The sequence below is a fragment of the Limnobacter litoralis genome, from assembly GCF_030160455.1.
Lineage (GTDB): Bacteria > Pseudomonadota > Gammaproteobacteria > Burkholderiales > Burkholderiaceae_B > Limnobacter > Limnobacter litoralis.
Map to the genome: position 1 here is coordinate 1 of NZ_BSOJ01000021.1, position 43,056 is coordinate 43,056.

The following is a 43,056-nucleotide window of genomic DNA, read 5'->3' on the forward strand; positions in this document are numbered from 1 at the left end:
GAAATGGTGGTCGATGCATTACGGATGGCCTGGTTCAGGCGTAAGCAGCCTCGTGGGGTCATTGTTCATAGCGACCGAGGTAGCCAATACTGTGGTCAGTTATTCCAAGATGCGCTGAAGGCTTATGGGATGGTCAGTTCCATGAGCAGGAAAGGCGATTGTTGGGACAATGCGCCTACCGAGAGCCTATGGGGCAAACTTAAGGTGGCGAGAATCCATGGAGAACCACTGAAATCAGCCGAACAAACTCGGCACGAAGTGATGGATTGGATACACTTTTATAACAGTGAACGGCTTCATTCAACACTGGGCTACCGCAGCCCAATGGAGTTTGAAAAACTGGCTCAAAACCAACCGAGGGGACGAGCCGCTTAGAGACCAGTTAACGTATCCATTATTTGAGGGCAAGGTCAGTTTAAGCTTTTCGGAATACACGGAGGAATATGTTCCTCAAAACCAAATCGGGTCTGGTCTGGGCGCAGTGAAACAGGGTTACAACCTGGTCGCTAACAAAAAGACCTGAAATCAGCTCATTCGGATCTAAGGGCGCATTTTATGCGTTTGCCCAACTTATTGCGAGGCCTGCCTGCTGGCGAACAGCCAGGGCTCGGTCGTCTTGCGTTGTGCCTCGTAACGCATGATCCGGTCAGCCAAAGTCAAGGTCAGTGCAATGTCATCCAGGCCTTGAATCAGCCGATTCTTGCGCCCCTCCTCCACTTCGAAATGAATGTCTCGGCCGTCCGGGGTCAACAACAGTTGACTGAACAGATCCAATGTCAGGGTATAGCCAGGCTTGGCCTGCACGGCCTGAAACAGGATCTCTATCTGCGCGGCAGGCAAAGCGATCGGCAACACCCCATTCTTGAAGCAATTCCCATAAAAGATATCGGCAAAGCTGGTGGCAATCACCATTCGAAAGCCGTAATTCTCCAGTGCCCACACGGCGTGCTCCCGGCTGGAGCCACAGCCAAAGTTCTCACGACTCAGCAAAATGGTGGCATCGGCGTACTGCGGCTGGTTCAATACAAACTCGGGGTTGGGCTGTCGACTTGCAGGGTCCTTGTCCAGCTCGCCCTGGTCAAGGTAACGCCATTCATCGAACAGAAAGGGGCCGAAACCGCTTTTGCGAATGGATTTGATGTACTGCTTCGGAATGAGTGCGTCGGTGTCTACATTGCTGCGATCAAGCGGTGCAACAAGGCCGGTAAACAGATTGAGCTTTTTCATTGCAATGCCTCACCCGCAGAAAAATGACCCGCTATCGCTGTTGCCGCAGCAACCGCCGGGCTAACCAAGTGACTTCTGCCGCCAGCACCCTGTCGACCCTCGAAATTCCGGTTGGATGTGGACGCACAGCGCTCACCCGGGTTCAGGCGATCTTCATTCATACCCAGGCACATCGAGCAGCCGGGCTCGCGCCACTCAAAGCCAGCCGACCGGAAAATCTCATCTAGACCCTCTGCTTCTGCCATGGCTTTGACCAAGCCTGAACCGGGCACCACCAGCGCCTGCTTGACATTGGGTGCCAGGTATTTGCCTTTCAACACGGCCGCCGCCGCCCGCAAATCCTCAATGCGCGCGTTGGTGCATGAACCAATGAACACCTTGTCCACTGAAATCTGCTGCATGGGTGTGCCAGCTTGCAAACCCATGTAGTCCAATGCCTTTTGCATGCTGGCCGCTTTGATGGGATCCGTTTCGTTTATGGGGTCAGGCACCTTGCCAGCCAACGGCACCACCATTTCTGGCGAAGTGCCCCAAGTCACCATGGCCTGCACCCGTTCTGCATCAATCAACACAATCTGGTCAAACTCTGCATCTGCATCACTGACCAAGGTGCGCCAATATTGCTCAGCCATTTGACGGTGTTGCGCCTCAGGCGCCATGGGTCGCTCACGCACATAAGCAAGGGTTTTGTCATCCACTCCGACCAAACCCACGCGCGCACCCGCCTCAATGGCCATGTTGCACAAAGTCATTCGACCTTCCATCGAAAGTGCCGAGATGGCCGTGCCCGCAAATTCAAGTGCATAACCCGTGGCACCCGCGGTGCCCAACAGACCGATAACGTGAAGAATCACATCTTTGGCTGTAACACCTGGATTAAGAACACCATCGACCCGCACCAGCATGGTTTTCATGCGATTCACCAACAGGCATTGAGTGGCCAACACATGCTCAACTTCGGATGTACCGACGCCAAAAGCCAGCGCAGCAAAAGCGCCATGTGTGCTGGTGTGTGAGTCGCCGGCCACAACGGTCATTCCGGGCAGGGTTGCGCCCTGTTCGGGGCCGATCACATGGATGATGCCCTGCCGAGGGTCGCCCAAACCAAACTGTCTTATTCCGAACTCCTGACAATTCTTTTCCAGCTGCTGCACTTGCAGGCGGGAATGCGTGTCCTGAATGCCGCGACTGCCCAGTTCACGATGGCGTGTGGGTACATTGTGGTCTGCCGTGGCCAGCACGGTGTCCGCACGCCAGGGTCGCCGATTGCCAATTCTCAATCCTTCAAAGGCCTGTGGACTGGTGACTTCGTAAACCAGATGACGATCGATGTACAACAGACTTGGGCCTTCGCCCTGCTCGTCTTCATCGCCGACAACGTGGCTACGCCACAATTTTTCAAACAGCGTCAAGCCTGGCATGTTGCCCCCTTGCGCGTGTAGCGGCGAGTGGATGGACCCGCTTTCAAAACCTGACCCGGTAAATCACGGTGAACCAAGGTTTGCAGAGCACGGGCGCAGTCCAGCAAAGCCTCCAAGGACACGCCCGTTGTTAAACCCATGGCATTGAACATGTGAACCATGTCCTCTGTACAAACGTTGCCACTGGCACCAGGTGCATAAGGGCAGCCACCCAAACCGCCCAATGAAGAATCGAAATGAACCACACCCGTTTGCCATGCAGCAACGGCATTGGCCAGCCCCATGCCACGCGTGTTGTGAAAGTGTGCTGTTAGCACCAGGCCAGGAAAAGTGGCACCGACCTGCCGGAACAAGGCCGCCACCTGAACTGGATTGGCCATACCAGTGGTGTCACACAGCGTGAGGCGCTTGACACCCAATGAGGCAAGCTGATCAACGAGACGAATAATTTCCGTGGCCGGAACATCGCCATCGAAAGGGCAACCAAAGGCCGTGGAAAGAGAAACGTTCACAACTGCCTGTGTACCGACAAGTTCAGAGATGGCTCTGATCTGTTGCAATGAATCAGTTCGACCCATGCGCAGGTTGGCCTGGTTGTGGCTCTCACTGGCCGACATCACCGCATTGATTTCATCCGTGCCACAACTCAAGGCCCGTTCGCAGCCACGCACATTGGGCACCAAGGCTGCGTATTCCACACCGTCAACCCGGTCAATGGATTTCATCACCTCCTCAGCGTCGGCCAAGGTGGGAATGGCCTTGGGTGAGGTGAACGAGGTGACTTCGATCTTGCTCACCCCGGTTCTTGAAATTTGGTTGATCAAGCGGATCTTGTCGTCAGTCGGAATAAATTCAGGTTCCATCTGGAAGCCGTCGCGCACCGACACCTCCTGAATAAAAAGCCTTTTCTGTGTGCTGTCTGTCATGTTTGCCCCCTGTTAAACGACGCCCTGTTGTCGCAGTTCGGCCACTTCCTGCTCGGACATGCCCAATTGCTGAAGAATTTCTCCGGTGTGCTGGCCCAGTTGAGGGCCCAGCCAACGGGTCTGACCCGGCGTTTCCGACAACTTCGGTACAATGCCGGGAAAAGTAACTTGATCGCCATTGGGCAGCTGGTGTTCTTCCAGCATGTCGCGGGCCTTGTAGTGCGGGTCTCTGGCAATGTCTTCCGCGTTGTATATGCGCCCGCAAGGCACCGCCGCTTTTTCCAGCACGGCCAGCACATGTTCCAAATCATGCCGGGTGGTCCAGCCTGAAATGGCGCCATCCAGCATGTCCACACGGGCGACGCGGCCCTCATTGCGGGCCAGTTGGGGGTCTTCCGCAAGATCGGGGCGCTCAATGGCCACCATCAAGCGCTTGAAGATGCTGTCTGAATTGCCAGCGATGATGACGTAATTGCCATCGCGACAGGGGTAGGTGTTCGATGGGGCAATGCCAGGTAGCGAGGCACCGGACCGTTCGCGCACAAATCCAAAAGCAGAGAACTCTGGGATCAGACTTTCCATGCAACCGAATACAGCTTCGTAAAGGGCCACATCAATCAACTGCCCCTGACCACCATTGACCTTGTGATGATGCAGCGCCAGCAAAGCGCCGATGACCCCGTACAGGGAGGCCAGCGTGTCGCCAATGCTGACCCCGACGCGCACTGGGGGGCGGTCAGGGTAGCCAGCCAGATAACGCATGCCACCCAGAGATTCAGCAATGGCTGCAAAGCCGGGTCTGTCACGGTATGGGCCACTTTGCCCGTAACCCGACACTCGCACCATGTTCATGTTGGGGTTGATCGCATGCAATGCCTCCCAACCGAGGTTCCACTTCTCCAGTGTGCCGGGTCGAAAGTTTTCAATCACGATGTCGGCTGATTCCACCAGTTTGCGCACCACCGCTTGTCCCTTTTCGTGCTTAAGGTCCAGCGTCAGTGATTTTTTGTTGCGGCTTTGTGAGTACCACCACAGCGAGGTGCCCTCATGCAATTTGCGCCAATTGCGCAAAGGGTCGCCATCACTGGGTGACTCCACCTTGATGACTTCTGCCCCAAACTGCGCCAGAACGCTGGCTGCATAGGGCCCGGCAATCAAGGTGCCCAACTCAAGCACCCGCACGCCGGTCAAAGGCAACTTGGAATCGGGTTTGCTCATGGTGATATTCCTTTTTTCAGGGCGAGCGGGACCATCAGGCCCGCCCGGCCACAACGACTAAGAAGGGGGTGGAGGTGAAAAAAAGCGCTGGAACTAGTCCGGCAGATCCTGATTGCGCGTTTCAGGCATGAACCAAGGCACCACCAAACCGATGAGGTAGATCAGACCAATGCTGGTGGCCGCCTGCGGTGCACCGCCAAATGTCTTGACGATGGTGCCAGCCACAATCGGGAAGACCCAGGCAATCAAACGTGCGGCATTGAAGATGAACGAGGCGGCCGTGGCGCGAACACTCGAGCCAAACAGTTCAGCAGGGTAAATCGCCATCCAGGAGTAGGCGCAGCCCAGGGTGAAAAAGCCGTTGACAAAACTGGCCACCATCAAGCCTTCAATGGAGTGGGTCCACTGGTAGGTAATCAGTGTCAGCAACAATGAGCCCGCGTAAGTGAACACCAGGAAGAGCCTGCGACCCAGCATGTCGGCCAGAAAGCCCGACAGCACGTAAGCTACCACAGCACCTGTTGTGTAAACCAGCGCGGCACGCAGACCCCACACGGCGGGCGTTGCTTCACCCAACGTTTGGGCCATGTGCACCGCAAAGCCGGGCAACAGGGCTGAAATGGCCCACCAACCCACAGTGGCAGACAGCGACAACAAGAAAGCCAGCAAAGTGCGTTTGCGGCTCTCGGGCTCGCGGAAAATCTCCGTCAATGTGAACGGGCGCTTTGTGGACCCGGTGCCGTTTTTGCCACCGTTGGTCGCCCAACGCTGAGCACGCACGGCAGCCACCCATTTTTCAGACTCGTCTACAGCACGGCGAATGTACAGGCAGAATAATGCAGGCAAGGCGCCCACGATGAACACCAGTCTCCAGGTGTTTTCGCCCAAGGGGTTGGTCTGGCTAAGCACCATCCAGGCCACCGCCGCAAACAAGGTGCCAAATCCAAAGCCGGACTGCAGAAAACCAGCGCCCTTGGGGCGAGCCTTGTTGGGCCATGTTTCAGCCAGCAGAGCCACGCCAGTGCTCCATTCGCTACCCATGGCCAGGCCGGTGATGAAGCGCAAGAAGCAAAACACCCAGAAGTTGCTGGCAAATGCCGTCATGCCAGTGAATAGCGCATAAAAGAACACGGAATACACCATCATGCGCTTGCGGCCCACATAGTCGGCCAGCACGCCACCCACCATGCCACCGATGCCCCAACCCAGCAATGTAATGCCGATGGCCAAGCCAGCGTATACGGGTTTGTTCGCCACCATGTCGGCGGTCAGCATCGTTTTCAACACAAAGGGCATCACGATGAACAGGGCGTAAGCTTCATAGCCGTCAAACACCCAGCCCAGCCAGCTTGCTGTCAAAATTCTCCAGTGTTTGGGGGTCAGGCCTGCATACCAGGGTTGGGTATGCGTGGAATCAGTGCGTGCAATGGATTGCATGAGGTTCAGTCTCCGTTTCACATCAGTTATGGTTTTAATCGGGTACAGGAAAATCCTAAAACTTTTGATTGACTTTGGATTCGCAATTGATTGAGCTATCCTTAACCAAAAGTTAAGGATAAGACATGTCCGTGCCCATCAATCTCAGCCGTTTCGACCTCATCTCGCTAAGGCTCTTTGTGGCCACAGTCGAGAGTGGAAGCCTGACGCTGGGTGCTGAACGATTCGGCATCAGCGTGGCTGCCGCCAGCCGACGCATCTCGGAGCTGGAGACCCACCTGGGCACCACCCTGTTGAGCCGTGGAAAAAAAGGCGTGTTAGCCACACCCAGCGGATTGACCTTCATGCGGCACGCCATTGACATCATTGCCGGGCTTGAACACCTGTCAATCGCCATGCAGGACTTTCAGCAAGGCGCAGTAGGCCACCTGAAACTGTGGGCCAACACCTCTGCTTTTACCGGCTTTTTACCCGCTTTGCTGGCCGAGTACACCAAAGCCTATCCATCGGTTCGCCTGGACCTGGAAGATGCACTGAGCGCAGACATTGTGCGTGCTGTGGCCCGCGGCAACGCCGAGTTGGGGATAATCGGCGACAACACCCCTGCTGAGGGGCTTGAAACTGTGCGCTGCGACACAGACGAATTGGTGCTGATTACTCGACCAGACCACCCGCTGGCGCGGCACAGCGAGGCCCGTATCGAAGACGTGGCGGCCTATGACCTGATCGGCCTGGACCGGGCCACCTCGCTGATGCGACACATTGCAGCAGCCGCAGACGCCGTGGGTCGGGTTTTAACCCTTCGAGTGCAGGTGCGTGGCTTTGACGAAGTGTGCCGTATGATCGACGTGGGCATTGGCATTGGAGTATTGCCCAGAAAAAGCGTAACCCCCATCGTTAAATCCCTGGGATTGAGAATGACCAGCCTGACCGGAATACGATCAAAACGGCATTTGCTGCTGGCCATGAAAAATCGTCTAGCGCTGTCCGATCCTGCCAAGGCACTGGTTGAAATGGCCGAAAAAACAAACATCACTTGAATCGATCAATGGTCAGTTAGGCCCGAACGCCTTCAACAGCACACCCGTCAGTGCATTCATCTCCCCCAGCGACTTTCGGTGCGCGGGTGTCAAACCATTCGAGAACCCAGCCGCGCGGAATCGATCCAACAGCTTTTCATCGTCAGACACAATAAACACGGGCACGTCCCAAGACACCTCCCCGTGGGTCACGCTACCCACTGGCTGGTGGTCGCCCAGCAGGATGTAAACCATGGGCCGCTTGTCGGGCTTTTGAAAGAAGCCTGCCAGCCAGGTGTGCTCGTAATTGATGGTGCGCAGGTAGTCGGGGCGGAAGTTTTGCCACTGCACAGGCTCCGCTTGCGCCTTGGCCACGGCCTCGTCATCGAAGGGGTGCGGCCCCAACACGCGCTGCCAGTCGGGTTGATAAGGCGGCACCTGACAAAACGGAAAGTGAGTCGAAATGGTCGGAAAGAATATGAACCGGGGCGGCGTGTCTTTGTGAATGGGGTACATCTGCTGAAAGCGCGCAATGGCGAACTGATCCGGAATTTTCCAGTACCCAAAAGCAGGCCCTTTGTAGCCCAAGGCTGGCCCGTCCACGTAAGTGTCGTAACCATACACAGACCGTTCAATCCAGTCCCAAAACACAGAGTGATAAAGCCCAAACGTTTGGTAACCCTCGCGCTTGAACAGGCTGATCAAGGTGGGTCTGTTTTGGGTCATGAATACGTCGAACCGGCGTGGCTGCTTCAGATTCAAATCGATGCCCGACAACAGCGACATGTGGGCCAGATCGCTGCCTCCACCGACGGTCGGTGAAGTGTAAAAGGCAGACACTACATCTCGACCACCCGCACGAATGGCCTGTTGCAGTTTCTCCCGTGACCCTTGAACTGCGGCGGATGCGTCGGGCTGGTCGTACAGCATGGCGCCATAGGTTTCAAGAAACATCACCATCACATCGCGGTGGTTCAGCGTGGCCAGGGGCGTGCCTTTGGGCTCGTCCATAGCTGCATTAACCACGGTCGTTGGGGGCAGCAGCTTGGCCGCACCCTCAGGCGAAAAGGCGTACCACAAACGCTGGGCCTCGCGGGCGTAGGTGGGCAACACCGGCTTGCACAACACTTTGAAGGTGATTTCAACCCCAGCGTAATTGGCAAACACCACGCCACACAGGGGCAACACCAACAGCCACCACCACACCTTGCGCGCCACGGGTTGTAAGCCAGTCAACAAGGCCGAGAACGCCACCCGGAAAAGGCGATGCAGCACCCACACCAGCAAACCCACGGCCACAATGGCCAGTGCGGACACCCACCACGGGTTGCCCTTGGCGGTCACCCAGATGAAACGGGGCAACTGGGGCGCGTCCCAGTACAGGTTGATTTCACGCCCCAACACATTGGGCACCACCACATCGGCGTAGTGCGCAACCACCATCACCAAATAAAAACCAGCCAGCCAACCCGCTGCATTTGGCACAGGCCTCTGACCCCGCCATGCCAGCCAGACCGACAAAGCTGCCACCAGCAAGATAAACTCGGGTGCCAAAAGCCAATCGGGTTTGACCAGAATGGTCGGCCACACGGCCATGAAGCTGAGTGAGGCATTCAAAAACAGCAGCGCAAGTAGCAGGCCAAGCGCATGTCGGCGAGAGGCCCTGAACACTGGGTCAGCGGAAGGGTGGGTTACAGCTTGATTCATGGTCTGGTTTGTTCTTGTGCAACTGGCCGCACGCGCTGGGGCATCGCGCTGATCAGCGACACCACAAAAGCGGCAATAAAAGGCAGGCTTTGAGAGAAAAGCACCAGGCACCAAGCGAGGTTCTCACGCGTCTCAAAACCCAAACGGAGGTAAATCAGAACCAATAGCGCCAGCAATGTAGCCGCCAGTAAGGTTTCATCCCTTGCAGCATTCATGGCGCGCAGCACCGCTATGCGGGCTGCCATTTTTGGGGTGCGGATAAACGGAATTTTGCGGCCAATAAACAACCCCGCCAGCGTGGCGCGCCCGATGGTGTAACTCAGCGACAAGCCTGCCAAAGTTGCCGCCAATGCAGTTCGAAAACCTGTTTTAACCTGCCCCACATACAGCGTAATCAACTTGGTCACCTTGAAGATGAAAAAGAGGATGGGCACCACGCTGATCAGCATGGGCGGCGCGTTGTAGTACACCGGGTCGTACAGCATCAGGCCCGACCACAACATCGCCAACACCGTGAAAATCAGGTTGAAGCCGTCTGCGATCCAGGGCAGCCAACCTGCGTAAAAGTGGTAACGCTGCCCGGCACTCAAACTACTGGGGGTTAGGCCTGTCAGTGGCCGTGCGTGCTCGCGCAAAATCTGCATGGCCCCATACGCCCAGCGGTGCCGCTGTTTTTTGTAATCCGTGAAGGTGTCTGGAATGTAACCCTGACCGTAACTTTGGTCGATGTACACGGCCTCATGGCCTTGTTCAAGAATGCGCAGGCCAAGTTCTGTGTCCTCAGTAATTGTGGTCACCCCCCACTTGCCCGCAGCTTCAAGCGCAGACCTGCGCACCATGGTCATGGTGCCGTGCTGAATGATGGCGTTGCGCTCGTTTCGGGTCACCATGCCCAAATGGAAAAAACCCTTGTACTCGGCGTAGCACAGCGCTTTGAACAGGCTGTCCTGGCCATCGCGATAATCTTGCGGGGCCTGCACAATGGCGATGTCGGGGTTTTCAAACTGGGGGGCCAGGTCTTTCAGCCAGTTGGGGCGCACTTTGTAGTCCGCGTCAATGACAGCGACCACCTCCGCTTTTGGGCTGGTGCGCTCCAAGGCGTAATTCAGCGCCCCAGCCTTGTAACCAGCCAGGGGTTTGACGTGAAAAAACCGAAAGCGTGCCCCCAACACCGCGCAGTGGTTCTGCACGGGTTTCCAGGTGCGTTCATCCTCGGTGTTGTTGTCCACCACAATCACTTCAAAATTTGGATAATCCAGCCGGGCCAGCGCATTCAGCGTTTCAATCAGCATGGCGGGCGGTTCTTCATAGGCAGGCACATGCACAGACACAAAGGGCTGATTGGCCGATGACGGCACCTGCGTGGGCACTGCCAGCAGGCGGCTGCGGCGCTGGTACCACATGGCTTCGGCCCATTCATGCGCCTCGGCCAGCACAATCACGAACACGCCGACCACACCCAACAACAAGAGGGCGGCCACCAACACGCTGGCCCAGGTGTAGTACTGCAGGGTGAAGTCGTAAATGACATAAATAATCAGCGACGACGCAAAAAACGCATTGAACATCAAAAACGCGCGCCCACTGTTTTTAAGGCCCCCCGCATCCGTCAGCAGCAGCACTGTCATTAACAAAGCCACTACGATAGATGCGGTCGCCAGCAACTTCCACTGTGGAATGGCAATGATGGGGCTGCGCATTTCAAATTTCTGCTCGCGCGCTGCGTCAAAAACGCCCCAGTGCCCGCCCACGCTGCCCTCTATGCCGGCCTTCCAGGGTTGGTCAAAGGCTTCCATCACGTAAAACACAATGCCCTCTTGCTCGGCCTTGTGAATGAAACGTCTGAGGAATTTGGCTTGATTGGCCTGCGAAGCCACCGCCTGTTTGATGGTTCGGCCCTGGCTGGGCCAACCCACTTCCGAAATGACGATGGGTTTGCCCGGAAAGGTGGCTTGAAGCTTGTGATACGTCTCCATCGTAAAATCGACCGCATGGTCGAGCGCAATGCCCTCCCAGAAAGGCAGCAAATGCACCGCGATAAAATCCACGTGCTGTGCAAGCTCCGGGTGCTTCAGCCACACGTGCCAAGGCTCAGCGGTGCTGACCGGAATGTCGGTTTTGGCGCGCACTTCATCCAGATAACTTTCAAGCTGGGCTTGTGGCAGGTCTTTACGCAGCAGCACCTCGTTGCCCACAATGAGGCGCACCACGTTGTAAGGCGGGGTGTTGGCCACCTCCAGCAGGCGGTCAATTTCGCGGCGGTTGGCTTTCAAATCGGGGCTGATCCAGGCGCCCAAGGCCACATTCAGCCCGTACGGGTCGGCCAGCGCAGGAATGTCAGCAAACACGCCATCGACCGTGTAAGTGCGTATGGCGTTGGTTTTGCCTTGCAATAGCTTGAGGTCGCTTTGAATGTCGGCCTTGTTGGGTAGCTTGTTCTCGAGCGGGTTTTGCCCTTCCTGAAAAGGCGAAAACGAAAACCCCGGTATGACCTGTGGCCAGGGCGGCTCATCGATAGGCTGATTGACATAACCATACCCACCCAGAACCATCAAGACAAATGCGCAAAGCGCAAGAATGGACGGCATACAACGACACTCAAATAACGCGGTGAAATTCGCAAGAAGGCAAGCAGCAAGAGTAACACGCAGGCAATTCAAGCACTTTGAACGCAACACCAAAGCCGCGCGTGCACAAAGCCCCCATCACTTAAACGCCCCAAGAGGCTTGCTGGATGAACTGGCGGTACAATCGGGTTTTATTCATCCCACTGCGGTACACACCATGAGCGACGAAATCACACTGCCATCCGGCGTCAAAATCACATTCACCAAACGCGGCACTGGCACTGTCAAGCCGACACCCAAATCAAAAGTGACGGTGCATTACGAAGGCACCTTTTTGGATGGCCGCGTCTTCGACAGTTCATTTCGCCGTGGCGAAACCATTTCATTTGGTTTGAATCAGGTAATTCCCGCCTGGACACAAGCGGTGTGCGAGATGGTAGTCGGTGACCGGGCAACCATTTTTTGCCCATCGGCCACCGCCTATGGTTCACGCGGTGCGGGCCCTATTCCGCCCAACACCGACCTGCTGTTTGACGTCGAGTTGTTTGAGATTAACTGACGCCAAACAACAAGGGCTTTACTTCAAGCCATGGTAGTTGATCGGCAAGAAGGTGTAACCCTTGCCGTTTTTCACCAAATGGCCAATGCCAGGGAATGACAGATGGCTGCCTGCAACCAGGTAGCCCTGTTTGGCGGCGTTGGCGAACTCTTTTTCACGGGCCTTGCGTGCGGTTTTGGGGTCTGAATCAAACCCGATGGTCACCACGGGGTTGGCAAATTGAACTGCCGCCACGTGAATCAGATCACCCCACACCATGAACTTCTGGCCTTTGCTGTCCACTTCGTATTCGGTGTGGCCAGGCGTGTGGCCTGCGGTTGGAATGGCCTTGATGCCCGGCACAATCTCGGTCACGCCGTCAAAGGGTTTCAGCTTGCCCGTATCGGCGTAGGGGTTGACCGACGCCATGGCACCCTGAAAAAAGCCCTGTTTGTCTTTGGGCGCCTTTTCCATGTTTTCTTTGCTCAGCCAGTAATCGGTGTCTTTCTTGTCGATGTGCAAGGTGGCGTTTGGAAATGCAATTTTGCCGTCGTGCATCAAACCGCCCACGTGGTCGGGGTGCATGTGGGTAATCACCACGTCGTCCACCTGCTCTGGCTTGTAACCTGCCGCTTCCAGATTGGCCAGCACGTTGCCCAATGTGGGGCCAAACAAGCCTGCCGCACCCGTGTCAATCAACACCAGCTTGCTGCCAGTGTTCACCAGATAGGCGTTCACAGAGGTGTCCACGTCGTCATCGAGAAAGTGCTTTTTCAACACCTTGTCGGTTTTCTTGGCGTCTTCCTGCAACAGCTTGGTCACTGGCAGCTTGACGGTGCCATCTGACAGTGCAGTAATTTCAAAATCACCCAACATGACCCGGTAGTAGCCTGGGGCCTGTGTTTTAACCATGGGGGCTGCTGCGGATGCGGTGTTGGCGGCTGCCAAGCCACCTGCGAGAACGGCCATGCTGATGGCCAATGCGGTCACTGTACGTTTCATTACTGCTCCTTGTTGAAATGTGTGACATTTGGAGCAGCCAATATAGCAAAAATCAAGAGACTGGATGTTCAGTCGGTTTTAATTATTGCAATAATTAAAATCAGTGTTTGATGGCCCGCTGCGTGACCCAATGACGAATTTCATACAGCACCTTGTGCACATCCAGGGGTTTGGTCAGCACCGCATTCATGCCGGCGGCCCAAGCGTCTTGGTGCTCAGCCAGCATGGCGCCAGCCGTCAGTGCCAGCACGGGCAAATCTGCCATGTCTGTGCGTAAGCGAATTTGGCGGCAAGCCTCAAGCCCGTCCATCACGGGCATCTGCACGTCCATCAAGCAAACATCAATTTCTGCCCTGTGGTTTTCAATTTCCCGCAAAGCCTCTTCGCCGTTACCCGCCTGAATAACTGACGCACCGTGATTAACCAGAATTTTTCTCAAAATCTTCAAATTCAACTGATTGTCGTCCACCGCCAACACAGTCAAGCCGGCCAGGGTGTCAGCGGACATCATCGTTACTGTCTCAAACTCAGGGCGGGCCAAGCGCTCAATGTGCAATACTTTGAGCAAACTGCTGCAAAACACACCGGGCGTGACTGGCAACTTCATATTCACCATCAACACATGCTCAGCCTTGCAAGCCTCATCGTTCGGCATGGCCAAACGTTCCAACCCTATAAACTGGCAGTTCGCCGCACCGGCGTTCAACAGCCGCGCCTCAATTTCCTGACGCTTAGCCCGCTTGATGCGCCTTGGGTCTACCACCACTACGACCGAACGCTGACGCAAAGTGTCCAAGGCGTTGGGCAGCAGTTCAAACAAGGCATCTGGATTGGGTGCACACAACACATCGTGCATTTTGAACCGGCTTGCCAAATGCCGAAATGGGTCGTACAGCTTGGGCTGAGAGTCCACCAGCACCAAGTTGACCGGTTCCAGATCGGGCACCGGAATCAAGGCCTGATTCAAGGTTTTGAAACGCAGGGAAAAAGTGAATCGTGAACCGACGCCCGGTGTACTTTCAACCTCGATTTTTCCGCCCATGCGTTCAACAAGGCGACCTGAAAGCGCAAGACCGATGCCGCTGCCGCCAAAGCGCCGCGAAATGCTCGAATCGCCCTGCATGAAATTGCCAAACAGTTTGGCCTTGGTGGCCTCGTTCATGCCAATACCGGAATCCTCAACCCGAAACTGCACCTGGCATTCGTGATCGGTCATTTCCAGCAAATGGGCACGCACCTTGACGTACCCCGACGAAGTGAACTTCAGTGAATTGCCCAGCAAATTGACCAGCACTTGCTTGAGCTTGGTACCATCGCCCATCAGGGTCGCAGGTAGGGTGCACTCTGGCGCAAAAATGACGTCAACGCCCGGTTTGAGCAAGTATCCGGTTGCGATGCCCGCCAATGAGTCAAAAACCTCATGAACAGTGAATTCATGCTCCTCCAGTTCAATCTTCCCGGCTTCAATTTTTGACAAATCCAGAATGTCACCAATCAGTTCGATCAGATTTCGCCCCGACATTTCGAGCTTTTGGAGCAAATCAAGCTGATCAGCATCCAGCTTGGACTGACGAAGGATGTAAGCAATGCCGACGATGGCGTTCAAAGGGGTCCTGATTTCATGGCTCATATTCGCCAGAAACTCCCCTTTGGTACGGTTTGCAGCCTCAGCTGACTCCCTGGCCTGTCGGTAGCTGAATTCTTGGCGTTTGCGTTCTGAAATGTCCTGAAAGGCGCCAAACAGCTTGATGACCTTTCGCTCACCATTAGTCACCTCAAATTCAGCTTCGCCAAACACGTGCACCCACAAGGGCCTGCCTTTGAAGGTGATGAACGGCAGTTCAAGGTCGATGGCTTCACCCGAGGTTTGTGCTTCTTGCAATGCAGCGGCAAGCTGGGCTGACGCTTCGCCAGGATACAAGGTCAAGGTGTGTTCCACCGTGGGTGTGTGGCTTTCTGGCGCTTCAGCAATGCGATAAGTCTGGCGAGACCAATTCAATTCATTGGTGCGCAAGTCCAGAAACCAGGCGCCCACACCGCTAACCCGCCCAGCGGATTCCAGCAGGTTGAAGTTCAATTGGGATGCCTCGAGCGCCTTGGCCAGACGCTCCTCAGAAGCCTGGCGATGTTGAACTTCTCTGGCGAACTGCTCGTTCAGAGTGCTAAGGGACTGAATGCGATGTTCTAACCTTGTGGCCAGGTCATCGAGCAACAGAGAGAGCGAACCCATTTCGTCCCCCCGGTCTGGCAAGGCGACCCTGGCTGACAAATCACCAGCGCGAAACTTGCGTGCGGTGTTTTCAATTTGCTGCAACGGCTTAATGATGCGCTTTTGAACAAAATACTGCACCAGCACCATGGCCAGCATCAACCCCCCAAGGGCCAGCCCGAATGCATACACCAGCCTGTCCGTTTGTTGGGCCTGTGCCATGCGCAAGCGCGACGAAATATGATGACCCAACTCAGTGATTTCATGCGCCTCACTCAGCATGCGCTCTACAAGTAGAGAAATGCGTTGATCCCTTAAGTTCAGGGACAAAATTTGATCTCGCTCGCCCAAAGCGGAGTACAACTCATCCAGTATCGCCAGTTTTTCATGAACCAGTGCCAGATCAGCATCACCCGGCAAGGCCCTGCCCAGTTGGGCCACATCGTCAGCCAGCTGCAGCTGTACCCCTTTCCATTGCTGCATGCTGGTCGGCGATTTATCCATACTGATGGAATAGGTCAGTTGCAGCAGACGAGAACCGGCCTGCGATGCACTTTCGGCCAGCAAGTAATTGACGTTGACGTGCTGACGCTCCTCGTTCAGGTTCAGTAACCACACCACACTGGGTAAAAAGATGAATAAACAGACGAAAAAGGCAGCATTCACCTGCGTTTCCAGCCGTTTTTGCATTGAGAGCCTCATGGCTTTTGCAACCCCTCAAGTGCTGGGTCAAATCGCTTCAACGGCTGAGGGTCCACGACATCCAGCAAGTTGGGAGTCTTGTTCGGTCCAGTCGCATAGCCAGAATCGATGGCCCAGTTCAACTGGCCTCGCATAGTGGTCAACAGGGAGGGACGCAGAGACAGCTCATAACGAAAACCTCGCCACACCTTGTTCACAACGTCCAGGGGAAGGTCAAGCCTGTGCACCAGCAGAGCTTTTGAGTAAGCCGGATTTTGATGAATGATGTCGATGGCCTGCTTGACGCTTTTCAGCAATTTCTGGATGTCTTCTCGATGTTGATCTTTAATGGCATCCATCACAACCAGGTTGAAGGTTTGGGCATAGATAGATGGTGCCTCTAACCGTTTGTAATCACGGGAGTTCTCACGCAGGGCAATCTCACCAAGTGGTTCCCACACTGAAATGGCGTCTACTTTGCCTGCCTCCAGGGCGGGCAACAGTTCCTCGGCAGACAAATTGACATGCGTCACGCTCGCCGGGTCAATTTGATAAAACAACAAGAAAAGGTCAGCGTAATACTGTGAAGTGCCTTTGTTGATTACACCCAGCCTTTTGCCGATCAGGTCACGAGGTTTGTGAATGTGGCTGGCGGTGTTGGCGACAATTCGCATGTCGTCCTTGTTGCTCACAAAAGTGGCAATCAATGAATAATCGGTTCGATTGAATGCGTTCAGCACCACCGGAATTTCGGCGCAAGTGATGACGTCGGCTTTGCCCTCCAGTGCAAGGTCCAGACACTTTACCCCGCCCAGGCACTCAACAGCCTTGACTGTCAATCCATTTTTATGAAACAGGTCCTGGTCTTGCGCCACAAACAGCGGCAAACTCAGCGGCGAACGAGAAATAGCCACTGTCAGATCCGCTCGCGAAATCAAAGGTAGACACAAAAGCCCGCCTAACACGAATAGTCTGGAAGCCAGCCGTCTCATGCGTTTCATCCACAATGTTGAAAGTTGCCAAGTCACCCATTTGCATGTTCCCACAAATAGGGGGTGACTTAACAATTAAATTGAGGGGTGAAAGAACGACTGTTTTGACTTACATCATCAAACCATCTGCCTGTTTGGCAGTCGGGGCAGCCTGCGCGCCAGCCACAGCATCAGGCCAAGGCAACAGGCCAAGGCGGCACTGACACCCAACCAGTCACCCCAGCTCCAGGCGTAACCCGCCAGCGAACCGATTAAACTGCCGCCCAGATAGTAGGCAGTCAGATAAATGGCCGAGCCCAGGGCCCGGCGACTGCCCGCCCGTTCGCCCACCCAGCCACTGGCCGTGGAATGGGACCCAAAAAAGCCGATGGTAAACAGCGCCACGCCAGGCACCACCAACCACAGCGAATGAAATTGCGTGAACAAAAGGCCACAGGCCATGATGGCGAGCGTACGCCACAACACCTTGCCACGCCCGATTTTGTCCACCAGCCGACCGGTCCATGCCGAAGCCACGGTGCCAAGCGCGTATAACAGGAAAATGGCGCTGACCGTGGTTTGAGTCAAACCGTAGGCGGGCGATTCCAGCCTGAACCCGAAGTAGTTGTACAGGGCTACAAAAGCCCCCATCAACAGGAATGACACCAAAAACAAACATTGCAAACCCCGTTCGCCCAACACCTGCCCCAGGTCCGCGATCAGGTTTGAAATCTGGATAGGGCGCGCCCGAAAGTGCCGGGAATCGGGCACGTTGCGCCAAAAGAGCATCGCCGCTGTCAGCCCAATCAGGCCAGACACCAAAAATGCGGTTTGCCAGCTGGACCATTCCGTAATGAACGCGATGATAAAGCGCCCGCTCATGCCACCAAAGGCATTGCCCGCAATGTACAAACCCATGGCACGGCCCCGTGCATTGGGGGCAATTTCTTCGCCCAGCCAGGCCATTGCAGTGGCCGGCAAACCCGCGATGGCCACGCCGAGCAACACCCGCAGAAACAGAAACTGCGGCAAAGAGTGAGCCAGAGGCAACAAGAGCGTGAAAAAAGCAGACCCGAACAGCGAACACTTCATCAAAGTGCCACGCCCAAAGCGATCAGACAGCATGCTGAAGGGAATCAGCATAAAGGCAAGCGCAGCGGTGCTCGCCGACAGGGTCAGGCTGGCACCGGCCGGCGACACCCCAAAGTAACTGGCAAACAGGGGCAACAGGGGCTGAGGGCCGTACAGAAGGGAGAAGGTGGCAAACCCGCCCAGAAACATGGCCAGGTTGGCCTGCCGGTAGGCGGGGGTGCCCGCCTCCAGGTAAAGAGAATCTGCGGTTGTTTCTGACATTCTTGTACCCCGACAACGGTCCTTGAGCGTTAATGGTAAGAATGCCAATAAAATCCGTCCAATATATTTATAATTCAAAATAAATACATTTGGAATATATAAAGGTTCATCCATGGAATTACGTCACCTACGCTACTTCGTGACTGTCGCCGAAGAACTCAACTTCACCAAGGCTGCCGAGCGCCTGCACATGGCACAGCCCCCTTTGTCGACTCAAATCAAAGACCTTGAAAACCAGTTAGGCATCAAACTGTTTGAACGCTCAAAAAGACATGTTGCCCTTACGCAGGCCGGGGAGCGGTTTCTCGAACGAGCCACCCGGATCTTGCAGGATGTGGAATCGGCAAGATTAGAAGCGCAACGATTCAGCAAGGGAGAATTGGGCGAACTGAGAATCGGCTTTGCCTCGTCCCTGCCCTACAGCCTGATGCTGCCCAAGCTGCTGTTCACATTTCAAAGTGAACACCCGCAGGTCAAGCTGCAGTTGTCGGAGCTGTTCTCCAACCAGCAGCTGCAGGCGCTCGCCGACGGGCTGTTGGATGTGGGTCTGGTTCGATACAACGGCGGAACACTGCCGAATGATGTGGAGGTTGAAGAACTGGGACGCGACAGCCTCAGGTTGGTGGTCAATGTCAACCACCCGCTGGCAGCTGAAGAATCTGTGCGCTTTGCACAACTGAAAGAAGAGTCGTTCATCACGTTTCCGGAGGGTGTGGGCTCAGGCCTGCCCGCCTTGTTGCAAAAACTGGCTCAAAAAGCCAAATTCACGCCCAATATTGTGCAACAAGCCAAAGAGGCCACCACCCAAATCGGACTGGTGGCTGCGGGCTTGGGGGTGGCTTTGCTACCGGCACCGTTGGAATGCATTCAATTGCCGAGAGTGCGATACTTACCCATTGTTGACAAAGACGCTTACTACACCTTGTCTGCAGCCTATCGCAAAAGTGACAAAAGCCCGCTCACCTTGGGCTTTCTGAAGGTATTGCGGCAACTCCACACTGACTCAGGCGGCCATGCCTGAGTCAATCTGCGAGGCGCACAGGTTGATCAACCTGTGCGGTTCACCGCCTTTGACAAACACCTCATCCATGCCTGCCCGAAGCGCCGCTTCACGGTCGCTGTAGAGCTGACTGGCGGTGTATCCAATGATTTTCAGTTTACGGTGTCGCATCGAGCTTCTCAGTGCGCGGGCCAGCGTGTAACCGTCCATGCCTGGCATGTGGATGTCCAGCAGAATCAGGTCGTAAGGGGGCTCGGCGCGGTCAATCATCTTGTAAGCTTCTTCACCGCCAAGGGCTATGTCCACATCGGCCTGTGCAATCAAAAACATTTCACGACCCACCTCGAGATTGATCAGGTTGTCGTCGACCACAAGAATGCGACGGCCCTTCAGGCGGGCCTTGGGCACCAGTTTCGGAATGTCTTCTGGCAAATCGTCCTGCTGTCCCTGGGCGATCCAGAGTGGCACTTCCAAAGTCACATTCGAGCGCCGGTTGATCTGCTCCTCTGAAATAACATGGCCATTCATCAGCTTGATCAATCGGAACGCCAGGCTCAAACCCACGTCACGACGGGACACACTGCCCAGGCTGTTCGACTTCCGGATTTTGTCGAAAGCCTCGCGCAACACGCGAAGCGTGCTGGTCACCTTGGGCTCGCCGGTGTCAGCCAGATCGATGACCAGCAAAAACTGGTGAGGAAACGTAAAACGCGCAAAAATGCGGCAGCGCAGTTGGCCGTTGCGCAACAGTTTGACGATATTGACGATCAGCTCCTCCAGCGCCTGTTGCAAGCGGTTTTGATCGCCCAGGGCGAGTTCGGGAATGTCGTTGGACATTTCCACACTCAAGTCCAGGTTGTACTGGTGGGCCATGCCTTCCAGCAAGGCCACCAAGCGATTGAGCAAACGGTTCAGCTCAAATGGTTCGTTCAGTGTTTGTAACTGGCCGTTTTCCGCCTCGTTGAGGTCAATGATTTTGAACAACAGGTCATCCAGCGTTTTGCACGATTCCTCAATGTCGGATGCAATCTTGCTCTGCATGACATCCAGCCCGGATGCATTTAAGGAATGCAAGCCTGCGATGACCGCGTGCAGGGGTGTTCTGAATTCGTGGCTGATTGACCGCAGAAAAACCTTCTGTGTGGAATGCGCTTCCAGCAGGCTCCGGTTTCTTTCACGCAACAGCAAGATAAGCCGATTGAATTTGCCCACCGATTGAATGGAGAGGCAGGAAATGGTGTGGCAAATGGCAATCATCAGTATGCCGGACAAAACAAGACGGATGAAGTTGTAGCTGCTGATGGGCTCTAGGCCCAACATGCCCACGTGCAAACCCACCGCGTACGCCACCAGCGTACACACCAAGGCCTTGCCGGGCTGAAACACCAGGTAGACGAACACCATGCCCAATGGTGCATAGAAAAATGCGCCAATCCCCTCCACATAGCAGGCCAGGAAAAAATACATCAGGCTGATACTCAGGAAAATCATCTCGCCCAATTGGGAATGACGATTGCGCTTTAAGGTGCCACTGACCCAAACATAGGCGAGGCCGGCGATCACATCGATCCAGACATTGAACCAGTCCCCGTGCATGACACCGGACAAAGCCAGCGGAAAGCTGAGTACAAACGCAAGAAACAGGCTCAAGCCGGACAGCATGTGCGCACGTATCCTGCTGACCCGGGAGAATTCGGGCGCAGCAGGAAAAAAGAACGATTGGTATCGATCCCAGCGGCTCATTCAAGTCTCTTCTAGAGGACTTCGTTTTTCACAAAGGCCAAACATTATTACAGCAATTACAGTACTTTAACGTTGATGCGAAACAGACAGAACTACTCAAAGTTGTAGTCCCGCCACAGAGGGGGGTTTTAACCCAGCCACCGTTGCAGCATTTCTTTCAGTTTGCCGGGCTCAAATGGTTTGGACATGTAGTCATTCATGCCGGCATCCAGACAGGCAATGCGGTCGGATTTCAGGAACTGTGCCGTCAATGCAATCACCGGAATTTGACGGTTTTTCACTGAACTGCCCTCCGCGCGAATGCGTCGCGTGGCCTCCAGACCATCCATGACCGGCATCTGGCAGTCCATCAAGACCAGGTCGAAATCACCGTCACTTAACTGGTCGAGGGCTTGCTGGCCATTCTCGGCAATTTCAACCTGCAATCCGAATTTTTCCAGTATGCCCTTTTCCACCTTCTGGTTAATCGGATGATCTTCAACCAGCAGAACCCTTGCATTGAATTGAGGCACAGCCGGAGCAGGTACATTGGCCGTGACTTGAAAATCAGACACGAACAAATGCGCCACTTTTTGAAGCAAGGTGTGTTGGGCGAGCGGTTTGATCAAATAGGCATCCGCCCAGTGCTCAATTCGTTCAATTTCATGCAAATGGCCCGCCTGAGAACTGATACACACCACTTTGATGGCTTGCCCAGTGTCGCGCACTTGGGCAATGACCGACTCCAGGTCAATGCGTGACCCCAGTGCCTGCCGGTCCAGAACAACCAGTTCAGGCCGTTTGTTCACCTCAAAATCATGGTTCAGCAAATCCTTCATGGAATCGAAACAGTCCACGCGGGCGCCAAATCGGCTCAAAATAGAAACCAGATATTCCTGAAGGGCTGGCAGGGGTGAGCACACGGCGGTCTGAACGCCCTCCAGAAACCGGGGGCCATAGGCGCGCAGCTTGGGGGGCTTCAAAGCCCGTTTCAGGGGAAGCGTGAACCAGAACATGGAGCCCACGCCTGCCTGACTGTCAACACCGATTCGACCACCCATCAGGTGCACCAACTGACGACTGATTGCAAGCCCGAGCCCGGTGCCCTGTGCAGCCTGCGCCAGCGACAGATCCACCTGACTGAAACGCTCAAAGAGTTTTTGCTGATCCGATTGACACATGCCCGGCCCGGAATCCACCACCTCAAAACGCACCTCAGACATCTGAGATTCGGTGCTGCCCAAAATAACGTTCACCTTGACTTGACCGATTTTGGTGAACTTGATGGCGTTCGCAATCAAATTGAACAGCACCTGCTTCAACCGGACCTCGTCGCCAAGCAAAGGGGTCTCGGGCACGTAACCCGTGGGGCACACCAGTTCAATGCCCTTCGACTCAGCCTCGGCATTCAGGGTTTGCGCCACTTCCTCCAGCAACTCGGGCAAATTCAGTTCGTTTTCACGAATTAAAAGCTGACCCGACTCCATTTTGGATGCGTCCAGCACATCATTAAGCAAATGAACCAGCGATGAGGCACTTTTGCGAGTGATGTTCAACAACTCGGATTGAGCCGCATTCAGAGGCGTCTCGCTCAACAAACTCAAAGCGCCGACAATCCCGTTCATGGGCGTTCTGATCTCGTGGCTCATGTTGGCCAAAAAATCAGCCTGGGCGCGCTGCAAAGCGAGTGCTTTTTCCTTTTCTTCAATCAGTGTGGACTCCACCTGGCGGCGGCGAGCGTTCTCATTGGACAACTGCTGATTCAAGGCCATCAGCTCGTCCAAGTTGGGCAGACTCAGCACCATTGGCAGTTTGGGCAACAAATACAGCGCGGTTGCCACTGACACCACTGCCGTGAGCAGCTTCAAAAGCCCATCGAGGTAATAAAGCGGGTACCACAAAGTGACGATACCCATCAGATGGGTAAAGCCGCAGGCCATGATGAACGCAGCAAACAGGTAATACACACCATGCAGTGCGCCACCCTTGCGGCGGGACGCCACGTACAGCAAACCGGCAGGAATTGAAAAATAAGCAATTGCGATCAGTGCGTCAGAAACCACGTGCAAAGTGAGCAAGGGAATGTTCCAAGCGATGCAAAAGCCGTGTGGAATGAACTGGTTGATTTGCCCCATGTGGCCTATTGTTCTTGATTTTAATTAAGGGATTGTACCTATTTTCAGAGGCAGATACTGACGCCTGAAAAGAGTCCCCTTGCAAATGCCTGACGACGGATTTTCACTCCATCTAGTTAAGGGCAAACAGCGATTCATCTCACCCTTTTGCGGGGCTACCATGACCCCTGTCAAACTCAAGGCGGTGCGTAAACTCCCACAGGGTGAACCGATGCAATCCAAAACCATTTTCTGTCTCGAAGACGGCCTTTTCTACAAAAATATGATCGAGCATCGTTTGACCGACTTGCTGGGTAATCATGCGCACATCGAATATTTCTTCAGCCTGGGGCATTTCAAGCAACGAAAGGGACCCTGCGACCTGCTGATATCCGATCTCCATCTGGGCGACTCCAAAGGCGAACAAACCGCCGAATTCCTGCTCGACTACAGCCAACACACCCCGGTGATTGTTCAATCGTCTGATCCCTATTTGCCAGAGCGACTGGAACGCCTGGGCCAAGGCAATATCAAAGCGGTCGAGAAAGCTGGCAGGGGGCCCGAATTTGCCCTTGCGCTGGAAGCGTTTCTTCAACTGCAAATTACACAAGGAAGAGGACTGACAGTTTCACACCCCAATTAAACTTGAAACGGGCGCTTTTGAATCCGGTTTGGTGGCACACTCGTTTTCTGTTGACCTTCTACAGGAGTTGTCATGTTCAACAGAATGCGCATCGTGTTAACGGGTCTGATTTGTGCGGGGTTCATGCAGGTTGCCACCCTTGCTTGGGCAACCCCGATTGATTCGAATTTCAAGCAGTGGAACCAGCTGCTGCAAAAGCACGTACAGTGGCTACCCGGTAAAACGCAAAGCCGGGTGGACTACGCCGGCTTTAAATCCGACAAAGCGCAGCTCGACAGCGTGCTGAAAGAGTGGTCTGGGTTAACACAGGCTGAATTCAGCAAAATGGACGTCAACACGCAAAAGGCGTTTTTGATCAATGCGTACAACGGCTTCACGATCGAACTGATCTTGAGCAAATACCCTGATTTGAAGTCCATCAAGGACCTGGGCTCCCTGTTCAGCAGCCCTTGGAAAAAAGACTTTTTCACCTTGCTGGGTGCAACGCACAACCTGGACTGGATCGAAAACAGCCAGCTTCGCGCCAAATACAAAGACCCACGCATTCACACCGCCATCAACTGTGCCAGCATTGGTTGCCCGGCCCTGCTGGACGAAGCCTTTGTGCCCGGCAAACTGGACAAACAGCTTGACGAGGGCATGCAGCGTTTCTTGAAGGATCACACACGCAATTACGTCAAAGACGGCGAACTGCACGTCAGCCCGATTTTCAAATGGTTTGGGGATGACTTTGCCAAAGGGTATCAAGGCTTCAACAGCATTCAGGATGTCTTTGCCAAATACGCAAGTGTACTGGGCAACTCCCCCCAAGACGTGGCCGCCATTCAGTCCAAATCCATGCCGGTCCAATTTGAGGATTACGACTGGTCCTTGAACGACATCAAACGGTAGCCGGACCAGTTTCACCATGAAGCAGCAAAAAACGCTCATTCTGTTCAATTACGACTGGGACCAAATCGCCTTTGGTGCCTTAAAGCGCCAATGGCCTCAGAGCAGTCGCGGGTTTGACCTGTTCACTTTTCCGAGCAACGCTCGCCTGGCCTGGTTTGACATGGAAAGATTCGTCAACATCAGCGCCTGGCAGGCGAAGCTGACCGGTGCCAAAGCGGTCGTCTCAAACCATGAACAGTTTGGTGCCCTGTGCGCAGCACTGCTGGCCGAAAAAATGGGCTGGCCGGGCACACCTGTCCACGCGGTGCTGGCCTGTCAACACAAGTTGCACGCCCGGCGTGTTCTTGAAGAAGTTGCCCCTGAGGCCACCGTGCCCGCCCTGCGGGTTGAGGCGGCCTATGGTGGCCCGATACCCGATGGTCTGCCCTACCCCGGCTATGTCAAGCCGGTGAAGGCTGCGTTTTCAGTGCTGGCCCGGCAGGTGGACAACCAGGATGAACTGCACAGACACACGCGCTTCGGCCCCTGGGAACTGTGGGTAATCCGCCATTTGGTGGAGCCTTTCGAGCGTGAAGTCAAATTGCGTCTGCCACAGGCGGGCACAGCGCACAGCCTGATGCTGGAACAGCCTGTGAATGCGCGCCAGTATTGTCTGGACGGCTATGTGTTCAACAATGAGATGCACCCCTTGGGCATTGTGGACTCGGTGATGTACCCGGGCACGGACGCGTTCATGCGATTTGACTACCCCTCGCAACTGGCAAGCACCGCCCAAGGCAAGGCTGTAGACGTAGCGCGTCGTTTTTTACAGAAAGTCGGTTTTACGCACGGGCTTTTCAACATGGAATTTTTCCATGACGAGGAAACGGACAGGCTGACCGTCATCGAATTCAACCCGCGCATGGCTTCCCAGTTTTCTGACCTGTATTCACGGGTGGATGGCATCAACCTGCACGAAATCGCACTGATGTTGGCGCATGGCCAAAACCCGGAACAGGCCGCTCGCAAAAAGCCCAAGGCAGGCATGGCCAGCAGCCTGGTTTACAGGGCGCTTCGCCCACAAGACCATCCGCCGTTTCCAGACCACTTGCAAATGGCCGCTTTTCGCAAACAATTTCCGGACGCCCTGTTTTTCGAATTCAAGAAAAAGCCCGGACAAGTGGAACGCGACTTCAAGTGGCTGCGCAGCTACCGTTACGGCATCGTGCATCTGGATGGCAAAGACCGGCTTGACCTGTTTGGAAATGCGCAGGCCGCCAGCGATGTGCTGGGCTGGCCAACGCCACTCAGCCTGACCGAGCGCGCGCTGTTATCGGGAGAATCGCTTGCGGCTAAAGTAGCTTAAAGCGTCCACAGCAGCCACCAGAATAATCATGGCCAGCAAAATTGTACTGGTTTCAGACATCTGGAAAAGCGCCATGTAATAAGCCAGCATTTGCCCAAGGCCGCCTGCACCCACCACGCCTAGAATGGCTGCGGCGCGAATGTTGTTTTCCCAGCGGTACAAGGTGTAGCTGACCAACTGGGGCAACACCTGCGGAAATGTGGCGTACCAAAAGACGATGAAGCCGCTGGCACCACGTACACGCAGCGCGTAGGCCGCCTCATCGGGGCTGTTCTCGATGCACTCGGCAAACAAACGACCCAGCACACCCGTGGTGTGAAACGCCAAGGCCACGGTGCCAGCAAAAGGACCCAAGCCCAGCGCAATCAGCAACAGCATCGCCCACACCAGTTCAGGCACGGCACGCAAGCCATTCAAAACACCGCGCGCCAACTTGCGCCAGCGGGCAGGGTCTGTGGGGTAAGCCTTGCTGGCCGGAATGGCCCAGGCCAAGCCGAAAATGGCCGCCAGAATGGTACCCAGGGCCGACATTGCCAGCGTTTCAAAACTGCTTTTAAACACTTTCAGCAAAAAATCATGCTCAAAATTGGGTCGCAGCAATTCAAGCACGAATGACCCCATGGCGCGCATGGAATCGGCTGACATAAAACTGGCAATCTCCAGATTCAAGCTGTAAAAACTGCTGACGATCAGCACCAGAATGGCAAAAGTGACCCAGCAGGACTTGCAGCGCGCATCAAACAGTTTGGGCGGCAAGCGATACACCTCGTTGGCAGGCTTCGTAACCATTTTTGTGCTCATGCCAACGCACTCCTCAGCCAGCCACTCACCCGGTCGGCCATCCACACCAGCAGCACAAACACCACCAGTATGGTGGCCACTTCAGAGCCGGCAAACATTTTCATCGAGGAATCCAGTTCCTGACCCAAGCCACCGGCCCCCACAAAACCAAGCACGGCCGATGATCGAATGGCACATTCCCAGCGGTACACTGTGTAGCTCGACAGCTCGGCCGCGCACTGGGGCAAGGTGCCGTAAAAGAAGGCCTGCAGCCGCCCACTGCCGTTTTTAAGCAGGGCAGACGCCGCCTGCGTGTCAGACGACTCAACGATGTCGGCGTACACCTTGCCCAACATGCCACCGTAGGTCAGGCCAATGGCAAGCATACCCGAGGTTGGGCCCAAACCCACCACGCGCACAAACACCAAGGCCCACACCAACTCGGGGATGCTACGCAGCACGATGGCAAACCACCGAACACACTGGCGAGCCGCCGCCGACCAAGGGGACATGCGGCCACCAATGGCTGAAATCGACAACACACGGGCTGACATCAGCGAAATCGGAAGGGCAACCAGCCAGGCCAGGGTTAAACCGGCCGTGGCGATTGCAACAGTGCGCCAGCTTTGACGGGCAACCAGCCACAGAAATTCGGAATCCATGCGGGGCGGAAACATGCCCACCACGAAATTAATCGCGGGTTTGTAGTTTTCTTCGTCCAGCAACACCCAAGGCTTAAACTCGGTCAGCCGCGTCACCGGCCACAGCAGTACCAAAAAGACGCCAAACCAGAACACTCGGCCAAGCCAGGCCGGGTCGCGATCCCGGTAAGAGGCTGTCATCTGCATGTCATCACCACAGGCGCCGGCTTTTCCAGAATTTGCGCGGGCTCGGGTGCGGGCCCGGTCAATTCGTCCAGATGCTGCTCATACAAACCCTGCAGCATAGCCTCTGTAATGTCGGCCGCCGGCAGGTCAAAATACACCTCGCCGTCTCGAAGACCAATGACGCGTGGGAAAAACCGCAAAGCCATTTCAACGTGATGCAGGGTAGACACCAAAGTGGCGTCAGAGGTCTTGCAACTGTCCAGCAAAACGGTCAAGGCCTGTTCAGCGCGCGTTGGGTCCAGTGCGGACAGCGGCTCATCGACCAGCAGCAATTCGGATTTTGCCAACACCGCGCGGGCAAGCCCAACACGCTGGCGCTCTCCACCCGACAATCGATCAACCCGCTCGAAAAGCTTCTCGCTGAGGTCAAAACGGGTTAGCGCCTCGTCTGCAGCAGGAATGTCCACAGGGTAGAAGAGACTGCGCAAGCTGCGAAACAGACCCATTTTGGGCAACGCCCCCGCCAACACCGAGGTGACCACCCGCTGACGGGGCGGCAAGGGTGGCACTTGAGGTGCCAAAAACAGGCTTTGGCGCAGGCGGGTCAAAGCGCCCTTGCGCAAAGTCCAAGGCGATACGCCGTTGAAAAGCACCTCACCCCCGCTTGGGCGAAGTGCACAGGCCAACACCTGCAACAGCGTGGTTTTACCCGCGCCAGAGGGGCCGATGATGGCCACTTGCTCCCCTGACTCAATGCACAGGGAAAGCGAGGTGATGGCCGCCCGGCCCTGACCATTGTCAGCAGGGTGACGGGCACTGCATTGCTTCAATTCCAGTTTCACTTCAACAATCCGGCTGAGCGTGCTGATTCCTCAATGCCCTTGTAGTTGGCTGGGCTGGTTGGAACAAACTTGGTGGCACGCTGGAGTTCAAGAATCTGTTTGCCCTCAGGTGTATCAGGCGTCAGGTCCAGAAAGGCCTGCTTGATTTTTTCACGTTCGGCAGCAGGCATGCTGTCGTTGACTGACCAGTTGTAATCGTAATAGGACGGTGTGGTGTAGATCACATGCACTTTGCTGGTGTCCACTTTGCCGTCTTTCACAAACTGGTTCCACACGGAAATGCTCAATGCACCAGCCTCCACCTTGCCTGCAGCCACTGCAGCGATGGTCGCGTCGTGCGCGCCAGAAAATGCAATGCGCTTGAAATCCTTTTCGGGATTGATGTGGGCTTGCAGCAGGTAATAACGTGGCATCAGGTGGCCAGATGTGCTGGAAGCAGAACCGAAACTCACGGTTTTACCCTTCAGGTCTTCCAGGGTTTTGATGCTGGGGTCGGTGGTGATGAATACAGATTTGAATTTTTCATCTTCAGCGCGTTGCACCAGCGGAATGATGTGCCCTTTGGAGCGGTCATTGGCTTGCACAAAGGTAAAACCGCCGAACCAGGCCAGGTCTACCTTGTTGTTGGCCAGTGATTCCACAGCGGCTGCGTAATCGGTGACGGGGGTGTACACCACTTTCATGTTCAACTTCTTGGACAAATAATCCATCAGGGGGTCGGCCTTGCGCGCAAGTTCAGTGGGCGACTCGTCAGGAATGGCGGTTACCTTGAAAACTTTTTCGGCATGCGCCATACCGGCCAGTCCGATCATGGCACAGGTCATCAAGACTTTAAAAGTGCGTGAAGGTGAAAAACTGACCATTGTGTACTCCTGTTGGGTTTGAACATGCAGGCGTGCCGCCCGACATTGCAGTATAGGTGAGAAAATCCGGCAATTGGTCTGGGGCGTCTTACAGAACACCACCGCCCGATGTATAACAACGGGACAAGCTGCCATTTGGTTTTACAACATGTCGACATTGCCAGAATTCCTTGAGTTTCACATACCCCAGAACGACCATGACGCTGGGCAATTGGCCAGCGCCCTGCTGGCTAGTCATGTTGAAATTGAGCCCAAATACTTCTACGACGACCTGGGCTCGAAACTGTTTGCCAGCATCACCGCGTTGCCGGAATATTACCCGACCCGAACCGAAGCGCAAATTCTACGCAACCATCCCAGGGAACTGGCGCAATGGGTGCCCGCCGAACACATTCTGATTGATTTGGGTGCGGGCGATTGTAAAAAGGCGGCCAGCCTGTTTCCGGTCATAAAACCGGCCAGGTACATTGCCGTGGACATTTCCAGCGTGTATTTGCGAGAAGTGCTCACCCACCTGCAACGGCAGTATCCACAGGTCCGCATGACCGGTGTCGGGCTTGATTTTTCAAAGGGCCTTGCCCTGCCCCAGGCGCTTGAACTGGAAAGCGACAAACCTTTGGTTGTGTTTTATCCGGGCTCCAGCATCGGTAACTTCACGCCTCAACAAGCCCTGCACTTCACAAGTACCATCGCTCAGACTTGCTCGCATCATCCAGACAGCGGCCTTTTGATCGGGGTTGATCTTGTGAAAGACACCAACACGCTTCAGGCCGCGTATGACGATGCGCTGGGTGTGACAGCGGCTTTCAACAAAAACATGCTGCTTCACATCAACCGGTTGATCGATGCCAATTTTGATATTCGTCAGTGGATGCATGTGGCGCACTTCAACACCGACGACAGTCGAATTGAAATGCACCTTGAGGCACTCAGCGACCTGACGGTCCAATGGCGCATGCCAGCCAGCGGACAGAGAGTGTTCAAAAAAGGCGAACGCATTCACTCTGAAAACTCATACAAGTGGCGCATCGACCAGTTCAGCGCATTGCTTGAACAGGCGGGCTTTGGCGACATTCGAATGCTGACAGACCCGGAAAAACAATTTGCGGTTTATTGGGCGCAGGTGCGAAAACCGGCAAACAGATCACGCCGGTCCGGCAAATAGAAATTGCGGTAAGCCGGGTGCTGCATTTCCGGTGCAGTGGCCCAACTTGCCCCTTTCAGTACTTTGCGTTCATTGAACCAAGGCTCTGAGTAGTCGGCATACGGATGCGCCTTAAACCCTTCGTAGGGTAAAAAGGCACTTGACGTCCATTCCCACACCTGCCCCCACTCGAAATCATTGTGAATTCGGGCCGCCACTTCCCACTCTGTTTCGGTGGGCAACCTTCGGCCAGACCAGATGCAGTAGGCCATGGCGTCCCACCATGACACATGGGACACCGGCGAATTCAAGTCAAGCGCTTGCCAGTGCTTGAAACATTGAATCTGCCATCCTGAGGTCGTGTTTTTCAAAACATGCGGTATGGCATGTCCCGATTTCGCCAAAAAACCCAGATAACTTCCCCAGGTCACAGGCTTGTCATCGATCTCAAAGGCTGCAACAGTGCGTTCATGGGGAGACAATTCGTTGTCAAATGCAAAACCCGCCCCGGTCCACCCCACCACATATCGACCCGCTGGCACCGTCAGCACCTTTGGATTTGCCGGTTCAGCGTTCGCCGGGCCAAGTTCTCTGGTGTGGTGTTTCGACAAGGGAATTCCCAGTGTCTGTGCCATGTAAACCGCCGCTTCCGCATGCATTTGCTCGTGAAACAACACCAACCGGAAAAAATAATGCGCCTCTTCAATCGCCTGGGCATTGCTCTCACCCAATGTCTCGATTTCCTGCAGGTACTCAAGGGTGCGGTTCAGGGCATCCTGGGCATACACTTGTGTTTCATGCAAGTTGGGCAGTGGCAAGGTCCACCGTGTTTCATGGGGCACAAGGCTGCTGTTGTAAAACGCATCGGCCTGCACAAAGCTGGAGAGCAAGCGTTGAATGTCGCGATTGGCCTGCAATCCTCGGTACCGGTGAGGATTGCGACCAATCCACCAATCCTGAAACCAGGCCAAATGACCAAGCTCCCAAAGCGGAGGATTGATTTCAGGCCGCCGGGGCACCCGCAGCTCAGGCCCAAGCGCCGCCACGTAGTCAGCAAGCAGGGTAATCGTTCTGACACGGGCTTCCTTGAGCAGACGGGCCAGGCTTTTACCTTTCGATACCCTTGCCTGATGAGCGATCGTTCCCCTTGAACTTGTGTAAACTGGAAATACAGACACTAAATACCCTCACTACAACTCGATCAAACTAACAAACACCGGCCGTGCACAAACACTCAACATCTGCAGTCATTGTTGGGCCGCTGGTATCCAGTGGTACCAATGGCAATCATCAGACAGCTTATCGCTGGTTCCGCCATATCTCAAGCCTATTGAAAGTCAAGGTCATTAACCAAACGGATATCAATGCCCTCCAGGCTGAGATCCATGCCAGCGATCTCATGATTGCATTACACGCCAAAAAGTCGGCCATGGCCATCGAGCAATGGCCCGACAACAAGGCGCTGATTGTTGTGTTAACAGGCACCGATTTGTACCGTGACATCCATGACAGTTCACAAGCACAGCGTTCAATCGAAAAGGCAGATCGTTTGATCGTACTGCAAGGGTTGGGCGACAGGCAGCTACCCACCCATTTGAGGGAAAAAACGCGAGTGGTTTATCAGTCGTGTTCTGCCCGAAAAGCACTGCAAAAAACCGGGCGACACCTGCGCGCCGTGATGGTGGGGCACCTGCGAGAGGAAAAAGACCCGCTGACCTTCATGGCTGCAGCCACCCATTTGAAAGGCCAATCCATCCTGCTTGACCACATCGGAGAAGCGCTGGACGCCGAGCTTGGTCAGGCTGCGCAGCGCACGGCGGCATCCTGTCCAGCCTATCGCTGGTTGGGTGGTCTTGACCACGAGCAAACACGGCGACGCATACAACAGGCTCACGTTCTGGTGCACGCCAGCAAAATGGAAGGCGGCGCCCACGTGATCATGGAAGCGGCCCAAAGCGGCACGCCAGTGTTGGCCAGCCGTATCGATGGCAATGTCGGTATGCTGGGAGAAACCTACCCCGGGTACTTTCCACTGGGCGACTCAAAACAATTGGCCGACATGCTGCTACAACTTCGACACGAACAGCAAACCGGCGAAAACGGACTTTACACTGAACTATGCGCCCATGTTGCACAGCGGGCCGAACTGTTTACCCCGGAAAATGAGCGACAATCGTTGCTGGCAGTCATCCAGGAGGTTTTACCTGTCCATGAAAAGCGTTGATCAACCCGTTCTGCGCGACATCGTCCTGATCGGCGGGGGCCACAGCCACGTCGGTGTCATCAAGAAGTTCGGCATGGCCCCATGGCCCGGCGTCAGGCTCACCGTCATTTGCACCGACATTGACACACCCTACTCCGGCATGTTGCCGGGCTACATCGCGGGTCATTACCGATTTGACGAGGTCCACATTGATCTCGGTCGCCTGTGTGCGTTCGCTGGGGCCCGTTTCATTCAGGCACGGGTTACCGGACTTGACCGAATGGCCAAAAAGGTGATTTGTGAAGGCAGACCACCGATTGCTTACGATGCGGTGTCCATCAACATTGGGTCTACACCACGTGTTGACCTGCAGGAAAGCACACCGGGTTCGGCTGTGCCTGTCAAACCCATCGCGCAATTCAACACACGCTGGCAGGCCTTGCTTGAACGCATCCGTTCGCATGCACCGGGCGTGTCCATCGCCGTGGTGGGTGGCGGTGCAGGCGGTGTAGAGCTGACCTTGGCCATGCAATACCGTTTGCGCAACGAATTGACCAAGGCAGGCAAGAACCCCGATTCACTGAGCTTTCACCTGTTGACTGCGGGCGACAGGCTGTTGCCCACGCACAACCCGAAAGTGCAACAGGAATTCATGCAGGTGCTTCAACAGCGCGGTGTGAATGTGCACCTGAATGCGGAGGTGATTCAGCTCAACGAGGGCGTGTTAAGCACCACACAGGGGCTCCAGCTCAAAGCCGACGAAGTCATGTGGGTCACCCAGGCAAAAGGGGCCGCCTGGCTCGCCAACACAGGGCTTGATCTGGATGAAGGTGGCTTCATTGAGGTCAAAGACACCCTGCAAAGTGTCAACGACGACCATGTGTTCGCTGCAGGTGACGTGGCCAGCTTCAAAGACCGACCCCTTGAAAAGGCGGGGGTTTTTGCGGTTCGCATGGGGAAGCCCCTGACCGAGAATTTGAAAAGGCACATGGAAGGCACCCCATTGGTGCACTATCGCCCTCAACGCACCTGGCTGGCATTGATCAGCACGGGCGACCAATTTGCGATCGCCTCCAAAGGCGCACTGTCATTTTCAGGTGGCTGGGTTTGGCAGTGGAAAGACTGGATCGATCGTCGCTTCATGCGCAAATTCACTGATCTGCAACCGATGGACATGGACGCTGCGCCCGCAGCCCCGGCCCCTTCTGTCAACTTGAGTGCCGAAGAAAGCCAGCAGGCCATTTCGGCAATCGCCATGCGGTGCGGTGGCTGTGGCGCCAAAGTGGGCGCCAATGTGCTTTCTCGTGCACTGCAGGCCATTCACCCGATTGAACGTGACGACGTGCTGGTGGGTCTTCATGCACCCGATGACGCCGCCATTGTGCGGGTGCCCCCGGGCAAGGCCATGGTCCACACCGTTGATTTTTTCCGGGCATTCATCGACGACCCCTATGTGTTCGGCAAAATTGCCGCCAACCATGCATTGGGCGACGTGTTTGCGATGGGCGGACAAGCCCAGTCTGCAACCGCAGTGGCCACGGTTCCCCCAGGGCTTGAGGCCAAGGTGGAGGAGACGCTGTTCCAGATGATGTCGGGTGCGGTGGAGGTGCTGAATGAGGCGGGCTGCGCACTGGTCGGTGGACACACCGGTGAGGGCAAAGAACTGGCTTTGGGATTTGCAATCAACGGACTGGTGGACGAAAGCCTGAAAGGGGTGATGATCAAAGGGGGCCTGAAGGCTGGGCAAGTGATCGTTCTGACCAAACCGATAGGCACCGGCACGCTGTTTGCCGCACTTCCGCAACTGGGCACGCGCGGCGTGTGGATACAACGCGCGCTGGAATCCATGATGCATTCCAATCGAAAAGGGGCCGCAATCTTGATGGAGGCAGGGGCAACCGCCTGCACCGACCTCACCGGCTTTGGCCTGTTGGGCCACCTGGTCGAGATGATCAAACCGTCGGGTGTGGACGTTCGCTTGAAACTGACAAGCTTGCCACTGCTGGACGGTGCACTTGAAACGACCCGCGCGGGCATTGTCAGTTCATTGCAGCCAGCCAACGTGCGGCTGCGCCGCGCCATACAAAACCAGGCAGCCTGGGTGAACCATCCACTCTACCCGCTGTTGTTCGACCCGCAAACCGCTGGTGGCCTGCTGGCCAGTGTGCCAGCAGACAATGCACTGCACTGCGTTGCGCAACTGCGCCAAAATGGATACCCGCACGCCGCCATCATCGGCGAGGTGCTTGCCCAAGGCGATGCGCTGGAACTTGTCGCCCTGACAGAGTAATCCGCATTTCCTGCCCCGGCAGGGTTACCTCTTCTGCCTGAAGGCGCGCGTTTCGACCAGAGCGATACTTGTCCACAGTGAACATGGACGGAGGTATCACGATGAATTACGTTGCACGCGCGCTCGGGCGGCTGAAATTGAGCCGGCAAATCCTGCTCATCGCAGCGCCAGTGGGCTTGGCTTTTGGCCTGCTTTTTATTAACTATTTTCAAACAGCCAACGGGCTGATTCAAGCCAGCAAAGACGAGCTGATTGGTGCGCAGAACCTGCCTTTGCAAACTCAATTAATGGATCTGATTCAAACCCACCGCACGGCAACCGCTTTGGCGCTTTCCGGCGATGTTGCTGCCCGGCAAAGCCTCGGAGCCATCGAACAGTCCGTTCAAAACGGGCTGACCGATCTCAAGACAAAGTTGCCCTCTGAATGGACGAAAACCCAGGCGGCCATTGCCCAGATGGATGCGGACTGGAAAACACTTCAATCCAAAAATCTTGTTCAAACTCAAAAAGAAAATTTTCGCGCGCATCACTCAATGCTGAATGCGATCATTCACAGTATCCGATTGGCAGCCGATGAAAGCCAACTGACACTTGATCCTGAAGTGGCCGGCTATTATCTGATGAGCCCAGCCAACTTCAGCTTGCCTTTGATGCAAGTTCAACTGGCCACCATTCAAGGATTGCAGACGGCATCCCTTTCCACCCCCGAAGAATACGCCCAGGCCCTTGGGGAGGCTCAGGCCTTGCTGGACAACAACCAATTGCTGGCATCGGACGTGGCGGAAAGTCTCAAGAAGGTTCAGGAGGCAGGAACTGATGTACCTGCCCCCCTGTCTGAACAGGCCAAAAACCTGGCCACCCGCATCACTGAAGCGCGGCATTTGCTGGAACAGACCAACGCCAACCCACAGGCTTTCAAAGACCCAAAAGTCATTGGAGCAATCAATGACTGCCTGGCCAATGTTCAAGCCACGCAAACACAGATCATCACGGTGCTTGATCAGGCACTGGCCAATCGCATCGAACAGATGACCCGTGATTTGACGCTTAAATGTCTTGAAGCCCTTGCGGTGCTGACAGTGGCTGTCGCACTGGGCGTTCTCGTCTTTCGCCAAATCACAAAGCATGTCAATTTGCTGAGGCACCAAACCCAGGCTTTGGCCGAAGGCAACTTGACTGCGGTTGAACTGGTCCAATCGCAGGACGAATTGGGCCTGATATCCCAATCGGTTGAAACGGTGCGCATTCAACAAAATCAGATTCTTCGACAAATTCGCGAAGCCAGCAATCAGCTAGGCCAAAGCACCGAGACGCTGAGCGTGGCCACTGAACAGGTCAAAGCTGGCGCGTGCGCACAATCGGACTCTGCCGCATCAGTGGCCAGTTCAGTGGAAGAACTCAGCGTGTCTGTCGGCCAAGTCGCCGACTATGCAAACCAGGCATTTCAAATGGCCCAAAACACGGGCACGGCATCCAACACGGGGCAAGCCAAAATGCGGGGTACTCAAAATGCAATTGAGCGTATTGCAGAATCCTCCGAAGAACTGGCTGCCAGCATCGATAGCCTGGGACAACGCTCTGACGGCATTTCCAGCATCATTCAAACCATTCAAGCCATCGCCGAGCAAACCAACCTGCTGGCCTTGAACGCTGCAATCGAGGCGGCTCGAGCTGGCGAGCAGGGTCGAGGCTTTGCGGTGGTGGCCGACGAAGTTCGTCAGCTGTCAGAAAAGACAGCGCGATCGACCGAGAGCATTTCTGAATTGGTTACAGGCATTCAAAAAGAAACCCGCAAAGCCGTTGAAAATGTGCAAGGCTGGAAGGAAAAAATCAGCCAGGGCATTGATGATTCCAAGGGAGCCAATGGAAGTATGGTGCAGATACGGGAGCACTCGGAGATTACAGAAAGAGCCGTTCAAGAAATCAATGATGCGCTGAGTGAGCAAACCGCCGCCTCGAATGCGATTGCACAGAAAATTGAAAAAATTGCACAGATGACCGAGGAAAGTGCGACGGCAGCCAGACAAGTGTTTGAGGTCAGCCACGAGGTTCACCAAACCTCAAAAGCGCTTCAAGGCTTGTTGTCGCGATTCAAGCTGGATGACGCAACCGCGGCGGGCTGACGCCCCAACACGGAAAAAGTCTCCAGAATGGCCGACTTGTGAACCACACCCATTAACAACGGTTGCTCGTGGCTATGAACCACGGGCAGTCGTTCACCGAAATGCTGCATGAATTGAGTCAAACCTTCTGAAAGCGAATACGCGGGCAACAGCACCGGTATTTCTCCCGATTTCAGGAAAGGGGCGACTGCCTGGGTGGCAATTAAAGGATCACGTGTTAAAGCCTCAGACACATCTTTCAAAGACACCACACCCTGGTACCAGCCCTTTGAGTCAACCAGATAGACGTATTTCACCGGGTATTTAAAGAACATCTGCATCACGGCAGACACCGAATCATCCAGCGTCAACACCGTGTCAGCAGGTTGAACCAGATCGGCCATGGTTTGCCCTTCCAGACGAGTCCGTTCCTGCTCCTCCCGATTGCGCTGCGTCACAACCTCGTACATCCAGCGACCACCCCCGAAATTGCGAGCCACCCAAAACGCAATCACGCAAGCCACCATCAAAGGCAAAACCACCTGATCGCTCAAGGTCATCTCGAAAATCATGAAAATGGCCATCAACGGTGCACCCGTGGTGGCAGCCAAAAATGCGCCCATGCCAACCACTGCAAAGGCACTGGGCAACACACCCTGGGCAGGCAGAATCACCATGGCGGCTGCACCAAACAGCCAGCCCAAGGCGGCACCGACAAACAGCGTTGGCGTGAATACGCCGCCCACTGCTCCGGAACCTGTAGTCAGCGTGGTTGCCAGCACCTTGGTCACCAGCACAAGCAGCACGCTACTCCACAGCCAGGGCTGGTGTAACAGGGAATTGACGACGCTGTAACCGTTGCCCCACACCTGTGGAACCCACACCGAGATCGCCCCAACCAAAAAGCCGCCGACTGCAAGACGGATCGGCAAAGGCAAACTGAGTGACTCAAACAGCCGCTTGCCTGCCGCAAGGGTTCTCAAAAAAAAGGGCGCCATCGCCCCGACGAACAAACCCAAAGGCACACACCAAAGCACCTGCAAGCCTTGTAAACCCGCGAAGGTCGGCATGGCATAAACGGGATGATAATTCGGCAAAGCGCGCATGGTGACGTTGGCCACTACTGAGGCAAGCAACATTGGCCCAAGCGTGTCGATCGCAATGCTACCCAGCACGATTTCAGAGACAAACAAAGACGCCGCCAAAGGCGTGTTGTACGCCGAGGTCACCCCCGCTGCCGCGCCACAGGCAACCAGCAATCGCAACTGAGGGCGATCCAGCCGCAAGCGGCTACCCAACACCGAGGCGATCAAGGCCGACAGTTGCACCATGGAACCTTCCCGGCCGATCGATCCGCCAGAAGCCACCGAGAACAACGAAGAAACGCTGCGCAGAAGACTGTGACGAACCGGCAAATGACCATCACCCACGGCAATGGCTTCCATGTAGTCCGATCGTCTTTCCGCCGAGACGCGCCGAGCCCAGGCCAGCAGCAAGCCCGCAACCAGCCCGCCAATGGTCGGCAACCAGAGCCGCGCCGTCGGGTTCAATTGCATGGCCATGCCAACCATGGAACCCGGGTGACGAGTGAACAACCACTGAAGACCGGCAATGGCCTCTCGAAACAGAAAAGTGGAAAAGGCACCCAGCAAGCCGATCAACACAGCCCACAGCAGCACCGGTTGTATGCGTGACAGCCTGAACAATTCAAGCAGTCGAAGCCGGAGAGACAGAAAGCGGGTGTAAAGTGACATGAGGCGGGCAAAGAAGATGAACCATCATCGTTGCCCGATTATAGCGACTCTGGGTCAGTAGGTCTTGAAGGGCAGGAACTTTCCGCTCATGACGATGTTGACGCGGTCACCCTTTGGATCGGGCTGACGCATGATGTCCATGGAAAAGTCAATCGCGCTCATGATGCCATCGCCGAACTCTTCACCGATCAGTGCCTTCAGCGTGGTGCCATACACATTGATCAGTTCATAGAACCGATACACCAGCGGGTCTGTTGGAACTGCTGTTGGCAACGATCCCTTGTAGGGAATTTCTTGCAGCAATTCAACCGCCTCTGCTGGCAGCGACAAATATTCTCCGATCGCTTTCGCCTGCGTTTCGTTCAGCACCATCTGGCCCAGCAGTGCCGCGGTACTCCATTCTTTGGAATGTCCAATGACCTCTGCGCAGTTGGCCCAGGTCACTTTTTTCTTGCGTTTGGCCGCAATAATCATTTCAGTGACGTCTTCTCTTTTCATTTCATACTCCTCTTGAAAAACAAACTTCACTCGGTTTGTTTAGCAAGACTGGTGCCATGAAATTTCAGACAAAGCTGCACGGTGGTGGTGCAAACCGACTCCCGAAATGCACCGATATGTCGCTTATTTGCAAACCAAAACCCATTACAGAATGGGAATAAACAAAATACTTTTCAGCAGATGAAAAATCGGGTATCAATTGAGATGTAATTTTTTTACGGAAGGTTCTTAACATGGTTACACCTGAACAGAAAACAGCAGAAGCCGACGTCAAGAAAGCACCTGCTCCAAAAAAACCAGCCAGTACCACCGCTACAAAACCCGCCACCAAAGCCGCTGCCAAACCAGCTGCTGCAAAAACCGCCAAGCCCGCTTCAAAACCTGCAGCCAAACCTGCCGCCAAGAAGCCTGCTGCAAAACCCGCAGCAAAGCCTGCCGCCAGCGTCAAGGAAACTGTTGCCACCGCAGCCACCAAAGCACAAACCGCTTTGAACGAAGTCAAAACTGCGGCTGAAACGAAAGTCATTGACACCGTAGACAAGGCCGTAGACACAGCCAAGCAGACCAAAGCGAAGGTCACCAAGAAGGTGACAGCCGCCAAGAAAGATGCAACCGCTGCAGCCACGAAAGCCAAAAAAGAAGTGACCAAGAAAGTCGACAAAACCAAATCCACAGCCAAGAAAAAAGTGGAAGCCGTGAAGTCGGTCGCCAAAGAAGCGCTTGACGCAAAAGAGCGCAAAAAATTGTTCGGTGAAGTGCAAAAGCATGTGAAAGAACTTGCCAAAACACTGCAAACCGATCTGTTGAACAAAATCAAAAAGCAGTTTGGACTGAAGTAATCTCAACGGTTCTTCAAGTCACTCGAAGTCCGGCAAATGCCGGACTTTTTTATTTCAGCGGGTTCATGTCTGAATCAAATTGTTCAAGCTTGGGAAAGCGCAACACGGGCCTGTCTTCAAGCGTTTCAGCCGCCTGAACACAGTCAGCCATGATGCTGTTGCGCTCTGCCTCAGGCAGGTAAGGCACATGGTAAGCCGCAAAGGGCTCATGCACAGTGAATCCGCAGTAGCCCAAGGTGCCACGCAGCAAAGGGCGAAGCATGGTTTGAATGTCGCCATGCACCGCCTCTTCGCCGAACATGTTTGAACGCCCGCCCAAGGTGAAGGTGACCCAGGCTCGCTTTCCGGCCATCAAGCCCCGGTCATAAAACGTGCGCCCGCCGTAAAAAACACCAGACAAAAACACCCTGTCTATCCAGCCTTTCAAAATGGCGGGCACTGAAAACCAATAGAGCGGAAAATTCAACACAAGCAGGTCGCAACGCTTTACTTTGTCCACCTCAGAGGCGATGTCTGCCGGCAGGGAATTGGTTTTGACCGCGTTTCGCTGCTCGAGCGCGTACACCAGGTAGTCGGGGTTGGCACGCTGGGTAAAGTCGTTTGGCCCAGACACTGGATTAAACCCTTGTGCATACAGATCTGACCATTCGACGGTGTGACCTTGAGACTGCCAGGCACGGGCCATTTCACGACCCATCGCGCTGCAAAAAGACTGGGGCTCTGGGTGGGCGTGAACAATCAGAATATTCATGGATGTGGTGACTCAGGGAAATTGGCGATTCCTTGATGCTACCAAAGCTGGCAAGGGCGCAATGGGCTCTGGGCCGTAATCAGGCCGATAACGACGCCAAATTGCGCCCTCTGCATCCAGATGCTGCTGAAGTGCCCACATGCGCTTCAATTGCTGACGGGCAAGCGCTTCTTCCTCGGGTATTGCATGAATTTGAAAGGCCCAGTTGAATCGGGCCAACAGACTTGTGTATTCATCCTTTAATGCTGCATCGGGTTCGCTTGGCGAAGTGTGCATGTTGTCGGGTCCATTCGCAATTCAGAATTTGAATCTTAATACGAAATCGAGAATCAATACGACAACACATTCCGGTCAGGTTCCACCCCTCGACTGCCAGGTGTGGCACACGCGACCAACAACAACCAGTCCGCGGATTTTCAGCGGATTGTCCACTGCGCGAATGGCTGGGTTGTCGCAGCTCATTTCGACTTGACCGCTCAAAGTAATCCGGAATCGACGAAGTTTCAGATTGCTGTTCACCGACACCAGAAAGATGCCTTCGGATTGCTTTTCCTGAGTGGACACATCCAGAAGCAGCAGATCACCCGGTGACAGGGTCGGGCTCATGTCTGAATCGCAACAGGTCATTAATCGCAGTTGCGAAGCGGGCAAACCCACGTGCTTTTCAAGCCAGCTCTGGCGGATATCCATGCTGACGACCGATTGCGAGGCGTCTGTTTTCAGCGTATCCAGGGTCGCAATCCGCGCAAACTCGCCATACACCACCTCGCTGGCCTGAACTGCCACCCCGACGCCTTCAATGTGCTGAATGCTGTACACCAAATCGCCACGCAAATGGCTTTCGGTCAGACCATAACACTGGGCCAGCTTGCGAAGTGTACTTGATCGGGGCTCAGCATGTTCGCCCGACAGAATACGGTGAATGGTGGGTTGTGGGACACCCGACCGCTCTGCCAGTTGATAGGCGTTTTCGCGGTGGGCTTGCATGAGTTGCTTGAGAATGGATGCTGTTTTCATTACCAAAATATACGCATCCGTATATAACGTATCAAACACGGATGCGTATTTTGGTAATACTTTCTCGCATTAAAGCGTTAAATCACGCCGTACGCCAACATGGCATCGGCCACCTTGACGAAGCCGGCAATATTGGCCCCCTTCAGGTAATCCACGTGACCATCGTCGGATTTGCCATACTGAACACATTTGCGATGAATGTCGCCCATGATGGCGCGCAGACGCTGGTTCAGCTCCTCACGAGACCAGGACAAGCGCATGCTGTTTTGCGTCATTTCAAGCCCCGACACCGCAACGCCGCCTGCGTTGGCGGCCTTGGATGGCGCAAACATGATGCGCGCTTTTTGAAAGGTGTCGATCGCCTCCTTGGTGGACGGCATGCTGGCCCCTTCTGACACGCCCTTGCATCCGTTTTGAACCAGCAAGGAGGCGTCTTCACCCGAAATTTCATTCTGGGTAGCACATGGAAAGGCGAGGTCACAGGGCACACCCCAGGGGCGCTTGCCATCCAGATACCGGGCATTGGGATATTCATCACAGTACTCGCTGATCCGGCCGCGTTTGACTTCCTTCAGGTGTTTGATGAAGGCCAGTTTCTCAGTGGTAATGCCATCGGGGTCATGAATGGCACCCGATGAATCCGACATGGTGATGACCTTGGCGCCCAGTGCCAGCAACTTTTCAACTGCGTATTGGGCCACATTGCCCGAGCCGCTGACCGCACACACCTTGCCTTCGAGCTTTTCGCCTTTTTGCGCCAGCATGTCTTCCATGAAATACACCACACCATAGCCGGTGGCCTCTACCCGAATTTCACTGCCGCCAAACGCCAGGCCCTTGCCAGTCAGCACACCTGTGAATTCGTTGCGAATGCGTTTGTACTGACCAAACATGTAGGAAATTTCGCGCCCGCCCACGCCGATGTCACCTGCGGGCACGTCGGTAAAGGGGCCAATGTGCCGGCACAGTTCTGTCATGAAGGATTGGCAAAAACGCATGATCTCACGATCGGATTTGCCTTTCGGATTGAAGTCGGAACCGCCTTTGCCACCACCCATGGGCAGCCCGGTCAGGCTGTTTTTAAAGGTTTGTTTGCGTATTCTGGCCGAAACTGGACACGGTTTCTGGCTGAAACTGGACACCGTTTCCAGAGCA

At 54.9% G+C, this 43,056-nt stretch carries 37 protein-coding genes; 12 read left to right on the forward strand and 25 right to left on the reverse strand.

What is annotated here, in order from left to right; genetic code table 11:
- On the forward strand, positions 1-375 hold a 375-nt coding region (locus QQJ87_RS10560; protein ID WP_284281680.1), incomplete at its 5' end, for an integrase core domain-containing protein.
- A 195-nt stretch (positions 376-570) separates the two neighbouring features.
- On the opposite strand, the gene leuD is transcribed toward QQJ87_RS10560, so the two are convergent.
- The 5 genes from leuD to QQJ87_RS10585 form a co-directional block, all read right to left on the reverse strand.
- Positions 571-1,227: a 3-isopropylmalate dehydratase small subunit gene (gene leuD / locus QQJ87_RS10565; RefSeq protein WP_284281681.1), complete on the reverse strand. Its 657-nt coding sequence runs from the start codon at positions 1,225-1,227 to the stop codon at positions 571-573.
- The gene (leuC, locus tag QQJ87_RS10570) at positions 1,224-2,648 is read right to left on the reverse strand and encodes a 3-isopropylmalate dehydratase large subunit (protein ID WP_284281682.1); all 1,425 of its coding nucleotides are present in this window, start codon (positions 2,646-2,648) and stop codon (positions 1,224-1,226) included. The genes leuD and leuC overlap by 4 nt, the downstream gene beginning before the upstream one ends.
- A complete protein-coding gene (locus QQJ87_RS10575) occupies positions 2,636-3,574 on the reverse strand; it encodes a hydroxymethylglutaryl-CoA lyase (RefSeq protein ID WP_284281683.1) in 939 nt (312 codons plus the stop codon). The genes leuC and QQJ87_RS10575 overlap by 13 nt, the downstream gene beginning before the upstream one ends.
- Positions 3,575-3,586: 12 nt before the next feature.
- Entirely contained in the window at positions 3,587-4,792 is a 1,206-nt protein-coding gene (locus tag QQJ87_RS10580; protein WP_284281684.1) for a CaiB/BaiF CoA transferase family protein, read from the reverse strand.
- A 93-nt stretch (positions 4,793-4,885) separates the two neighbouring features.
- Entirely contained in the window at positions 4,886-6,229 is a 1,344-nt protein-coding gene (locus QQJ87_RS10585) for an MFS transporter (protein ID WP_284281685.1), read from the reverse strand.
- Positions 6,230-6,354: 125 nt separating this feature from the next.
- Between QQJ87_RS10585 and QQJ87_RS10590 the strand changes: the two genes are divergently transcribed.
- A complete protein-coding gene (locus tag QQJ87_RS10590) occupies positions 6,355-7,269 on the forward strand; it encodes a LysR family transcriptional regulator (RefSeq protein WP_284281686.1) in 915 nt (304 codons plus the stop codon).
- Positions 7,270-7,281: 12 nt separating this feature from the next.
- Here the strand turns inward: QQJ87_RS10590 and QQJ87_RS10595 are convergent, their stop codons facing one another.
- Positions 7,282-8,955, reverse strand: coding sequence for a sulfatase-like hydrolase/transferase (locus QQJ87_RS10595; protein ID WP_284281687.1), 1,674 nt, complete (start codon positions 8,953-8,955; stop codon positions 7,282-7,284).
- Positions 8,952-11,543: a glycosyltransferase gene (locus QQJ87_RS10600; protein ID WP_284281688.1), complete on the reverse strand. Its 2,592-nt coding sequence runs from the start codon at positions 11,541-11,543 to the stop codon at positions 8,952-8,954. Before QQJ87_RS10600 ends, QQJ87_RS10595 begins: the two co-directional genes overlap by 4 nt.
- A gap of 22 nt (positions 11,544-11,565) precedes the next feature.
- Between QQJ87_RS10600 and QQJ87_RS10605 the strand changes: the two genes are divergently transcribed.
- Positions 11,566-12,081 carry an FKBP-type peptidyl-prolyl cis-trans isomerase gene (locus tag QQJ87_RS10605; protein ID WP_284281689.1) on the forward strand — a complete coding sequence of 172 codons (516 nt, stop codon included), beginning with the start codon at positions 11,566-11,568 and terminating at the stop codon, positions 12,079-12,081.
- Between the two features lie 18 nt (positions 12,082-12,099).
- Here QQJ87_RS10605 and QQJ87_RS10610 read toward each other — a convergent pair whose 3' ends face one another.
- The 4 genes from QQJ87_RS10610 to QQJ87_RS10625 form a co-directional block, all read right to left on the reverse strand.
- Positions 12,100-13,062, reverse strand: a complete 963-nt coding sequence (locus QQJ87_RS10610) for an MBL fold metallo-hydrolase (RefSeq protein ID WP_284281691.1) — start codon at positions 13,060-13,062, stop codon at positions 12,100-12,102.
- A 100-nt stretch (positions 13,063-13,162) separates the two neighbouring features.
- Complete coding sequence (locus QQJ87_RS10615; protein WP_284281692.1) at positions 13,163-15,961, reverse strand: hybrid sensor histidine kinase/response regulator; 2,799 nt, start codon at positions 15,959-15,961, stop codon at positions 13,163-13,165.
- 8 nt (positions 15,962-15,969) lie between these two features.
- Complete coding sequence (locus QQJ87_RS10620) at positions 15,970-16,866, reverse strand: ABC transporter substrate-binding protein (protein WP_284281693.1); 897 nt, start codon at positions 16,864-16,866, stop codon at positions 15,970-15,972.
- A gap of 195 nt (positions 16,867-17,061) precedes the next feature.
- Positions 17,062-18,276, reverse strand: coding sequence for an MFS transporter (locus tag QQJ87_RS10625; RefSeq protein ID WP_284281695.1), 1,215 nt, complete (start codon positions 18,274-18,276; stop codon positions 17,062-17,064).
- Positions 18,277-18,388: 112 nt separating this feature from the next.
- Between QQJ87_RS10625 and QQJ87_RS10630 the strand changes: the two genes are divergently transcribed.
- Entirely contained in the window at positions 18,389-19,297 is a 909-nt protein-coding gene (locus QQJ87_RS10630; RefSeq protein ID WP_284281696.1) for a LysR substrate-binding domain-containing protein, read from the forward strand.
- Here the strand turns inward: QQJ87_RS10630 and QQJ87_RS10635 are convergent.
- Positions 19,280-21,019 carry a response regulator gene (locus tag QQJ87_RS10635; protein ID WP_284281697.1) on the reverse strand — a complete coding sequence of 580 codons (1,740 nt, stop codon included), beginning with the start codon at positions 21,017-21,019 and terminating at the stop codon, positions 19,280-19,282. The two genes, QQJ87_RS10630 and QQJ87_RS10635, sit on opposite strands and share 18 nt — an antisense overlap.
- Positions 21,020-21,147: 128 nt before the next feature.
- A complete protein-coding gene (locus tag QQJ87_RS10640) occupies positions 21,148-23,133 on the reverse strand; it encodes a response regulator (protein ID WP_284281698.1) in 1,986 nt (661 codons plus the stop codon).
- Between the two features lie 160 nt (positions 23,134-23,293).
- Between QQJ87_RS10640 and QQJ87_RS10645 the strand changes: the two genes are divergently transcribed.
- From QQJ87_RS10645 to QQJ87_RS10655, 3 genes are all read left to right on the forward strand, one after another.
- Entirely contained in the window at positions 23,294-23,755 is a 462-nt protein-coding gene (locus tag QQJ87_RS10645; protein WP_284281699.1) for a response regulator, read from the forward strand.
- Positions 23,756-23,827: 72 nt separating this feature from the next.
- Positions 23,828-24,646 (forward strand): DUF547 domain-containing protein, encoded by an 819-nt coding sequence (locus QQJ87_RS10650; RefSeq protein ID WP_284281700.1) that lies wholly within the window; start codon positions 23,828-23,830, stop codon positions 24,644-24,646.
- A 16-nt stretch (positions 24,647-24,662) separates the two neighbouring features.
- Complete coding sequence (locus tag QQJ87_RS10655) at positions 24,663-25,991, forward strand: ATP-grasp domain-containing protein (RefSeq protein WP_284281701.1); 1,329 nt, start codon at positions 24,663-24,665, stop codon at positions 25,989-25,991.
- Here the strand turns inward: QQJ87_RS10655 and phnE are convergent.
- The 4 genes from phnE to QQJ87_RS10675 are packed head-to-tail and all read right to left on the reverse strand — an operon-like array spanning position 25,956 to position 29,303.
- Positions 25,956-26,792: a phosphonate ABC transporter, permease protein PhnE gene (gene phnE / locus QQJ87_RS10660; protein WP_284281702.1), complete on the reverse strand. Its 837-nt coding sequence runs from the start codon at positions 26,790-26,792 to the stop codon at positions 25,956-25,958. The genes QQJ87_RS10655 and phnE overlap by 36 nt on opposite strands.
- Entirely contained in the window at positions 26,789-27,619 is an 831-nt protein-coding gene (locus QQJ87_RS10665) for a PhnE/PtxC family ABC transporter permease (protein ID WP_284281703.1), read from the reverse strand. The genes phnE and QQJ87_RS10665 overlap by 4 nt, the downstream gene beginning before the upstream one ends.
- Positions 27,610-28,440 (reverse strand): phosphonate ABC transporter ATP-binding protein, encoded by an 831-nt coding sequence (locus tag QQJ87_RS10670; RefSeq protein WP_284281704.1) that lies wholly within the window; start codon positions 28,438-28,440, stop codon positions 27,610-27,612. Before QQJ87_RS10670 ends, QQJ87_RS10665 begins: the two co-directional genes overlap by 10 nt.
- Entirely contained in the window at positions 28,437-29,303 is an 867-nt protein-coding gene (locus QQJ87_RS10675; RefSeq protein WP_284281705.1) for a putative selenate ABC transporter substrate-binding protein, read from the reverse strand. The genes QQJ87_RS10670 and QQJ87_RS10675 overlap by 4 nt, the downstream gene beginning before the upstream one ends.
- A 148-nt stretch (positions 29,304-29,451) precedes the next feature.
- On the opposite strand from QQJ87_RS10675, the gene egtD reads away from it, so the two are divergent.
- Complete coding sequence (gene egtD / locus QQJ87_RS10680) at positions 29,452-30,468, forward strand: L-histidine N(alpha)-methyltransferase (protein WP_284281706.1); 1,017 nt, start codon at positions 29,452-29,454, stop codon at positions 30,466-30,468.
- Here the strand turns inward: egtD and senA are convergent.
- Positions 30,414-31,625: a selenoneine synthase SenA gene (senA, locus tag QQJ87_RS10685; RefSeq protein WP_284281707.1), complete on the reverse strand. Its 1,212-nt coding sequence runs from the start codon at positions 31,623-31,625 to the stop codon at positions 30,414-30,416. The genes egtD and senA overlap by 55 nt on opposite strands.
- Before the next feature lie 44 nt (positions 31,626-31,669).
- Between senA and senB the strand changes: the two genes are divergently transcribed.
- The 3 genes from senB to QQJ87_RS10700 all read left to right on the forward strand — a co-directional run bounded on the left by senB (position 31,670) and on the right by QQJ87_RS10700 (position 37,063).
- Positions 31,670-32,671, forward strand: a complete 1,002-nt coding sequence (senB, locus tag QQJ87_RS10690) for a selenoneine biosynthesis selenosugar synthase SenB (RefSeq protein WP_284281708.1) — start codon at positions 31,670-31,672, stop codon at positions 32,669-32,671.
- Entirely contained in the window at positions 32,658-34,940 is a 2,283-nt protein-coding gene (gene selD, locus QQJ87_RS10695) for a selenide, water dikinase SelD (protein ID WP_284281709.1), read from the forward strand. Before senB ends, selD begins: the two co-directional genes overlap by 14 nt.
- A gap of 101 nt (positions 34,941-35,041) precedes the next feature.
- Positions 35,042-37,063 (forward strand): methyl-accepting chemotaxis protein, encoded by a 2,022-nt coding sequence (locus tag QQJ87_RS10700; RefSeq protein ID WP_284281710.1) that lies wholly within the window; start codon positions 35,042-35,044, stop codon positions 37,061-37,063.
- On the opposite strand, the gene QQJ87_RS10705 is transcribed toward QQJ87_RS10700, so the two are convergent.
- The 3 genes from QQJ87_RS10705 to QQJ87_RS10715 form a co-directional block, all read right to left on the reverse strand.
- Entirely contained in the window at positions 37,012-38,796 is a 1,785-nt protein-coding gene (locus QQJ87_RS10705; protein ID WP_284281711.1) for a ClcB-like voltage-gated chloride channel protein, read from the reverse strand. The genes QQJ87_RS10700 and QQJ87_RS10705 overlap by 52 nt on opposite strands.
- 54 nt (positions 38,797-38,850) lie before the next feature.
- Positions 38,851-39,294: a cyanase gene (gene cynS / locus QQJ87_RS10710; RefSeq protein ID WP_284281712.1), complete on the reverse strand. Its 444-nt coding sequence runs from the start codon at positions 39,292-39,294 to the stop codon at positions 38,851-38,853.
- A 64-nt stretch (positions 39,295-39,358) separates the two neighbouring features.
- Positions 39,359-39,796 carry a hypothetical protein gene (locus tag QQJ87_RS10715; protein WP_284281713.1) on the reverse strand — a complete coding sequence of 146 codons (438 nt, stop codon included), beginning with the start codon at positions 39,794-39,796 and terminating at the stop codon, positions 39,359-39,361.
- Here QQJ87_RS10715 and QQJ87_RS10720 point away from each other — a divergent pair.
- The gene (locus QQJ87_RS10720) at positions 39,783-40,133 is read left to right on the forward strand and encodes a hypothetical protein (protein ID WP_284281714.1); all 351 of its coding nucleotides are present in this window, start codon (positions 39,783-39,785) and stop codon (positions 40,131-40,133) included. The two genes, QQJ87_RS10715 and QQJ87_RS10720, sit on opposite strands and share 14 nt — an antisense overlap.
- A gap of 49 nt (positions 40,134-40,182) precedes the next feature.
- Here QQJ87_RS10720 and QQJ87_RS10725 read toward each other — a convergent pair whose 3' ends face one another.
- The 4 genes from QQJ87_RS10725 to gdhA form a co-directional block, all read right to left on the reverse strand.
- Positions 40,183-40,884, reverse strand: coding sequence for an NAD(P)H-dependent oxidoreductase (locus tag QQJ87_RS10725; RefSeq protein ID WP_284281715.1), 702 nt, complete (start codon positions 40,882-40,884; stop codon positions 40,183-40,185).
- A 12-nt stretch (positions 40,885-40,896) separates the two neighbouring features.
- A complete protein-coding gene (locus tag QQJ87_RS10730; protein WP_284281716.1) occupies positions 40,897-41,160 on the reverse strand; it encodes a hypothetical protein in 264 nt (87 codons plus the stop codon).
- 75 nt (positions 41,161-41,235) lie between these two features.
- A complete protein-coding gene (locus QQJ87_RS10735; protein ID WP_284281717.1) occupies positions 41,236-41,901 on the reverse strand; it encodes a LexA family transcriptional regulator in 666 nt (221 codons plus the stop codon).
- 77 nt (positions 41,902-41,978) lie between these two features.
- Positions 41,979-43,056, reverse strand: a 1,078-nt coding sequence (gdhA, locus tag QQJ87_RS10740) for an NADP-specific glutamate dehydrogenase (protein ID WP_284281718.1), incomplete at its 5' end; no start/stop codon positions are given.

Coding starts and splice junctions, on each gene's coding strand:
- leuD (WP_284281681.1), bottom strand. CDS start 1,227: ATGAAAAAGCTCAATCTGTTTACCGGCCTTGTTGCACCGCTTGATCGC.
- leuC (WP_284281682.1), bottom strand. CDS start 2,648: ATGCCAGGCTTGACGCTGTTTGAAAAATTGTGGCGTAGCCACGTTGTC.
- QQJ87_RS10575 (WP_284281683.1), bottom strand. CDS start 3,574: ATGACAGACAGCACACAGAAAAGGCTTTTTATTCAGGAGGTGTCGGTG.
- QQJ87_RS10580 (WP_284281684.1), bottom strand. CDS start 4,792: ATGAGCAAACCCGATTCCAAGTTGCCTTTGACCGGCGTGCGGGTGCTT.
- QQJ87_RS10585 (WP_284281685.1), bottom strand. CDS start 6,229: ATGCAATCCATTGCACGCACTGATTCCACGCATACCCAACCCTGGTAT.
- QQJ87_RS10590 (WP_284281686.1), top strand. CDS start 6,355: ATGTCCGTGCCCATCAATCTCAGCCGTTTCGACCTCATCTCGCTAAGG.
- QQJ87_RS10595 (WP_284281687.1), bottom strand. CDS start 8,955: ATGAATCAAGCTGTAACCCACCCTTCCGCTGACCCAGTGTTCAGGGCC.
- QQJ87_RS10600 (WP_284281688.1), bottom strand. CDS start 11,543: ATGCCGTCCATTCTTGCGCTTTGCGCATTTGTCTTGATGGTTCTGGGT.
- QQJ87_RS10610 (WP_284281691.1), bottom strand. CDS start 13,062: ATGAAACGTACAGTGACCGCATTGGCCATCAGCATGGCCGTTCTCGCA.
- QQJ87_RS10615 (WP_284281692.1), bottom strand. CDS start 15,961: ATGCAAAAACGGCTGGAAACGCAGGTGAATGCTGCCTTTTTCGTCTGT.
- QQJ87_RS10625 (WP_284281695.1), bottom strand. CDS start 18,276: ATGTCAGAAACAACCGCAGATTCTCTTTACCTGGAGGCGGGCACCCCC.
- QQJ87_RS10630 (WP_284281696.1), top strand. CDS start 18,389: ATGGAATTACGTCACCTACGCTACTTCGTGACTGTCGCCGAAGAACTC.
- QQJ87_RS10635 (WP_284281697.1), bottom strand. CDS start 21,019: ATGAGCCGCTGGGATCGATACCAATCGTTCTTTTTTCCTGCTGCGCCC.
- QQJ87_RS10640 (WP_284281698.1), bottom strand. CDS start 23,133: ATGGGGCAAATCAACCAGTTCATTCCACACGGCTTTTGCATCGCTTGG.
- QQJ87_RS10645 (WP_284281699.1), top strand. CDS start 23,294: ATGACCCCTGTCAAACTCAAGGCGGTGCGTAAACTCCCACAGGGTGAA.
- QQJ87_RS10650 (WP_284281700.1), top strand. CDS start 23,828: ATGTTCAACAGAATGCGCATCGTGTTAACGGGTCTGATTTGTGCGGGG.
- QQJ87_RS10655 (WP_284281701.1), top strand. CDS start 24,663: ATGAAGCAGCAAAAAACGCTCATTCTGTTCAATTACGACTGGGACCAA.
- phnE (WP_284281702.1), bottom strand. CDS start 26,792: ATGAGCACAAAAATGGTTACGAAGCCTGCCAACGAGGTGTATCGCTTG.
- QQJ87_RS10665 (WP_284281703.1), bottom strand. CDS start 27,619: ATGCAGATGACAGCCTCTTACCGGGATCGCGACCCGGCCTGGCTTGGC.
- QQJ87_RS10675 (WP_284281705.1), bottom strand. CDS start 29,303: ATGGTCAGTTTTTCACCTTCACGCACTTTTAAAGTCTTGATGACCTGT.
- egtD (WP_284281706.1), top strand. CDS start 29,452: ATGTCGACATTGCCAGAATTCCTTGAGTTTCACATACCCCAGAACGAC.
- selD (WP_284281709.1), top strand. CDS start 32,658: ATGAAAAGCGTTGATCAACCCGTTCTGCGCGACATCGTCCTGATCGGC.
- QQJ87_RS10700 (WP_284281710.1), top strand. CDS start 35,042: ATGAATTACGTTGCACGCGCGCTCGGGCGGCTGAAATTGAGCCGGCAA.
- QQJ87_RS10705 (WP_284281711.1), bottom strand. CDS start 38,796: ATGTCACTTTACACCCGCTTTCTGTCTCTCCGGCTTCGACTGCTTGAA.
- cynS (WP_284281712.1), bottom strand. CDS start 39,294: ATGAAAAGAGAAGACGTCACTGAAATGATTATTGCGGCCAAACGCAAG.
- QQJ87_RS10725 (WP_284281715.1), bottom strand. CDS start 40,884: ATGAATATTCTGATTGTTCACGCCCACCCAGAGCCCCAGTCTTTTTGC.
- QQJ87_RS10730 (WP_284281716.1), bottom strand. CDS start 41,160: ATGCACACTTCGCCAAGCGAACCCGATGCAGCATTAAAGGATGAATAC.
- QQJ87_RS10735 (WP_284281717.1), bottom strand. CDS start 41,901: ATGAAAACAGCATCCATTCTCAAGCAACTCATGCAAGCCCACCGCGAA.